This window comes from Sphingobacterium multivorum (assembly GCF_900457465.1).
Lineage (GTDB): Bacteria > Bacteroidota > Bacteroidia > Sphingobacteriales > Sphingobacteriaceae > Sphingobacterium > Sphingobacterium multivorum.
Genome location: NZ_UAUU01000009.1, coordinates 461,370 through 519,040, shown reverse-complemented (window position 1 = coordinate 519,040; position 57,671 = coordinate 461,370). Strand labels below are relative to the sequence as shown.

General features: G+C 41.0%; 48 protein-coding genes and 1 pseudogene (2 of these 49 cut by a window edge). 28 read left to right on the top strand and 21 right to left on the bottom strand.

The genetic code is table 11. The annotated features are described in order from the left end of the window. From dnaG to DTA23_RS13760, 3 genes are all read left to right on the top strand, one after another. Positions 1–1,466: the 3' portion of a DNA primase gene (dnaG, locus tag DTA23_RS13770; protein ID WP_112375067.1), read on the top strand. The gene continues 538 nt to the left of window position 1, outside the view; 1,466 of the gene's 2,004 nt are visible here — the last part of the coding sequence; its start codon lies off the left edge, out of view; the stop codon is at positions 1,464–1,466. Positions 1,467–1,474: 8 nt separating this feature from the next. After that, positions 1,475–1,831, top strand: a complete 357-nt coding sequence (locus DTA23_RS13765) for a YraN family protein (RefSeq protein ID WP_046672699.1) — start codon at positions 1,475–1,477, stop codon at positions 1,829–1,831. Positions 1,832–1,934: 103 nt separating this feature from the next. Continuing rightward, positions 1,935–2,891, top strand: a complete 957-nt coding sequence (locus DTA23_RS13760; protein WP_256603739.1) for a glutaminyl-peptide cyclotransferase — start codon at positions 1,935–1,937, stop codon at positions 2,889–2,891. A gap of 547 nt (positions 2,892–3,438) precedes the next feature. Here DTA23_RS13760 and DTA23_RS13755 read toward each other — a convergent pair. Then, the gene (locus DTA23_RS13755) at positions 3,439–4,461 is read right to left on the bottom strand and encodes a Kelch repeat-containing protein (protein ID WP_046672697.1); all 1,023 of its coding nucleotides are present in this window, start codon (positions 4,459–4,461) and stop codon (positions 3,439–3,441) included. A gap of 3 nt (positions 4,462–4,464) precedes the next feature. Then, positions 4,465–5,841 carry a DUF4270 family protein gene (locus tag DTA23_RS13750; protein ID WP_070561369.1) on the bottom strand — a complete coding sequence of 459 codons (1,377 nt, stop codon included), beginning with the start codon at positions 5,839–5,841 and terminating at the stop codon, positions 4,465–4,467. Positions 5,842–5,960: 119 nt separating this feature from the next. Between DTA23_RS13750 and DTA23_RS13745 the strand changes: the two genes are divergently transcribed. Together DTA23_RS13745 and DTA23_RS13740 are read left to right on the top strand one after the other, a co-directional pair. Next, positions 5,961–7,397, top strand: a complete 1,437-nt coding sequence (locus DTA23_RS13745) for a sensor histidine kinase (protein WP_112375066.1) — start codon at positions 5,961–5,963, stop codon at positions 7,395–7,397. A 121-nt stretch (positions 7,398–7,518) separates the two neighbouring features. Continuing rightward, positions 7,519–8,193, top strand: a complete 675-nt coding sequence (locus DTA23_RS13740; RefSeq protein WP_070561365.1) for a response regulator transcription factor — start codon at positions 7,519–7,521, stop codon at positions 8,191–8,193. A gap of 63 nt (positions 8,194–8,256) precedes the next feature. On the opposite strand, the gene DTA23_RS13735 is transcribed toward DTA23_RS13740, so the two are convergent. Further along, a complete protein-coding gene (locus tag DTA23_RS13735; protein ID WP_112375065.1) occupies positions 8,257–10,998 on the bottom strand; it encodes an outer membrane beta-barrel protein in 2,742 nt (913 codons plus the stop codon). 218 nt (positions 10,999–11,216) lie between these two features. On the opposite strand from DTA23_RS13735, the gene DTA23_RS13730 reads away from it, so the two are divergent. The 3 genes from DTA23_RS13730 (at position 11,217) to DTA23_RS13725 (ending at position 13,686) form a co-directional block, all read left to right on the top strand. Further along, positions 11,217–11,759 carry a TetR/AcrR family transcriptional regulator gene (locus tag DTA23_RS13730; protein ID WP_070561361.1) on the top strand — a complete coding sequence of 181 codons (543 nt, stop codon included), beginning with the start codon at positions 11,217–11,219 and terminating at the stop codon, positions 11,757–11,759. 305 nt (positions 11,760–12,064) lie between these two features. Then, positions 12,065–12,493, top strand: coding sequence for a glycoside hydrolase family 3 N-terminal domain-containing protein (locus DTA23_RS29165; protein WP_256603734.1), 429 nt, complete (start codon positions 12,065–12,067; stop codon positions 12,491–12,493). An 8-nt stretch (positions 12,494–12,501) separates the two neighbouring features. Beyond that, on the top strand, positions 12,502–13,686 hold the full coding sequence (locus DTA23_RS13725) for a glycoside hydrolase family 3 protein (RefSeq protein WP_256603732.1): 1,185 nt from the start codon (positions 12,502–12,504) through the stop codon (positions 13,684–13,686). Between the two features lie 179 nt (positions 13,687–13,865). On the opposite strand, the gene DTA23_RS30435 is transcribed toward DTA23_RS13725, so the two are convergent. The 3 genes from DTA23_RS30435 to DTA23_RS30425 are packed head-to-tail and all read right to left on the bottom strand — an operon-like array spanning position 13,866 to position 15,413. Then, positions 13,866–14,207: a hypothetical protein gene (locus DTA23_RS30435; RefSeq protein WP_370445104.1), complete on the bottom strand. Its 342-nt coding sequence runs from the start codon at positions 14,205–14,207 to the stop codon at positions 13,866–13,868. Then, on the bottom strand, positions 14,195–15,073 hold the full coding sequence (locus tag DTA23_RS30430) for a glycoside hydrolase family 10-like protein (protein ID WP_370445103.1): 879 nt from the start codon (positions 15,071–15,073) through the stop codon (positions 14,195–14,197). The genes DTA23_RS30435 and DTA23_RS30430 overlap by 13 nt, the downstream gene beginning before the upstream one ends. 4 nt (positions 15,074–15,077) lie before the next feature. Then, positions 15,078–15,413 (bottom strand): family 10 glycosylhydrolase, encoded by a 336-nt coding sequence (locus DTA23_RS30425; RefSeq protein ID WP_370445102.1) that lies wholly within the window; start codon positions 15,411–15,413, stop codon positions 15,078–15,080. A gap of 215 nt (positions 15,414–15,628) precedes the next feature. Between DTA23_RS30425 and DTA23_RS13715 the strand changes: the two genes are divergently transcribed. The 7 genes from DTA23_RS13715 (at position 15,629) to DTA23_RS13685 (ending at position 23,893) form a co-directional block, all read left to right on the top strand. Beyond that, entirely contained in the window at positions 15,629–17,056 is a 1,428-nt protein-coding gene (locus tag DTA23_RS13715; protein ID WP_070561512.1) for an L-serine ammonia-lyase, read from the top strand. 76 nt (positions 17,057–17,132) lie between these two features. Continuing rightward, complete coding sequence (locus DTA23_RS13710; protein WP_046672690.1) at positions 17,133–17,945, top strand: MBL fold metallo-hydrolase; 813 nt, start codon at positions 17,133–17,135, stop codon at positions 17,943–17,945. Positions 17,946–18,335: 390 nt separating this feature from the next. Next, a complete protein-coding gene (locus DTA23_RS13705; RefSeq protein ID WP_112375064.1) occupies positions 18,336–19,052 on the top strand; it encodes a DUF4198 domain-containing protein in 717 nt (238 codons plus the stop codon). A gap of 122 nt (positions 19,053–19,174) precedes the next feature. Then, positions 19,175–21,592, top strand: coding sequence for a TonB-dependent siderophore receptor (locus DTA23_RS13700; RefSeq protein ID WP_112375063.1), 2,418 nt, complete (start codon positions 19,175–19,177; stop codon positions 21,590–21,592). Between the two features lie 29 nt (positions 21,593–21,621). Beyond that, the gene (locus tag DTA23_RS13695) at positions 21,622–21,954 is read left to right on the top strand and encodes a hypothetical protein (protein ID WP_112375062.1); all 333 of its coding nucleotides are present in this window, start codon (positions 21,622–21,624) and stop codon (positions 21,952–21,954) included. Positions 21,955–21,964: 10 nt separating this feature from the next. Continuing rightward, positions 21,965–22,243: a hypothetical protein gene (locus tag DTA23_RS13690; protein ID WP_046672687.1), complete on the top strand. Its 279-nt coding sequence runs from the start codon at positions 21,965–21,967 to the stop codon at positions 22,241–22,243. Positions 22,244–22,249: 6 nt separating this feature from the next. Further along, positions 22,250–23,893 carry a PepSY-associated TM helix domain-containing protein gene (locus DTA23_RS13685; RefSeq protein ID WP_112375061.1) on the top strand — a complete coding sequence of 548 codons (1,644 nt, stop codon included), beginning with the start codon at positions 22,250–22,252 and terminating at the stop codon, positions 23,891–23,893. 192 nt (positions 23,894–24,085) lie between these two features. Here DTA23_RS13685 and DTA23_RS13680 read toward each other — a convergent pair whose 3' ends face one another. Together DTA23_RS13680 and DTA23_RS13675 are read right to left on the bottom strand one after the other, a co-directional pair. Continuing rightward, positions 24,086–25,501 (bottom strand): aminotransferase-like domain-containing protein, encoded by a 1,416-nt coding sequence (locus DTA23_RS13680; protein ID WP_112375060.1) that lies wholly within the window; start codon positions 25,499–25,501, stop codon positions 24,086–24,088. A gap of 2 nt (positions 25,502–25,503) precedes the next feature. Continuing rightward, positions 25,504–25,875, bottom strand: a complete 372-nt coding sequence (locus tag DTA23_RS13675; RefSeq protein ID WP_112375059.1) for a hypothetical protein — start codon at positions 25,873–25,875, stop codon at positions 25,504–25,506. 174 nt (positions 25,876–26,049) lie between these two features. Between DTA23_RS13675 and DTA23_RS13670 the strand changes: the two genes are divergently transcribed. Next, entirely contained in the window at positions 26,050–27,552 is a 1,503-nt protein-coding gene (locus DTA23_RS13670) for a Na+/H+ antiporter (RefSeq protein WP_239468774.1), read from the top strand. Between the two features lie 151 nt (positions 27,553–27,703). Beyond that, complete coding sequence (locus tag DTA23_RS13665; RefSeq protein WP_112375058.1) at positions 27,704–28,342, top strand: NAD-dependent epimerase/dehydratase family protein; 639 nt, start codon at positions 27,704–27,706, stop codon at positions 28,340–28,342. Positions 28,343–28,441: 99 nt separating this feature from the next. Here DTA23_RS13665 and DTA23_RS13660 read toward each other — a convergent pair whose 3' ends face one another. Continuing rightward, positions 28,442–30,133: a HEPN domain-containing protein gene (locus tag DTA23_RS13660; protein ID WP_112375057.1), complete on the bottom strand. Its 1,692-nt coding sequence runs from the start codon at positions 30,131–30,133 to the stop codon at positions 28,442–28,444. Between the two features lie 43 nt (positions 30,134–30,176). Further along, positions 30,177–31,412: a hypothetical protein gene (locus DTA23_RS13655; RefSeq protein ID WP_112375056.1), complete on the bottom strand. Its 1,236-nt coding sequence runs from the start codon at positions 31,410–31,412 to the stop codon at positions 30,177–30,179. Positions 31,413–31,598: 186 nt separating this feature from the next. On the opposite strand from DTA23_RS13655, the gene DTA23_RS13650 reads away from it, so the two are divergent. From DTA23_RS13650 to DTA23_RS13635, 4 genes are all read left to right on the top strand, one after another. Further along, a complete protein-coding gene (locus DTA23_RS13650) occupies positions 31,599–32,015 on the top strand; it encodes a hypothetical protein (protein ID WP_070561335.1) in 417 nt (138 codons plus the stop codon). 26 nt (positions 32,016–32,041) lie between these two features. Then, positions 32,042–32,422, top strand: coding sequence for a hypothetical protein (locus DTA23_RS13645; RefSeq protein WP_112375055.1), 381 nt, complete (start codon positions 32,042–32,044; stop codon positions 32,420–32,422). Positions 32,423–32,643: 221 nt separating this feature from the next. After that, on the top strand, positions 32,644–33,591 hold the full coding sequence (locus DTA23_RS13640) for an SH3 domain-containing protein (protein ID WP_112375054.1): 948 nt from the start codon (positions 32,644–32,646) through the stop codon (positions 33,589–33,591). Further along, the gene (locus tag DTA23_RS13635) at positions 33,588–33,863 is read left to right on the top strand and encodes a hypothetical protein (RefSeq protein ID WP_112375053.1); all 276 of its coding nucleotides are present in this window, start codon (positions 33,588–33,590) and stop codon (positions 33,861–33,863) included. The genes DTA23_RS13640 and DTA23_RS13635 overlap by 4 nt, the downstream gene beginning before the upstream one ends. A gap of 183 nt (positions 33,864–34,046) precedes the next feature. Here DTA23_RS13635 and lipB read toward each other — a convergent pair. From lipB to DTA23_RS30420, 10 genes and pseudogenes are all read right to left on the bottom strand, one after another. Then, positions 34,047–34,743: pseudogene (gene lipB, locus DTA23_RS13630) on the bottom strand (lipoyl(octanoyl) transferase LipB). 60 nt (positions 34,744–34,803) lie between these two features. Further along, entirely contained in the window at positions 34,804–35,994 is a 1,191-nt protein-coding gene (gene hflX / locus DTA23_RS13625) for a GTPase HflX (protein ID WP_046672676.1), read from the bottom strand. A 510-nt stretch (positions 35,995–36,504) separates the two neighbouring features. Continuing rightward, on the bottom strand, positions 36,505–38,610 hold the full coding sequence (recG, locus tag DTA23_RS13620; RefSeq protein WP_112375052.1) for an ATP-dependent DNA helicase RecG: 2,106 nt from the start codon (positions 38,608–38,610) through the stop codon (positions 36,505–36,507). Positions 38,611–38,675: 65 nt separating this feature from the next. Then, a complete protein-coding gene (locus DTA23_RS13615; RefSeq protein WP_070561326.1) occupies positions 38,676–39,101 on the bottom strand; it encodes a hypothetical protein in 426 nt (141 codons plus the stop codon). Positions 39,102–39,373: 272 nt separating this feature from the next. Then, entirely contained in the window at positions 39,374–40,075 is a 702-nt protein-coding gene (locus DTA23_RS29160; protein WP_239468773.1) for a SusD/RagB family nutrient-binding outer membrane lipoprotein, read from the bottom strand. Next, positions 40,068–40,616: a SusD/RagB family nutrient-binding outer membrane lipoprotein gene (locus tag DTA23_RS29155; protein ID WP_239468772.1), complete on the bottom strand. Its 549-nt coding sequence runs from the start codon at positions 40,614–40,616 to the stop codon at positions 40,068–40,070. The genes DTA23_RS29160 and DTA23_RS29155 overlap by 8 nt, the downstream gene beginning before the upstream one ends. A 96-nt stretch (positions 40,617–40,712) precedes the next feature. Continuing rightward, positions 40,713–43,772, bottom strand: a complete 3,060-nt coding sequence (locus DTA23_RS13605; RefSeq protein ID WP_112375051.1) for a SusC/RagA family TonB-linked outer membrane protein — start codon at positions 43,770–43,772, stop codon at positions 40,713–40,715. 432 nt (positions 43,773–44,204) lie between these two features. Next, positions 44,205–45,137 (bottom strand): EamA family transporter, encoded by a 933-nt coding sequence (locus DTA23_RS13600; protein WP_070561320.1) that lies wholly within the window; start codon positions 45,135–45,137, stop codon positions 44,205–44,207. Between the two features lie 3 nt (positions 45,138–45,140). Continuing rightward, the gene (locus tag DTA23_RS13595) at positions 45,141–45,527 is read right to left on the bottom strand and encodes a RidA family protein (protein WP_070561318.1); all 387 of its coding nucleotides are present in this window, start codon (positions 45,525–45,527) and stop codon (positions 45,141–45,143) included. Positions 45,528–45,539: 12 nt separating this feature from the next. Next, positions 45,540–45,671, bottom strand: coding sequence for a DUF6728 family protein (locus DTA23_RS30420; protein ID WP_313372293.1), 132 nt, complete (start codon positions 45,669–45,671; stop codon positions 45,540–45,542). A 148-nt stretch (positions 45,672–45,819) separates the two neighbouring features. Here DTA23_RS30420 and nagA point away from each other — a divergent pair, with 148 nt between their 5' ends. From nagA to DTA23_RS13580, 3 genes are all read left to right on the top strand, one after another. Then, on the top strand, positions 45,820–46,926 hold the full coding sequence (nagA, locus tag DTA23_RS13590) for an N-acetylglucosamine-6-phosphate deacetylase (RefSeq protein ID WP_112375050.1): 1,107 nt from the start codon (positions 45,820–45,822) through the stop codon (positions 46,924–46,926). 95 nt (positions 46,927–47,021) lie between these two features. Continuing rightward, positions 47,022–48,647, top strand: coding sequence for a glycoside hydrolase family 10-like protein (locus DTA23_RS13585; protein WP_070561315.1), 1,626 nt, complete (start codon positions 47,022–47,024; stop codon positions 48,645–48,647). Between the two features lie 184 nt (positions 48,648–48,831). Continuing rightward, positions 48,832–49,386, top strand: a complete 555-nt coding sequence (locus DTA23_RS13580; RefSeq protein WP_112375049.1) for an acyl-CoA thioesterase — start codon at positions 48,832–48,834, stop codon at positions 49,384–49,386. 15 nt (positions 49,387–49,401) lie between these two features. Here the strand turns inward: DTA23_RS13580 and DTA23_RS13575 are convergent, their stop codons facing one another. Then, a complete protein-coding gene (locus DTA23_RS13575; RefSeq protein ID WP_112375048.1) occupies positions 49,402–50,049 on the bottom strand; it encodes a DUF6266 family protein in 648 nt (215 codons plus the stop codon). Positions 50,050–50,646: 597 nt separating this feature from the next. Between DTA23_RS13575 and DTA23_RS13570 the strand changes: the two genes are divergently transcribed. The 4 genes from DTA23_RS13570 to DTA23_RS13555 all read left to right on the top strand — a co-directional run. After that, the gene (locus DTA23_RS13570; RefSeq protein WP_070561310.1) at positions 50,647–53,820 is read left to right on the top strand and encodes a SusC/RagA family TonB-linked outer membrane protein; all 3,174 of its coding nucleotides are present in this window, start codon (positions 50,647–50,649) and stop codon (positions 53,818–53,820) included. Positions 53,821–53,830: 10 nt separating this feature from the next. Beyond that, positions 53,831–55,720, top strand: coding sequence for a SusD/RagB family nutrient-binding outer membrane lipoprotein (locus DTA23_RS13565; protein WP_070561308.1), 1,890 nt, complete (start codon positions 53,831–53,833; stop codon positions 55,718–55,720). Positions 55,721–55,838: 118 nt separating this feature from the next. After that, positions 55,839–56,489 carry an N-acetylmuramoyl-L-alanine amidase gene (locus tag DTA23_RS13560; RefSeq protein WP_112375047.1) on the top strand — a complete coding sequence of 217 codons (651 nt, stop codon included), beginning with the start codon at positions 55,839–55,841 and terminating at the stop codon, positions 56,487–56,489. Between the two features lie 444 nt (positions 56,490–56,933). Beyond that, positions 56,934–57,671: the 5' portion of an exo-beta-N-acetylmuramidase NamZ family protein gene (locus tag DTA23_RS13555; RefSeq protein WP_239468771.1), read on the top strand. 507 nt of this gene lie beyond the right edge of the window; the window shows 738 of its 1,245 coding nt (coding positions 1–738); it begins with the start codon at positions 56,934–56,936; its stop codon lies off the right edge, out of view.

Sequence of the window (57,671 nt, the reverse complement as noted above, 5' to 3'; positions counted from 1 at the left end):
ATTTGGCCGCGAGTGGTTTGGCTATTGAACGCGATGATAAATCTTTATATGATCGTTTCCGTGGCCGGGTCATGTTTCCGATTCATAACCTTACAGGCCGTGTCATTGGCTTTGGTGGCCGGACACTAAAGACCGATAAAAAAGTCGCCAAATATGTAAACTCTCCTGAAAGCGAAATCTACCATAAATCCGATGTACTGTATGGATTGAATTTTGCCAAAAAAGCAATTATGGAAGAGGATAATTGCTACTTGGTAGAGGGGTATGCAGATGTTCTTTCGGTACATCAAGCTGGAGTCGAAAATGTTGTTTCCTCCTCGGGAACTTCGTTGACAACAGGTCAGATCAAGCTTATTTCCAGATTCACCAAAAATGTGACCATACTGTATGATGGGGATGAAGCGGGGATCAAAGCCTCCCTACGCGGTACAGATATGCTGCTCGAAGAAGGCTTAAACGTGAAGGTGCTGCTTTTTCCCGACGGTAATGATCCCGACTCTTATGTGCAAAAGTTTGGTGCCACGGCTTTTAAAGATTATGTCAAATCCAATCAGCAGGACTTCATTTTCTACAAAACGAATATTCTGCTTCGCGATGCCAATAACGATCCCATAAAAAGGGCCGAGGTTATTCGCGATGTGGTCGAAAGTATTGCATTGATTCCCGATGAAATTAAGGTTTCTGTTTTTATCCGCGAATGTAGCAGCCTTTTGGATATCGAAGAGCGTATTTTGTTGGCTGAACTCAACAAGATTAGGCTCAATAGAGCAAAGAAGGCGGATAAGGATGCTGCTCGTAAAACTCAGAGTCCGCCGCCAAATACAGGGATGCCCCCTTTCGGAATGGACGGGCCACCGCCGGATTTCTTTATGACAGATGATGAAAGGGCGGGATTACCTCCCATAGAGTCTGTAGAACAGCCTGCACAGCTGACTTCGGAAATTCTCCAGGAACGTGAGATCGTCCGAATTTTAATCAACTATGGTGATTATCTGGCAACCTGGGAAGGTGACGGTGATATTCCAGTTGCAGGATTGCTATTGGGAAATATCAGCGACATTGAATTTAAGGATAAAGCTGCGGCTTATATTTTAAACGTCTATAGAGAAGCTGCGGAAAAATACGAAATTCCAGATACGAAACAATTCTATTCAAACTCTGACCCTGCTATAGCAGATTTGGCGATCAATTGCGTTGCCAGTAAATATTCGCTCAGCGAAAATTGGAATGACGATAAGCGTAAAATTTATGTAACGCAAGAATACGAACATCTAAAACAACTTGTCGTTACAGCGATCTATCGGATCAAGAAACGTAAGATTGAAGCTGAAATGCATCATATTCGTGAAGAAATGAAACATGAACAAGATGTGGCCAACCTGGAAGTCCTTATTTTTAAATATCAGAAATTAAAAGAAGCCGAACGCCTATTGGGCGGCTTTCTGGGCAACACTATTGTAAAGTAATCTTTGATATGGCAAAGCATCTTGAAACGGGCGAATGGGGCGAGCAAATGGCCATGGAATACCTCGTCAAGATAGGCTATAAAATAGTGTTAAGAAATTGGCGATTTAAGAATTTAGAAGTAGATTTGATTGTCGTGGACAAGGATACCTTGGTATTTGTTGAAGTAAAAACGCGGTCGGGAACGGATTTCGGCGAACCTTACGAATTTGTGGATCGCAAAAAACAGCGTCTACTGATTCGTGCAGCTCAGGCTTATATTCTTAAAACAGGTTATGTCGGTGAAGTCAGATTTGATGTTGTCGCAATAACAAAATCTCCCAAAACAGCACTCAATCATATCAAAGATGCGTTTTGGGATAGTTGAGGATACGTACTTATAAATAACTATACATAGATGAGAAAAAAAACTTATTTTATGGCAATTGCAGCACTAGCTTTTGCTTCTTGTAAGTCAAAAAAAATCAAGTTTGGAATTTGCCTCTCCTGGAGCAAATCAAGCTGTTTTAAAAGGTGCTCAGGTCCAATTGAAATTGAAATTTGAATCTGTATCAATGGACTCTGTGGCTTATTTTGTAGATGATAAACATGTAGGGTCATCAACAGATACAACGGCAATTACGGTTGATACCAAAGACATGGCCTATGGTACACGTAATATTTCCGCCCTGGTATACAATGCTGGAAAACCCGATTCTGTTTCAAGTACATTTTATGTTGTACCTGAAAATGCGAAGAACTATGGTTTTGAGGTTGTCAACAAATACCCGCACGATACCACAGCTTTTACACAAGGGCTACAGTTTGCGGATGGTATTCTCTACGAATCCAATGGCCGTTATGGAGAGTCCAACTTGAGAAAGGTCGATCTAAAAACAGGCAAAGTACTACAGGAGATCAAATTTGATGAAAAGACTTTTGCCGAAGGAATGACATTGGTTGGTAATAAGTTATTTATGTTGACTTGGCAACAGGGAGAAGGATATGTCTTTGATAAAAATTCTTTTGTCAAGGAAAGTTCCTTTAAATATGAAAATAGCAAAGAAGGTTGGGGCTTGACCTACGATGGCCAGCATTTGATAAAGTCTGATGGATCCAATAAATTGTTCTTTTTAGATGCAACGACCGGTAAAGAGCTAAATGCTATCGGAGTTTACGATGAAGCTGGACCCGTGGATGAACTTAATGAACTGGAATATATAGACGACAAAGTCTACGCAAATGTCTATCAAAAGGATGTTATTGTTATTATAAATCCTCAAACAGGAGCGGTAGAAGGACGGATTAATCTTGTTGGTATCTATGAGCATACTTCCGCTTATGACAATGAATTGAATGGAATTGCTTACGATCAAGCTGGAAAACGTCTTTTTACCACAGGGAAGTTATGGAATACATTATTTGAGATCAAGACAGTTGAAAAATAAATGAACTTCAAGTCTTGATCCTTCTTCGTAAGGTCGACAGTATTGCAAGTTTGTGTAAAATTAGAAGGGGGTATCCAAAAGATTGGATACCCCCTTTTCATGCAATTTTATACGTATTCCGCTGCCACATCATTTTAGAGATTCAATTCTCAACGGGTCTGATTTGGCTTTTTGAGCATTTTCTTTTTTATTGGCCCCATTCTTTTTTGAAGTATGGATGTTATCGTATGAGGCATGCAATTCAATCTTTTGTATAATGATGCCTCAAGGGCTGAGACAGATCGCTTTTAGAAGTGTATGGAGTGAATGAAACATTATGGCGAGCAGATCTCCGGGAGCGTGCCTCTCTAATAAAGAAGAGCAGAGTTTACCCGACATCAATATAGCTGATGGGTGTATGCTATTATTGTTGGCTGATTTCGCTAGAATAGGCAGTTATAAAAGGAAACTAAAAACCCCTTTGAACCAGTAGGAGCAAAATAGTTAAAGCAAAAAAAGGAATGAAGTTTGAAACTCCATTCCTTTTTTTATATTGATTTAATTTCGATTAATAAATCGGAGTAAACATCCAAGTATCGTCAAAACGAGATGAACCGTTAAGTCCAGTCGTGATGTAACCGTTGTTTCCTACAGCGAAACCAACAGCATCTTGGCGTGCTGAACCAGCGAAAGCGCCGTTATCATTTGTCCAGTAGTCACCAGAAATATTATATTTCCATGTACTATTGATTACTGCATTTTTGTAACCACCAACAACGAATGGTGTACCATTGATCGCGAACGCAGAGGCATTTGAACGAGTCAAATCGTACGTATATGAATTATCAGCTCTATTGATATCGTTCAATTTAGTCCATTTGCTACCATCAAATTTATAGAAATCTTTTGGGTAAGAACCGTTAGAAATACCACCACCTACATAGGCTACATTATTGACAACAAAAGAGAAAGCTGCTTTTCTTTTCGCTGAAAAAGGAGCATCACTAATTGCTTGCCAAGTATTAGCAGCAGGATCATATTTGTAAAACTCATTGGTATTTGTTGTTCCACCACTAACTACAGTTTCACCGGTTCCAACATAAGCCGCACCGTTTAAAGTAAAAGCTACTGCATTAGACAAAGCAATAGGAAGTGGAGCAATGCTTGACCAAGCACCTTTTCCGCCGTTAGCTGTAGGGTCAAATTTGTAGAAATCTGTTAGGTTGTTTGTTCCGTCATTTCCACCACCAACATAACCGACATTACCAATGGAAAAGCCGATGGCACCGTTTCTCTCAACACCTGTGAAAGGTGCTTTTTCAGCCCAAGTATCTGATGCTGCGTCATACGCATACGTGTCTTTCACGCGGAATGGTTTACCACCAGCATTACTTGCTAGACCAGTAGTGACATATGCAACGTTATTTATCAAAAAGCTAGCAGCAGATGAAGTTTGTGGCCCTTTAAAAGCAGCTTTTGCAAACCATTCATCTGATTTGGTTGTGCTGTCGTCACTTTTTTTACAAGAAGAGATAGTTGTAACTGTAAATACAAAAGCTAATAAAACGAGTAGCCAATTTTTCTTGTTCATAAATTATTGAAATTTAGTATAAAGGATGTTTAATTTAATTTTCGGATCATTCTCATTATCTTTTGCCAATATTAACCTGTCTCCAGTTGAAAACAAACTCGATGTCGGTAAAGATAGATATAATGAAGTGTTTTTGTATGCTGTTGTTTTAATTTTTGTCAAATATTCAATCAGATTGAATGTATATTTTCCATTGGAACCAAAATCATCGCCAGGAACTAATGTAGGTGCTTGCACACTTCTAGAATCAGTCGCATAGGGTGTTAATAACATACTAATTGGGTTCCCGTTTGGACTGGCAATCATCAAAATTACATTCTTGGGTTGCGCAAAATTTGTTTTGGCTCCATTTTCTACCTCGATGATCAGTTCCGCTTTATTGATTGCAATGGATGGATTGTTCACCAATTCTAATAACGTTGGAAATTCAATTTTTGCTACAACACCAGTTGAGCCTTCTAAAAATACATTTCCATCAGTTTGTTGACTTGCAAGTTGCGGATTTTTTATGGTCATCGGCGCAAATTTTGTTGCAGAGCGATCTGCTTCAATTTGATTATACTGATAAGCCTTGTTATCAATGGAAAAATATTGTTTGCCAACGGATTTTGTTCCTTCATTATTCAGGAATGAATAATGGACCTGTAAAAATACAGTGTCTTTGAATCCAATAACTGCCGTATTGCTATTGTCAGGGACAAGTGCCAATCCTTTGAAATACTCTTGGAAACTTGTACTATTTTGAATTCGGTTATCATTATTTTTGATCATTGTAAACAACTCATTGCTAATGCTGTTGTTGAATCTAAAAAATAAGGAATCTGCCGATTGTATACGCGGTTTAAAGGAAAGTTGTGCCAGTGGGGTATTTTCATAGGCAAACTTTTGTTTACTGAATATCGCTGCTGAACTTACAAAAACAGGACGTTCATCAACAGGTTTGGTTAAATCAATCTGTGTTTGCGTAATTTCTTCTGTGACACGGTGTACTGCTATCTTTTGTACTTTCGTTGTATCACCGTAAAAATATTTGTTTGGCTTTAATACCAAGGTTACAGAATCCAAGGTAGCATCATCAGGTATAGAAGCATTACTTATCGTTCCTACTCCTAGGCGCATATAAGCTGTAGACTTCATGCTACCCGTAACAGCATTGCTATTCTTTCCTACGAGCATTGTTCCAGTAGCAGAAGTCGGAATATCGTCCAATTGATAAGTCGAAACTTTGGCGGAAACCGTATCAATTGGTACTAAACCGATTGTTTCATCTCTTGAACTATCCAATGAGAGCGAAATGTCTTTATTACAACCAACAAAAGCGGCCAATGTAAAAAGTGGAAGTAAAAGTTGAATACTACGTCTCTTAAAGTCTTTAATCATATTAATTTTTGAATAGTGCAAAAGTAATCAATGCGAACTGTTAATCAGTGTTATATTTTGTTAAATATGGTTAATTACCACAGCGATTGCAAATCTAGTAATTTAAATTTGTTTTAGTTATGGGTAGAAGATTTAAATTACTGATCAGTTTGATCGTTTTAATAGGGGCAGGAATTACTGTAGTGCTAGGCTTTTGGCTTTATGGAAGTTATACCAATCGTCGCGACCTGTTCCTTTCTACCGCAGAGCGTTCACTCTTCAATGCTGTTCAGGAGGCATACCAAGCGCGCAATGGTGATCGGAAGTTAGATGGCCCCGAGGCTGATCGGAATCGCCTCCTCCAAGATGTAAAACGAGAGCTTCTGGGCTTATTGCCAGCTGCTGAACTCGATAAGGCTTTACAACGTGTAAGCGCCGAACGACCTAAAAACGAGCGATTTGATCGCGAGATCCACAGTAGGCGGGAGAAAATGTTTCCCAAAGACCGCGAAGGGCAAGGCGCAATTATCCCGCCCTTTCTGTTCCGGGACTTTGAGATGAACAAAGCTAATCTGGATTTGATCGAAAGGAAGTTTAAAGAATCCCTGAACAATAAGAGCATAGCAGTACCATTTGAAATGGCTATTGTCACGATTCCACACGATCAAATCAAAGATGTACGACGCAAATACCGCGAAGCAAATCTTGCTTGGACGAGACCCATGATGGTTAATCCCATAAAAAATGAATTTCTTGTTATCAAGTTTCAGGAGGATTGGAAGTATTTGCTGTATAGCTTAAGTTGGCAGCTGTTGATCTCACTGCTTTTGATTGGACTGCTGCTTGGGACATTCTTCTATTTGATGAAAACCATTCTCAACCAAAATAAGATGGCCGAGCTGCGTAAGAACTTTGTCGATAACATGACGCATGAACTAAAAACACCGGTTTCCACTGTGATGGCAGCTATAGAAGCGATACAGTTGTATGGTGTGCAGGATGACCGGGAAAAGATGAATCGTTATCTGAATATCTCCAAAAAAGAACTGGAGCATCTGTCCAATATGATTGAAAAAGTGCTTCAGATGGATATTGATGCAACGAGAGGGATTGTGCTGCAGCGTTCTGATTTTGATCTTGTCGCGATGGTGAAAGGAGCCATTGAAGTTGCGCAGCTGAATAAGTCCAAGCAAGTGGACTTTAAGCTCATTGCCGTTCCAAGTGAGATAAGGATCAATGGCGATGAAGCCCACTTAAAAAATGTGATCAATAATTTACTGGAAAACGCGATAAAATATGCTGGACAGCACGTTTATATCGAGGTAGAAGTGAAGGAAATGAAAGAAAATGTCCATATTCGTATTACAGATAATGGTAACGGAATATCCGCAGAATACCATAATCAAATCTTTGATATGTTCTTTCGGGTTCCTTCCGGTAATCTGCACGATGTGAAGGGTTTTGGCTTGGGGCTTGCTTATGTCAAGCAGGTTGTAAAAAGGCACGAGGGCAAGATCACAGTGGACAGTGAGCTGGAAAAAGGGAGTACCTTTAATATCCGATTACCTTACAAATAAAAAGCAATATTTATATTTCAGAAAGAAAATAGGGCCGTTTATCGGACAGTAATTAGGCTGATTTATGCTAAAGATTTCTTAGAAACAAAGCCGAAATATATTTTGATTGAATGACAACGCTATGATTGAAATTTTATATGTAGAAGATGAGCCAAGTCTTGGGATGATCGTTGCCGATAGCCTGGAGGCGAATGGATTTAATGTCACCCATTGTAGCAATGGTCATGAAGCCTTGGAAGCATTTACAGCGGCTCGGCCGGATATTTTGGTCGTAGATGTCATGATGCCCGTGATGGATGGCTTTACATTGGCAACAAAAATACGCGAATCAGACACGCAGATACCCATTATCTTCTTGACGGCCAAAGTGCAGACAGAGGATGTTGTAAAGGGATTTCGTTTGGGCGGAGACGATTACGTCAAAAAACCGTTTAAGATTGAAGAATTGGTTGTGCGGATAGAGTCCCTGTTAAAAAATAGCCCCAAAATGCTGTTCGGCCAAAAGCTGATGATAGGAGACTATAGCCTCGATAGCCTAAAACATCAGTTGACCTATCAAGGTGAGGTGCTTAAGCTGTCTTTCCGTGAAAGTGAGCTGCTGCGGAAGTTATACGAACAAAAAGATAAGGTCATCCCACGCGAGGATATCATGCGAGCCTATTGGAGTCATGATAAATATTTTACGGGACGAAGCTTGGATGTGTTTATCAGCCGGATACGAAAATACCTCAGTCAGGATGACCGCATCAAGATTACCAATGTCAGAGGAGTTGGCTATATGCTTACTGTTGATTGATTGATTGATTGATTGATTGATTGATTGATCGGAGTGTTCCACGTGGATTGGCAATGGTGCATATTAACGACGGGTTTTCATTTCTCCTTTTCTGCCGAGTCCCCGAATATGGTAGGTAAAACTTAATATGGCGTAGCGTGTTATTGCATTTGATTGGGATACACGTACCCAAAGATCATTGACCTGCTGATTGATGTTTTTATTGTCATTAAATAGATCAAATACCGTGAGATTGATCTCGGCATTCCTACGTTTGAACAATTTCTTGCCGATAGAGACATTCCACAACAAACTTGTCGTACTTGGTGAATTCAGGATGCTGCCATTGTAAAGGTAGTTGAACGTTGAATTGAGCGTCCAAGTTTTTAATAAAGTCAATGCAATGGAATTACCAATGGTATGTTTATAGACCGAATAATTCGATTTTTCGCTGGCTGAGTTCTTGGAGAAGGCGATGTTTCCATTGTAATCCAGTCCGATAATGACATCCTTACTGAATGCCGTGTTTACACCGACCCGTTGACTCAGGCCGTACGTTTGCGCATTGACCTTTTCGAGATTCAATAAGGTGTAATTCTGGTTGAAATAGAGGTTATTGTTTAGGTTGAAGTTAAGTTTCCATGGTTCAAGGCGGTATCCAAGGCTATTTTGCCATTTGAGATTATAGACCCCATTGAAATTTTCGGGCCTGATGTATTGCCCACCAGGCCCGAGTATAACATCCGCTGCGATCGTAAATGCTGAATCTGTGGTGAAAATGGTATTGGAGATTTTATGTTCAATAAAATCTGCTGTAATGTCAGAGGTGAAACTTCTGCCCGAGCCTTTATTGATCGATCTAAATTGTACCACAAGGTTATGGTCATATTCTTGCTTAAGATCCGGATTTCCCGAGCTAATGCGTAGTGGATTTTGATTGTCTATAAAATCTTGCAATTGCTCGATGGAAGGGGTATTTGTCTTTGCATTATACCGAAACTCGACCCGAGTATCCTTATTGAAATTATATTGGAAGTTGAGGTTAGGTAGTAGGCTATTGAAGCGGCTTTTTGTGGTCAGTATATTCGGAAACAATTTATCATTGACCTGTGAAGCCGTCTGATAATCTAAACCAATCTGAAATCTTATGCTATCCTTTTTGTTAAATAAGTAGGAAACCCCACCACTATGGTAAACAAAATCATTCCGGAATTCATTGGAAAGACGATTTTTTAATTCCCCTAGCTGGCCTGTTTCGGCTAGAAATTCATAGGTCCTGCGGTCCGAATAGCGTGCCGTATTCCGAAAAGTATAATTCCCTTGCAACCGGGAATACTTACCGAGCATCTCGGTATAGGCTATCTTTGAGCGAAAGCCGTTATTGTCACCCATGGTATAGTTCCTATTGTTGACGGTGTCGACCCGGCTGAATAAGCCCTCTTTATAATAAGAGTTTAGTGCAAAATTTTCCGCATGACTCTTGTTGCTGTTAAATGAGCCATTGAAATTAAAACTGATCGTGCGCCCAGGTTTGTTGAGTCTCCGCATGTAAGTGAGGTCTCCGCTCCAGTTGAAGTTTTCTCCAAAGCTCTTATTCCTGCGGTCGGAACTATTCAGCATTTCTGCTAGATTTAACAAGGTATTGCCTGTGGAACTTGTATTCCTATCGTTACTTTGATAGGAGAAATTAGGCTGAAAGTCCAGTTTCTGAATCGAATCTATCTTCCAGTTTGCGCGGATAGAGAAAGCATGATTGTTGTCGTAAGTACTGTTTAATTGATCTTGATTGTTGATTTGGTTGGCCCGGTTACCTGCCGTATATTCTGTTTTATTTTGGCTGACGATGTTATTGTCCGTATAGTTGTAGGTATAATTCGCATTGAAGTCCATGCGGTCATCGAAAAAGCGATCCAAGTAGTTGAAACCGGCGTTAAAGCGCGTCGTCACCCCTTGTCCGGTACGTCCTCTGGTGTTTCCGCGGGTCGCAAAACCATTGGGCTGATTAACATTGTTGGTATTGATGTCAATTGAATATTGCCGTTTGGGGTTCATTTTGGTTACCTGTGTATTGACGGCATATTTTCGGTCGGGACCCGCACCTCCGGAGAGCTTGCCAAAATAGGATTTTCTTTTATCAGGCTTGGTGACAATATTGATCACTTTCATGCGTTTTCCATCGTCAAAACCACTAAACTTGGCCTGCTCGGTTTTGTCATCGATAATTTGGATCTTGGCGATAACATCGGCCGGAAGGTTTTTTAGGGCAATCTTAGGATCGGTGCTAAAAAACTCCCGACCATCAATAATAATCTTATTGACAGGCTCGCCCTGCGCTTTTACATTGCCATCTTCATCAATTTCAACACCAGGAATCTGTTTGACCAATTCGTCAGCATCTGCAAAATCCTGCGTGATATATTTCTTGGTGTCAAACTCCAGCGTATCTCCTTTAACCTGTATACTGCTCGAAGAAATGTTAATTTCATCCAGTACAATCTCGGCATTAGTGAGTTTAAACATTAAATCGATTGTTTGCCCGATTAGTTTTACACGCCGAAGATCCATGCTGTATCCCATCGGCTGTGTACTGACCAAATAATCTCCGTTGGGAAGTGTACTGCTGCTGAATCTGCCCAAAATGTCTGTCGGAACCTGGACTTTACTGGAATCTTTTACCGCTATAATGGTGATGCTTGCACCTCTGATAGGCTGCGAAGTCGTATTGTCAAGCAGCTTGCCCGTAATATACTGTTGGGCTTGCCCGTTTTTCCCCAATAGCGATAAGCAGATAGAAAAGAACAAGATGGTCCAAAGTTTGATCTTCATCGGTCGAGGTGCAAATGTGTTTTAATGTGTTGTTGACGGTTATATAATTTTATTTCCCAAAAATATGGCACTATTTGTTACGAATTATTATCATTTTAGTTACAATAACCCCAAGTGAATGGAAAGATTAGATATATTTGCAGTAGAATTATAAAATCAACTGAACAAGTCCGTATAACGATCGAGTGATATGCGGATATAGATTAAAAAAATAAAAGATGAAAGAAAGTGTTTTGAGTAGAAAAGAGCGTATTATGAAAGAAGCCTTGTTGCTTTTTTCAGATCAAGGCTATACGAATACCTCTACCAAAACGATTGCCCAAAATGCAGGAGTTTCCGAAGCATTAATCTTTAAACATTTTGGGAATAAAGACGCACTGTTGGTTTATTTGATTAAATCAGGTTATCGTAAGGTTCTTACGCACCACCGCGGAATGATGACCTATCGTGAACCAAAGGAATTTCTGCGCACCATGATCAATCTACCCAATAAATTGGTTACCGCGGAACCCTTATTTTGGAAATTGCAGGAGCGTTTGTCTCATCACCCCTTTTCCAAACAACAGCACGAGCAGTTTATGAAGCCTGTGCAGCCCATTATCCATCGTGCTTTTGAAGATCTGAACTATGAAAATCCAGATCTCGAAACACAATTTCTCTTGTTGATTATCGACAAGCTGTGGAAAAAGGAAGCGATAGGTGAATTGGAAAATGTGATGGAGTTGACGCTGTTTCTAGAGAAAAAATATAACCTGATTTAGCTTAAAAAGCTGAATTATAGTCTTTTCTAAACATCTATTCCTTGATAAAGTTCTTTCGTGCTTATCAAACCGATAATTGAATTGTAATCGTTGGATGGCAGTTGTATTCCGGCGCTGTTATTTTTCTATATATTAAGTGTTAGTATTGCTCCCACCAATTGACATGCGGTATATTTCAGCTCTGCACCTTACGAATTGCTGTTTTATGCGTGTTTATATGAAATTGTTGCAAAAACAATTTCATATTGTCCAAAATAATAACGTCCTTAGTATTTCTATTTTAAATACATTATACAAACTAATTTATGTTCAAAAAACTCGGTCTGGGAATATTGGCATTAGTCGGCACAATTTCTTTTTTGAAAGCTCAGGACAAAAAAGATTTTGTGAAATACATCAACTCCCAGCATGCATGGGTCGATGCGGTATTCAATACGTTGACGCCAAAAGAAAAAGTTGCACAGTTATTTTTGGTTAGGGCACACACCAATTTAGGACAGAAATATATTGACTCCGTAGCTCAGGTTATACAGGACCAACATTTGGGCGGTCTCGTTGTTTTTCAGGGCGGTCCTGTCCGCCATGTTGATATGTTCAATCGGTATCAATCCCTGTCCAAGGTCCCATTGATGGTGACATTTGATGGCGAGTGGGGATTAGGCATGCGTATGCCAGATTCTACTTTGTCGTTCCCTTATCAGATGACTTTAGGGCCGTTCAGGATAATCAGCTGATTTATCGCATGGGACGTGAGGTTGCTTTAGACTTCCAACGTATAGGTATGCATTTCAATTTTGCCCCTGATGTGGATATCAACAATAACCCTAAAAATCCCGTTATCGGTATCCGCTCCTTCGGTGATAATAAATATAATGTAACCCAGAAAGCTAAAGCGTATATGGACGGTATGGTGGATGGTGGTATCCTGGCTTCCATTAAACACTTCCCGGGGCATGGCGATACAGATGTGGATTCTCATTATGATCTGCCGCAACTACCTTTCGACAAAAAACGTTTGGATACCCTGGAGTTGTATCCGTTCAAAGAGCTTATTAAAGCCGGTGCACCTGCTGTTATGGTGGCCCACATGAATATTCCGAGTTTAGATGACACGCCTAATATGCCATCTTCCATCTCTAAAAAGGTTGTAACCGATCTTTTGCGTAATGAACTTGGCTTTAAAGGACTAACAGTTACTGATGCAATGGACATGAAAGGTGTAAAGAAGTTTTTTCCAAATGGAGAAGCCGACGTACAGGCGATTATCGCAGGGCATGATTTACTTGAAGTGTCGGAGAATAGCAAGCGTGCGATCGATTTGATTGTAAAAGCTATTGAAGAAGGACGTATCACGCAGGCCGATATTGATGCGCGGGTAAAACGAGTGCTTGCCGCTAAGCTCTGGCTTGGTTTAGATAAATATCAGGCAACTGTACAACAGAATCTATACCATGATTTACATCGTGCTTCAGCTGTTCAACTCATTGACGAACTGTCCGATGCAGCGATCACCGCTTTGAACTCGACAGAAAAATTAAAATCCTTCAAAAAGGATTTACCTACGGCTATTATCAACATTGGTATTACAGCCAATCAGACCTTCCAAAATGAATTGGCTAGTGCACTCACAAATGAAACACAATATTTCATCACGGATAGCACAAGTAAGGAAGATATCAAACGTCTTACCAAAGAAATCAAGAAGAACAAACAATTTATTATTGCCGTACACGATACGAGACTTCGTCCACGTCCGACCATGGTATTAAATAAAGATGTTCAGGGCCTGATGAAGAAATTTGCAAAAAAATCAATCCTGACTTTATTTACCAATGCCTATGCTGTGGATGGATTTGAAGCATCCAAAAAAGCAAAAACAATTTGCTGGCCTATCAAAATGATGCTTTCATGCAGAAAGCGGCAGTGAAAACTATTTTAGGGCAAAATACGCCGAAAGGAAAACTCCCTGTTACGATAAACAAAAAATTTAAATACGGACAGGGGAAATAAAGCATTATAAAATCACACCAACACGGTACCTCTTCCAAAAATGGCCCTCCTGCAATTGCAAAGCCATTTCGGAAGGGGTATTTTTTTTAGCAACACTTAAATCTCTTCATGGGCGGACCTGCTATCGGATGGCTTACTTTCATTTTTCATACGGTCAATCGCCGTCACGACATATTTATACTTTTGATGCTGTTTGATATCGTCATCGGTATATTGAAGCTTATCCCCATCAAAGGTGATAAAAATGATTTTTCCAGGGTCTTTAATGTTTACTTTTTCATCGAGGTTGAAGCGATAGATCACATAGCCATAAGCCGACTCCCCATCATTGGCCACATCGGGTTTTTGCCAAAATAAGGTATTCATTTTACCATTGGCCGAATTTTTCACCAGAAGACCGAAGGGGGCATTGGGTGGGATACTATCTAACCAAGGCATTGTAGGGGTAAAGCCGGTGTACGGTACAGGTCATTTCGCATGGAATCCTGCAGTCCAACAAGATTGTCCGTGAGTGACTTGGAACTGAAATAAATACTTCCCTCCACATCGTGCTCCTCCCTTAAGTGGCGTACCTGTCTGGGGATCTGACTACGGTCTGTCCAGCCGATTTTATTTTCGGTAACACGATAAGCTCCATGCCCGACATAAAAGTGACGGCCATAGGTGTGTTTCTGCCACCAGTCAACCAAGATCTCATAGGCTGCTGCGCGATTTTTGAATGGAAAGTAGATCTGTGGATTGATATAATCGATCCAACCTTCCTGCATCCATTTGACACCGTCAGCATACAGTTCCCGGTAAGCGCTAAGACCACGGGTATCTGATCCGGCACTGTTATTTTCTTTGTTGTCCCATACCCCACAAGGACTAATGCCATATTTGACATATGGTTTTATCTTTTTGATGGCAACACCAAGATCGTGCACCAGTACGTTGACATTGTTGCGTCGCCAGTCGTCAATTTTCTCGATCCCATTATTATATTGACCAAAGGTAATCTGATCCGGTACCGGTGTATTTCTGCTATCGGGATAGGGGTAAAAATAATCATCGAAATGAATGCCATCTACATCGTAGTTTTTGACCACATCCATGATGACATCAATAATATATTTGCGAACTTCCGGAATACCGGGGTTGAAAAGCTTCTTGCCAGCATAGGTGAAGAACCATTCCGGGTGACGCTTGGTAATATGCTCATCCGAAAAATGAGCCGGATTTAATGTTGTGGAAGCACGATACGGATTGAACCAGGCATGGAGTTCCATTCCTCTCTTGTGGGCCTCGGTGATGGCAAACTCCAAGGGGTCATAAAATGGCGAAGGTGGTAATCCCTGTTTCCCCGGTTAGATATCTACTCCATGGTTCTCTGCCCTTCGCGTAAAATGCGTCGGCAGCTGGACGTACCTGCAAAATAATGGCATTCAGTCCCGCGCTGCGGTGCTGGTCCAATAAATCAATAAACTCCTGTTTTTGCTGTGCGACATTATTGCCCGCTTTGACAGATGGCCAGTCAATATTACCTATGGTTGCAACCCACACGCCACGAAACTCCCGCTTAGGTAGTTGCTGGGAATACGTTCTAATCGAAAATAAACAGATAACAATGGTAAAAAAAGAATATAAATATGTTTTTCCCGTCATTCTATAAATTATAGCCAACAAAGATAGGGAAGCATTTCTTACTTTTTCCCTAAAAAATGTAAGATGTTTGTTGGATACTTGTTAAAAGAACCTGAGCTTGGTTTTCAAATTGATAATAATGCAAATACAAGTAACATTGTACTTTATTTGTGCTAATTTAGATGCGGTTTTCACAAAAGCAATGGCTTGATCGGCTAATCACAATAAAAAAGATTATGAGCAAAGAACAAATATCCGTTTTTGACATGTTTAAGATTGGTATAGGGCCCTCGAGTTCGCATACCTTGGGACCTTGGCGTGCAGCCCAGCAATTTACAGCTGTTCTTAGGTCAAAAGGTGTCTTGCATGAAGTCGAACAAGTCAAAATCCTGCTGTATGGTTCTTTGGCCAAAACCGGTGCTGGACATGGTACCGATATTGCTGTGCTCCTGGGACTAAGTGGAGATGATCCGGTTACCTTTGATGTCAATAGCGTGATGCCCAAAGTCGAGCATATTAAGACAGTTGGCGAACTGGAAGTCGCTGGCGAACGGACGATTCCTTTTTCCTATCCGGAAGACCTCTTGTTTCTATACGCGGAAAGTTTACCTTTTCACCCCAACGCAGTGACCTTTCAGGCATTCCTATCCAATGGTAAGGCAATTACTGAAACCTATTATTCGATAGGTGGCGGTTTTGTGGTGCAGGAAAATGATACTGAAGGTGTTTTGTCTGAAGTGGACCTTCCGTTTCCTGTCGATACTGCACAGGAACTCTTGCATTGGACGATGAAAACGGGTCTGAAAATCTCGGAGCTGGTCCTTGAAAATGAATGTGCATGGCGTGAAGAAAGTGAAACCGTGGCAGGCGTTTTGAATATTTATAAAACAATACATGAATGTATCTACCGCGGCTGTCATACTGGCGGGACATTACCTGGGGGCTTAAATGTCGAACGTAGAGCAGCCAAGCTAAACAAGAAGTTAATGCAGGGACGAAGTTATCAAGATTATGAGTCCTGGGTAGCGGCCATTCGCGAGGGCGGCCAAAACTTTCAATATATTCTGGATTGGGTAAGTTGTTTTGCACTTGCCGTAAATGAGGAGAACGCCTCTTTCGGACGTGTGGTTACAGCTCCTACCAATGGGGCCTCAGGCGTTATCCCAGCGGTGTTGCAATATTACATTACTTTCCACGACGGAATGCTTGAAAATAAAATTATCCAATTTATTCTTACCGCATCCGAGATCGGATCGATATTTAAGAAAAATGCAACCATTTCAGCCGCAATGGGCGGTTGTCAGGCCGAGATTGGCGTTTCATCAGCGATGGCAGCCGGCGCGCTGACAGAAGTACTCGGCGGATCACAGCGCCAGGTGCTGATGGCTGCCGAGATTGCCATGGAACATCACCTCGGATTGACATGCGATCCAATCGGTGGACTGGTACAAATTCCTTGCATCGAACGCAACACAATGGGAGCCATTAAAGCCATTACTGCGGCACAATTGGCACTGCAATCGAATCCGGATAAAGCAAAAGTAAGTTTGGATACAGTGGTTAAAACTATGTGGGAGACTGCTTTGGATATGAATGCCAAATATAAGGAAACAGCAGATGGTGGATTGGCCGTCAATATTCCATTGAGTTTGCCGGAATGTTAATGACTGCCGAAGTTTTCTCGTTTTTCGTATCTTTGACGCGGTAAAATAGATCTATTCTTATAAAGAGCATAAACGAATGAAATATTGTGCAATCGCCTCCGGAAGTAATGGGAACTGTTATTATGTCGCTAAAGATGATTCTGCTATCTTGATAGATGCTGGAATCAACAGCAAGCATATACACCTGCGGATGTACAATCTGGGTATTTTACCGACTCAGATCAAAGCAATTTTCATTACCCATGAACATTCTGATCATATTAGAGGCCTATCTGTATTTGCCAAAAAATATAATTTACCGGTTTATATTACCAAGGGAAGTTACGATGGCACCCGTTTGCATCTTCCATCCCATTTGGTCCATATCATTTCTCCTGATGAGGTTGTTGAAATTGGAGGACTTAAGGTGTACGGTATTCCCAAATATCACGATGCCAAAGAACCCTGCAGCTTTCTTGTCTCAGATGGAACATACAATATCGGTGTCCTGACAGATATTGGACGACCTTGCGAAAATGTGCAGCATGTTATTCAACATTCGGATGTTTTGCTCCTGGAATCAAATTATGACGAGGAGATGTTGCGTACAGGACGCTATTCCTATTTTCTGAAAAATCGGATCAGCAGTGGTTGGGGACACTTGTCAAATCGTGTTGCCGTCGAACTGTTTAACGCCTACAAAACCGACCGTCTTAAACATCTTATCCTCACTCACCTCTCCGGCGAAAATAATACCGTCGATCTGGTACAGCAAACTTTCGAACCACATTGCGAACGTATCCAGCTACATGTCGCGACACGTTACCAGGAAACAGAATTATTCGACCTGAAACTTGTGCTGGAAAACCATGTGGCATCTTTTTCAATCCTTTCCGCACTCTCTTCCTAACTAACAACGCTCTTTTTGTTCGCTGTATTTCTTCAGTTAAAGCGTAAGAATACTGTAAAATGAAAAAAATTAGTTGTTTTAAAAAGATTTCCTGTTATATTTGCTTTGTTTTTAATCAGTCTAAATAATATCTTTTATACTTATTTGGACAACAAGAAACAAAAAACACCATGTAATAGACGGCAATCTATCACATGGCGTTAATCTACATACAGCGGCAACTGCATGTAGATGACTGAAACAGCACGCTGTGTCAGTTACTCCCGATATACGATATGGAAGAACTTGCAAGATAACGAATTTTATTATTTTATTCGTTGTTAAGCATATGCAAAACCTGCAAATTCTCCCATAATAAGTTGAAGAAAACTAAACATCAATCAACATATTATGAAAATTTTAATTTCATTTTTTACATTCCTTACGGTATTACTGTGTAGTCATACTAGTCATGCCCATGCCCTTTGGATTGAATCATCTTCTTATGGAACGTTAAACCAATCCCATGAAGTCAAGGTATATTACGGCGAGTTTGCAACGAATGAAAGAGATCAGGTCGACAAATGGTACTCCGACATGAAGGACTTCTCATTAATGTTGCATGTCCCGGGACAGGAACCCGTCAAGCTTCAATTGACGAATCAAGGCGATCACTTTAGCGGTTCATTCCAACCTACAGCAGCCGGAACCTATTTCCTATCCATTGTTAAAGCACCTAAAGATCTAGGCGGTAAAACGAAATATGAATTTTCTTCCTTAGTGCCTGTTATCGTAGGAAAGTCTGCAACACTCGATTATAAAAATGTAAAAAGCCCATTGCAAATAGAGTTGCTTGGTGCGGCTAACGCAAAAAAGGGGCAACGTATACAAGCAAAGATCACCAGCTTCGGCAAAGCTGTTCCACAGGCCAAAGTTTCTGTTTTTTCGACTACCGGTTGGGGAAAAGAGTTTGTTGCGGACGAGCATGGCATCCTGACATTTGACGCAATATGGGCTGGTCCATACGTCTTGGAAGCAAGTACGTTTGCTGAAACTGCAGGTGAACATGAAGGGAAAGCCTATGCTTCGACATGGCAGGGAAGTACGACTTTCATTACTGTCAAATAACCGCAGCTACAGCGCAGACAGCATAAGGGTCTAATCTGAAACGATGGCAACACCAATGGGTCCTTACAAAAAAAATATCTAAGAAAAATCTACTATAATAAAACATCTACCATACTACATTCATGAATAAAACTTTATCCTTTTTGGCTATTCCTATGATTAGTTCGGTCTTTTCTGTTGCACAAGCACAGACGAACAAAGTCATTGAAGGAATTCTTATCAATGAAAAATCCGAACCTATCACAGGAGCGACAGTAAAATTAACTAATACAGGTGTGACCACCAGCACAGATAGTGAGGGGCATTTCGCTTTTCATAAGCTTTCATCCAAAACCTACCATATCGAGATTAAAGCGATCGGTTACGGTAAGCATACGATGGAAGTGAACGTAACAGATGAGACGGCAAACCTTGGTCCCATTATCTTAAAGGACCAATCGCAAGCTATTGACGAAGTTGCGGTTTATGGTAAATACTATGAGCATTATAAGTTTGACAGTATCTCCGGATCGTTACGCCTTAAAACACCAATCCTAGAGCTGCCTCAAAATATACAGGTTATTTCTTCCGATTTAATGGCAGATCAACAGGTTTTCGACATTGTTGATGGTATTACGCGTAATGTTAGTGGCGCAACACGTCAGGGCCATTGGGACAACCAATATGCCAATATCCGTATGCGTGGCTCTAAGATCCCTGCATTCCGTAATGGGATGAACATTGAAGCTTCTTGGGGGCCTACAGCCGAAGATGCAAGTATGATCGAACGGATCGAATTTGTAAAAGGACCAGCCGGTTTTATGCTTGCCAATGGCGAACCTGGCGGCTTTTATAATGTGGTAACAAAAAAACCTACCGGTAATACCAAGGGGTCTGTTACCCTGAATACAGGGAGCTTCAGTACCTATCGCGCTGCCGTTGACTTGGATGGTAAATTGCGCAAAGATGGCAAACTGCTTTACCGTCTGAATGTGGCCGGACAACAAAAAGATTTTTTTACAAAATATAATTACAGTAACCGTCTTGTTATAGCGCCAGTGGTTACCTATAAAGTAGATTCTTTGACGAACTTAACATTTGAATACACCTACCAAGGGTCTACCTACCTATCAAATGGTAATTATACGTTCTCACCCAAAGGATTTGCCGATCCGGGTATTGCCAATGACTTCTTCTATGGTGATCCCTCCATGGAGCCCGGAAAGCTAAAAGACCATAGTGCCTATATTTACCTGGATCGCAAACTAAACGAAAACTGGAAATTGCATGCACAGATGGCCTATTTCAATTTTGATATGAAAGCCACCAGTACATGGCTGAATTACATGAAAGCCAATGGCGATATGCCACGTTATTACAGTATTGCCGACGAACATGGTGAAAATAGTTTTGGTCAGGTTTCTTTAAACGGAGAAGAATATACCGGAAGCGTTCGTCATCGGATTTTGGTGGGAGCCGACTATGGTAATAAGAAGTTCTGGGGCGATTTTAGAACGATTTTAGATTCGATTCCTTCAGCTCCGCTCAACGTCTATGATCCTAAATACGGTATTCCAGGCAGTGTATTCCCTACGCTGGATCGTTCGCAGAGTGTAAAGGTCCGTGCGGGCGGTAGCAACTACGTGACTTCAACAAACTATATGTCATTCTACGCGCACGATGAATTGGCGTTCCTGGAAGAGAAATTGCGTTTATCGCTTGGCTTACGCTATACAATTAATGAGACCATAGGAAAAACGTCTGTAGCTGACAGAACCGATAAAGCATTTACGCCGAGGGTAGGGTTGAGCTATTCGATCGATAAATCCATGAGTGTATATGGCTTGTTTGATCAATCTTTTGTTCCTGTCGCTGGTACCGACTGGGAAGGTAATGCTTTCAAACCAATACGCGGAAATGATTTAGAAGCAGGTGTTAAGAAAGAGTGGATGGGTGGAAAATGGATCTCCACGTTAAGTGCCTACACTATTGCCCGTAAAAATGCGCTGGTAGCTGACCCCGATCCGAGTCACGTCGTTAATGGTGTGTCATTCCAGACCCAATTGGGAGAAACCAGAAGCAAGGGTATCGAATTTGATGTCACCGGTGAAATTATTAAGGGGCTGAATGTGAATGCAAATTATGCCTTGACAGATTCGAAGATCTCCAAAGATACCAAAGAAGAAAATATAGGTAATATCACTCCGAATACGGCCAAACATACAGCCAATGCATTTGTATCCTATCGTATTCAGGATGGGAAAGTGCGTGGACTTGGCTTTATGGGAAGTGTTCAGGGAATGTTTGACCGTGCAGTTGGGACAACAAAAGAAAGTAATTTCAAGAATTATCTGCGTACCGATGCAGGCATCAGCTATCAAAAAGGGAAGTATGCCATTTCGGTCGTAATCAATAATGTGTTGGACAACCGCAAATTGCTGACTGCTGGATCGATCTCCAAAGCAAGTGCGGCCGTTCAGAAGCTCGGTGGTGTGGATTATTATTCCTATATCGTCGAAGCCAGACGTAACTTCCGCATGGGAGTGACCTATAAATTTTAACGGACCGATCCAGATAAATTATAGAATCGATGTATAGTACACTGTTAATCGTTATACTCATGGGAGCCTATCTTTTTTACAACACGAGCAAAAAGGTGAAGTTTGGCCCTAGACCACAATGGCTCGAAAAATTGTGCGCACAAACGAAGTTTGTGCGCACATTGAGCATGCTGCTATTGATCTTTCCATTTATAGCTGTTCTTTATCTGCAAGGCTTTGGAGCAGGTTTTTTTGCTTTTTTTGCCTATTTCATGTGCATGATGTGTCTTGTGGTCCTATTAAATCCTTATCGCTATTTCAAATTATACCCAATTATGGGATTGTATGTATTTAGCCTTTGTGTTGAATTATTGATTTCTTAACCGATTAAATATGCCTGCTAATAAAAAATACCTCAGTACGCCATTTCAGCGATTCCTGAAAATTACAGCCGGATTTATCGGTGGTTATGTCGTCATGATCTCTTTCCACGTGTTGGTCACTCATATTTTTGAGAAAAAGGATGTTGTTGCCACGGCTTGCTTCACGGGCTATCTCCTATGGGCAGTACTGCTCTTATTGGCCTTTCTTGCTAAGAGTGGATGGAAAATATGGGGGATATATTTAGTGTTGGCTGTCCTTTTCTCCCTGCCCTATTTCTTCAAACTGTAAGTCATCATGAATAACCGAAATTATAATATTTACTTCAATACACATACCATTAGCGGCATTATCATCTGCGCCATCCTCTATGTGATATTTTTTGCGGGATCATTTGCATTTTTTAGAAACGAAATCGCTGCCTGGCAGAATAACACGTCGTATAAGGCCTATCGCGAAGATCATAAAAACGTTGATCATTTGCTCGACTCACTCAGAGGACAAACAAATTTGCATGGACGCGATATTACCTTTTATATGCACCGGGAAGGGACTTCAGCCTACTTGGGCTTGAGTGCATCCAACGATAGTATACTCAATAAAGAAAACCTGGCGAAGATCACGCCTGAACAAAAAGCTGCAAAAAAGAATAGCCGCAGAAGGGGTGGAGATGATGATTCAAAGAACTTTACCTATAATTTTGCCAATAAAAAGGCTGGAGACTATGTGCAGAATTACGATATGGGCGAGTTTTTATTTCGTTTGCATTTCTTGGCCCAGCTCAATCAGGTGCCGATTCGGGTAGGCATAGCGCCATTTGGTTATCTTATTGCAGGTATTACCGCTTTTATTTTTCTGTTTGCCCTTATTACCGGGTTATTGCTGCATTGGGATAAGATCGTCTCAAATTTCTTTGTGTTCAGACCCTTCAGTAAATGGAAAACGGTATGGACCGATATGCACACCGCATTGGGCGTCATTGGTTTTCCGTTTCAATTTATCTTCGCGGTAACAGGTACGTTCTTGATCATCAATTCAGTACTCGCTTTGCCGCTGAGCAAGTTGTTGTATGATGGTGATCAGCAAAAAATGTATCAGGAGATGGGGGTTAGTGCCGAAACCAATTTTCCTTATACCTACAAACCTTTAAATGCAGACATTAATATCGCTCCATTTTTAGATCTGGCAAAACACAAATGGCCGGAAGCCGATTTTCAGCGTATTACGATCAAAAACTACGCAGACTCCAATATGCATGTTATCATGGAGCTGGAACCGCATTTTAACAAAAGCTTTGCTGGATCGGGGCTGTTGTCTGTGCGAGCGGCCGACAATAAAGTTGTTGCCGAGAAATCACCAGTTAGCGATGCTAGCTATGCAGATGGGGTGCGCAGCATTATATACCGGTTGCATTATGGCGATTATGGAGGCTATCCGCTCAAGATGGTGTACTTTATTTTGGGAGTTATGGGGTGTCTTGTTATTATCTCGGGTATATTGATCTGGTTGGTAGCGCGTGACAAAAACAACGTAATTCCACGAAAACGAAAATTCAATTTCTGGGCGGCCAATATTTTCACGGCAATATGTTTGACGATGTTACCTGTCACTGCATTGACTTTCATTGCTATTAAATTGAGCCCTGAGGTCAATCAGGATTTTATATACCGCGTTTATTTCTATAGCTGGCTCCTATTTTCACTGTATTACATTATCCGGAGAAGCATACGCAGAACCAATCGCGAAACATTGCTGGTTGGAAGCATATTGGCATTTTTTATTCCACTTGCCAATGGTTTTATGACTGGTAACTGGATCTGGGATACCTTCCGCAATGGACAGCGGGATATTTTCGTCGTCGACTTTTTATGGCTGATGATCGGTATAATTGGTGTAATCGCCTATAACAAGACTAAAAAATTCTTTGAGACGATTCGTTAACAAAGATTCTTTTCTCTCTGCGAAGTGTATACACTTTGTTTTTTGATTCCAAGGGTGCTCACAAGGTGCCCTTGGAACGTTTATAGGGTACGGCTTAAATACCTTTAAGGTCAGATCCTGGTAGACAACGCCTCATGGCGCAGAGCAATTCTTATCCAAGGATACCATACTGATGATCGCGGAAATTTCCTCTTACAATACAGCCTTAAAAAATCGGCCGAGGCGCATCAGATCCTGTGCTGTCTTTTCGTTCCAGTCCACAGCATAGTTTAGCCGAATACAGTTCTTAAACTGATCGTGCTGTGTAAACATCCTTCCCGGAGCAAAACTCAACTTTTGCCTAAGCGCATAATCGTAGAGCACCGTTGAGTCTATCTTTTTGTCCAGCTCTAACCAAAGTACAAAGCCACCTTCGGGCTGCGACATTTTGGTATTTTCCGGAAAATGGGCCTCAATGCTGTTTCTAAAATTGACATAATTGCTGTACAGTTTTTTTCTGAAGCTATTGAGGTGATGGTCGTACCGGCCGATCTGCAAGAATTTGGAAACAGCTTCCTGGTAAATTGCAGGCTGCGAAATCGTTTGTATGAGCTTTTGTTTTAGGATCTTATCTTTGTATTGCCCGGGCTCAACCCAACCGAGCCGAAAACTTGGGGCTAATACTTTGGTAAATGATCCACACCACATCACCAGTCCCTCTTCGTCAAAATATTTGCATGGTTTGGGCCGTGACGAACCGAAATAGATGTTTCCATATAGGTCCTCTTCAATCAATGGAATATGGTGGTGTGCGAGCAGTTTGACAAGCTCTTTCTTGTGCTCCTCAGGCATGAGTGCGCCCAATGGATTGCTAAAGTTGGTGACAAAACAACAGACATCAATTTTATGAATAACTTTTTTCAGGGCATCCAATTCAATTCCCGTAATAGGGTGGGTCGGAATCTCGATGGTTTTGAGGCCCAGTAGTTGAAAAGCCTGAATAAAGCCAAAGTAAAGGGGGCTTTCTACCGCTATGGTGTCGCCGGGTTTAGTGACGGCACGAAGGCAGCTGTAGATGGCATTCATGGCGCCCGACGTGATAATAAGATCCTCGTCACTTATTTTTCCCTCAAGTACCAATGACCATTTGGCAATTTCTTTCCGTAAGCTCGGACTTCCCTGTACCTGTCCATATTGATCACCGTAATCATGCAGCTCATGAACCGACTCTATAATGCATCGATTAAGTTTCTGAATCGGAAGTAATGATGCACTGGGTAAACCCAGTGAAAAGCGTGTAATTTCCTTGTCTTCCAGGGAGTGGAAAACTTTATCGATCAATGCCGCGGGATCTTGTTTCTTTTCGTCGATTTTGAAGGTAGAAATGGACGGGATAGCCATCCGACGAAGCCCGGATCGGCTAACGAAATAGCCTGATTTGGGGCGTGATTCAATGAGCGATCGACTCTCTAGTTCCATATAGGCACTTTTTGCCGTATTTAAACTTACATTGTATAATTTCTGAGCGCTGCGGACAGAAGGTAAACGATCGCCATAGACCAAGGAACCATTTTTGATCTGGTTTTCAACAATATTGGCTATTTTTTTATATAACAGTTGCTGTTCCATCCTTATGCTAATTTACTGTTTCTGTTTTGATTTAACCAGTTATTATATCGGCGGATTCCTTTTCTGAGCGATTCTTCCGAACCAAATAGGTTCATCAACTGTTGCTCAAAGAAGGATTGCGCTTTGTTCATAAATACGTTGGAAAGCGTATCCGAAATAGGACCGTCGTAGGTCATTTCGACCGACAGTAAATTCTTTCTGCAGAGTATTACAGACGAAAAGGCTTTTAATTGATTGCCTTGGTCGAGCACCAGGAAAGGCATGCTTATGCGTGCTGTATCTACCTGCTTTTTGTTTTGTATTTCTTTGATAAGCGCTAAATCAGAAAGATCCACTTGTCTGATCAGATACGGTTGATGTGCAGTTGTCGCCATAAGAATAAATCTTTTTGCTAATTTAAGAAGGGTACAGGATGCTGTTTAGGTACAGAGTGCCGTTAAAATAGGGGTACAGAAAAAAATTAGGTTGCCCGGTGATTTTTGTAATTTCCATTTGAGATCTTTACACTACGAAAAGGATATCTCCGGATCTATAGATTATGAAGTAGTATGCACAGCTTATTTCCTTTATTTATCGCAATGATTGCGATCATCGTATTGATCGAAATGTGGGCGACCAAACTACGGGTAGCCTATCCCATTCTCTTGGTTCTGGCGGGGCTATTCATTAGTTTTATTCCCACTTTGCCCGTAGTGACGATTGATCCGGACGTCATCTTTCTCATTTTTCTACCGCCCTTGCTTTGCGAGGCTTCTTGGTCAATTTCGTTTAAGGAGATGAAGAAATGGTGGCGTATTATCGGGAGTTTTGCCTTCTTGGTTGTATTCTTTACGGCACTTTCTGTCGCGGTTGTTGCCAATTATTATATACCGGGGTTTACACTAGCGTTGGGCTTTCTGCTGGGAGGCATTGTGTCACCGCCAGATGCTGTCAGCACAGGAGCGATTATGAAATTTGTGAAAGTTCCCAAAGCTACTTCTGCGATCCTGGAAGGCGAAAGCCTATTAAATGATGCTTCTTCCTTGATCATTGTACGTTTTGCTCTTATTGCTGTTGGGACAGGTCAATTTGTATGGGGACAAGCTGCGGTATCCTTTATCTGGATGCTGGTCGGTGGTGTGGGTATTGGCCTGTTATTGGGTTGGTTTTTTATACAGGCACACAAGCGTCTACCGACAGATGCGCCCTCGGATATTGCACTTACCTTGATTGAACCTTACTTTATGTATTGGATCGCAGAGCAATTTCATAGCTCAGGGGTGTTGGCTGTCGTTGCCGGTGGCCTTTTGATGTCCGGTCAGCGGCTGACATTTCTCAATAGTACGAGCCGGGTGCGGGGGCTGAGTGTCTGGGAGAGTTTTGTATTTATCCTGAACGGTATCATATTTTTTATTATTGGATTAGATCTTCCGGAGATTGTTGCGGGTTTGCGGTCCAATGGAACGTCGCTGTTAGAAGCCATCGGGTACGGTCTTTTGGTAACGGGAGTATTGATCCTTGCTCGTATTATCAGCTCGTATGCAGCCATGATTGCTACCCTTATTTTTCGCCCGGGTGTGGCGCCAAGATCGAGATCTACCAAACAGCGTTTTCTAATGCCTCTTTTGTTGGGCTGGACCGGCATGCGTGGTGTGGTGTCATTGGCAGCAGCATTATCCATTCCTGTCTTTATGAATGGTGTGGATATTCCGCAGCGAAACCTGATCTTATTCATCACCTTTGTCGTGATCTTATCCACGCTCTTGATACAAGGGCTTACTTTACCCTACTTAATCAAAAGGACTAGACTATTTGAAACTTTTGGAGAAGAGCCCGAAGAGCAGGTCCGTAGTCGCATGAAGCAAGGGTTGAAACATCATGTTTACCAATTTCTAAAAGATAAACATGAGAAAGAGCTGCACAATCGTGATGTTATGGACCGCATTTTGAAACATTGGGAGGAAAAGGTGAATGCGGCCGATGATTCGTGGATGAATGAAAAAACGAAAGTGATATTTATGGAGCTTTTGGATGTACAAAGGGAGTATCTTCAGAAGCTAAACTGCGAGTAGACCATTGACGAGGGGATTGTTCGTTCGCAGTTATATCAACTGGACTTGGAAGAAGAGCGGTTGCGGCGGATTTAGTCATAGAATTTTATAAATGCCTCAGGGCAATAATGTATTTTTAACTAAAGGTTCCAATGAGGAGCCATGCTGAAATATGAAGGTAATTATAACAGGAGCCACCGGAATGGTTGGCGAAGGCGTTTTGCTGGAATGTCTACAAAATGAAAAGGTAACAGCCTTGCTGAGCATTTCCCGCCGGACTGCTGCCATTCAGCATCCAAAATTAAAGGAACTTTTGGTCGAAGACTTTACTAAACTTTCGCTATTTAGAGATGCGATTGCGGGCTATGATGCCTGCTTTTACTGTGCTGGCGTGAGTTCTGTGGGAATGAAAGAAGACAAGTACCGTTATATTACTTATGATACAACACTAGCTTTTGCAAAGTCCCTGCTGGAAATCAATTCGGAGATCAGTTTTATTTATGTTTCCGGAGGAAGCACCGATAGTACGGAGCAAGGCAAAGTGATGTGGGCTAGGGTTAAGGGTAAAACAGAGAATGATCTTGCCAAATTACCGTTCAAAAAGGAGTATAACTTTAGACCAGGAGCAATGACGACTGTTGCAGGGCAAAAGCATGCCAATCCCTTTGCTTTTGTGGCCAAAATAATCAAATTTTTTGCCCCTTCAGCAGTACTTTCCCTACATGAAGTCGGACGTGCCATGATACATGCCGTGGAAAGAGATAACGTTAAGAATATATTGGAGATTAAAGATATTCGGGCCCTTGCTTGACCGCTTTGTTAAATATTTATGTAGTAATCTGAATAATCCTGATTATTTGCAAATTATTTGACATAATTATAATTGGTTTATTCCTTCATAATCGGCCTTCTATTCAACTTGTTCGACCAGCTGTTGGCTAGAAATTTTCTCGAAATAGCTTTCCATCTCTTGGTTACACCTTTCTATAAACGTTTTTGTGCGTTTTTGCAATTCTATAATTGTTAGTGGATTTCCTTTATAATTTGCATTATATCTAAATTCCTGCTGTGCTTCCGTAATGTTTTTGAAGGCGTTAAGCTGATCTTGATGATCCAAGCAAAAAATGAAGTAGGCATCAGGAACTATCAATTTGCAGAGTTGCATGAGGAAAGTAAGGTTGACCCGTTGCGGTTTGTATTGAAGTACGGTATTGATTACGCCAAGACAAACTTGTTCCAGCGCTTGAGATAGCATAAAATATACTGCCTCTATACTTATTGCCGAGCAGTATTCCTCATAAGGCAAGTATAATGTGCGCGCATTATTATAGCGCGTCTTCCATTGTTGACGTACATAATCTAGATTTAGCTGTGGGGCAACGATGCTTTCCAGATCGATATTGGCCATGGATGTATTTTGCAACCAGATGTCACCTGCTTTCAGGAGTGAAAGAAAAAAGGGATGACCCTTTGAAAACTGTTTGCTGAAAACGGCTGAGTTTTCCAGGGCCAGCGTGAGCGACACATTGTTGGGAAGCATATCCGCAATGAATTGTGTTAAATTATTGAGTTCGCCATTTAAAGTCTCATAAGCAACAAAAATATAGTAGGAATGGGTGATGTGGTCCTTTTTGGCTCTTTGGAGCGCATTATGGTGTCTGTGATAATCAGAGTCATAACCAAAACAAGCAACCAAAGCAGGTGTACAATAACATTCAATTGCATTAAGAATAAGATCCCGAAAATTGGAGTTACAATAATTTTTTTTGTATATATCATTGTTATTTTTGTAATTTTCAACTTCGTTATTACTATTTTGAAGAATGGTTAGTTTTACCCTTATTTCTTCGTAGAGAAGATTGGAATAATCGTATATCCAGTTTAATGTATTGATCGCAATCTGATAGGCTGTTTCTAATACATCTTCATCGATAAAATAATCAAAGTGATATCGATAGTCGATGTAAGCCTTGTTAATTTTCTCCAAAGCTTGTTTTTTTTCGTTATTATCGGCTAGTGTACCGAGGCGATCGTCGAAAGCTCTGAGATAGTTTATATGGTTTTTTAAGGAATGGGACTTCTTATCCTCAACAACGAGGATATTTTCGGATGTTCGAAATGCAAGCTCCAAAGCTTGATGTAGCATGAATGCTGCGTGTGCATAATTTTTATGCTCAAAATAGAAATTGTAGCCATCAATAAAAGATCGAATCTTGCTCTTTTCCTTTTCGATATATGTCCGTGTTTTTTCGATGACTTCATCACTTTTATTATTGGGTAAGACAAGGGGAATCTCTTGCACAGGATTCTGATAAATGCGGTTTTCAGGTTGGCAAATAAGATAGGCCCGGCCTAAACCTTGATCCACTTTTTGTTGTATTTCGTGCGTGAAGTTCACATTGATATACACATTGGGATAGGAGCCAACAGTTTTGTTTATCAGACTGTTGGCGTCGGAAAATCGAATTCCGGCATTTGAGGTAAGATTGACCTGTAGCATCTGATACTTTTTACCATCGTGGTCAAAAGTCCATTGGTAGATTTCATCGACAGCAACAGCACGAAGGATTGCCTCGATAATAGGGTTAATATCGGTATTCATAATATGGGTTGAATAAATGGTTGTATTTAGTTTTACAAATTTCCTAAGCGATCGCCTTGGTAAATTTTATTTCATCTTTATTGGTAAGGAGATAGCAGAGCTCAATCAATTTTTGAAAGTTGAGGAGGAATTCAGGGATATCCAGATCCCCATAGTATACTGTGCCTTTGTTCAATACGAATCCTCTGTGCATGAGATCTGTAAGGTTGTCGCGCCAATCGAAAATTGGATAGGTAAATAGCATTTTAATGAGATAGTACTCTGGATAACTCGCTTCCAGTAGTGATAGAGCTGTGAAATTTCCAATTGTATTTTTGTCCCGGAATATATAATATAAGGAGACCTCTCGGCGTGGAGTTAATGCTATTTCTGCATCTCTATCAACAAACCAAAAGACTTCCTCGTATAAAATATCTAAGAGTGTTATTGACTGGGTAAATAGCCAAAATCTACTTTCAGGAATATATACTTTGAACGCATTATCCCAGCTTTTAAAGTCCCTCTCTGCTGATATATATAGGCTGTTAATGAATGCTTGCCAGTCCTGTAGATCTTCTCCTCCCAAAATGTTTTTGATTTTTTGGAGGGTCTCGGTCTTTTGTGGACTTTTCTTTATTTCACCTGTCAACGTGTTGATTTTTTCAGATGTTGGAGTTTCTTCCGCTAAATTTTCAGAAATTTCGCTCTTTACATTTTTTTCCTGATAAGATTCAGGGGTATTCGGCAGAATTGCATCTTCATAGATCTTTCCGAGAGCAGCAGCTAGACGTAGTAAGAATTCTTTTACAGCAAGAATTTCATGGCCGTTGTTGCCTAAAAAGCCGTTATCTCGGTCTCCTAAACTTATCCATAAATCATCAAGAATGCTGTACCATTGTTGTAAAGACTCGTAAGAAAAAAAACGGCTAATGCTGTCTGCTGCAGTATCAATATTGCTTGCCGATGAGTCTATTGCTAATAGCTGATTCCAGTAGTCTGAAACGCCTTTGTTGAACTTCAGCGGTTGTTCTATTGTTTTTAGTTTACATTTCCTAAAAATAACATAGGCCAATTCCACCTGTTCAATTAATTTTCTAGTGAGATATCCGGTAGAGGAACGTGGTGGGTTCATCTTTGCGTTTGAAGCCGCGTTAATTAGCGTATTTAGGTCCGCTAACCAGTCACGTATGGATGTTTCGCTTTCAAAGAACCCAATGAGATATTTCATCGGATCGTCGATGTGTTCTTGGGTTAAATAGCGAAAATGTTTCGCTTTTAGTTTCTTTTGCGTATTTTTCATCAGATTATATGTTTTAAAGTTGATGAAACTGCTGCTTGGGTTCATAATGATCTGTGCACTGATCTATAGCCCTGTTGGTTTCATTTGTTAGTTTTTGGTGAATGATGTGTTTATAATTATCAATAGTTAAGCTAATTTAAACACTAATTTTCAATTAATCAAATTTTATATTGATAATTATTGATTATGAGTTCTTTTTTAACGAGAATTAAAGTTATTGCAGATCGAGAAGGACTGAGCGTGACAGCCTTTGAAACTGCCGTTGGAGCTAGTAGAGGAGTATTTACACGTGCCTTAACCAACAATACAGATGTACAGGCGAAATGGTTAGTTAGTATTGTTGAAAAATATCCTGCATATTCTTCCGAATGGTTGTTAAAAGGCGAAGGTGAGATGCTAAAGCCCGTTCTTGCTCAGGAAGAAGAAAAGGAGGGTTATGTGACAAATGAAATTGAGGGCGTTACTAATGCCGTTGTCAACTCCTTAAGACAGGTTATATCGTCACAAAATATCACAATTAAATCTCAGGAGAAGACAATTATTTCGTTGGAGCGATTATTGTCAATTCAAGAGCAAGAAATAAAATCGTTAAGAAATAAATAAACAGCCAACATTTAAAAAAGCTATAAGTGAATGTAAAGGAACGTGTGCTGCTGATCGCTGAAACCAAAGGCATCAGTAAGACCGAATTTTTCAAAGATGTGCAACTTTCCTATGCAAACTTTAAGGGAGGGCAGAAAAATACTGCACTCAGTTCAGATGCTATGGTGGCTATATTGTCCAAACATCCTGACATTAGCCCAGCTTGGTTGCTCATGGGTGAAGGGACTATGATGCGAAAGGATGAGAAGGGGGCTCTCAGTGCTCTACCTGCCGAAAAAGCTCATGTCACTGCCGAAGGTCTTGGTATTTATAAACAGCTGGTCAATGCCTTAGAGCAAACGGTCAAGGCACAGGAAAAAACAATCCTCTCATTGGAAGGTCAGGTAAGTTTATTACAGCGCAAATAGCCACATTGCGTAGTTTAGAAACCAAACAATCTCCTGCCCAAAAAAAAGATACCTGATTCCGGTGATTTCATTGGCCTCCTTTTTGTTTTAATTTCGTTATTGCAACGGTGCGTGTTTGACCGGTAGCCAGGAAAAGTTTCTGTTGCATTTATTGATGTCTCGTTCCCTGCTGTTGATCGCAATGGAGCGACCACTGGTCATGTATTCAAAGAATTAATTTTATGCCAAAAAAAGGATTACTCATACTCTGCTTTTTTGTTAGTTGGTTTGTGCATCACGCAGTAGGACAGCCAGCGGGTCAACGGCCACTTTATACCTCAACATGGGGGCACCTTTTCCGTGAAGCAGGAAATAATAAAGACCTCTTGGGAGTTTTTCCAACAGAGGCACCTGTGTATCTGTTGGATTCCACCAACACGCATTACAAAGTGCAGGTGAATAATGGGGATATCGGTTTTATAGACCGTCAGCCTCTGAAAAGTGCCATGGATGGAAAAAGGTCTGCCGGAGAACCACAACAATATTTCTATCGCGGAACCGAAGGCGCTCAATGCCCACATTTCTATGTACAGGTCTCGCAATTGCGCGTGCGTAAGGCACCCAATACCACAAGTACCGCTGTGCGTAGGGCGGGGCTCAATGAAATGGTATGTATCGATTATGTGCCGCTCTACACAGATGGATGGGTCTACATCGGAGACCACTTCCATGAAAATCCGGAGTACATTCAGATGAAATTTTTGGGTGCTGAGTTAAGCTATGACAAGGTCCTTAAAGAATATTTGGCTGTCAAAGGGAAGGACCAGGAGGAAGAACTGATACAGGCAGGCCGTCTACGTGAAATCGGCTGGACGAAGTATTCCAAGTTAAAACAGGCGCTTACCTATTGGAAGGAATCTTACGACAAAGCGGGAAAAGTGGACCCCAAGGTTGATATCGATTTTGAACTGTTAATGGCCGATAAATTTCAACATGAGTTCCAGTCCGAAGTGTACGCAAAGAAACTGAAGGCCTTAAACTTCCATTTCGAATGGAAAGGAGTGTCTTTATTTGATGGTAAAATCACAGATGGACAAATGAAGCAACTGGCGCTGCAGGGGTTACCGAAATCCCCGATATGCCCGAATGTGGCTGGGAGCCGCGGTATTATTATAAAACACCGAATATGATCGTTGCCTTTGAAGAAAATTATAAAGGCAAAGTGGTCGGAACCTTGTATAAGCTATTTTTTAGTGCGGGTGAAGCTATTGTGTTGGGGGACCAGCGGATGGATGCCAATTATGCGGAAAGAGACTTTGTAAACCACTTTGGTGAACTGCTTTCGGCAGACTGGATTTCAACGCCACATACTTTCTATATTCAAAATGGCGATGCAGGATTATTTATTTTCAGATTTGTTGATGGGAAACTCGCCAGCTATGAGTGTATGTATTATTGTTGATATTCGGAAATAGCGTCGTGGTCACGTAAAGACCTCCAAGTGTCTGAAAATGTCCCTCGTTTGTGTCTTTAGTAGGGGTTTTATTAACCATGAGGAACAGGGATGCTCAAAAAAGTAAGGCCCTTTGAAAGGAGATTAAAATTCCGCTTTCAAAGGGCCTTTGTATGTTATTGAAAACTTAAATTACACTATTTGCATTTCAAAGAGTTGGGCAATATGGCCTTTAAGTTTCCCTTTCACGTCTTCCATATCAACTTCTTTGCCAAGCTCCCGTTTTAAAGACGTTACATCCTTATCGTCGATGCCGCAAGGAATGATGTTGCCGAAATAATCAAGATCTGTATTGACATTGAATGCGAAGCCATGCATGGTCACCCAGCGTGAAGCACGCACGCCCATTGCACAGATCTTGCGTGCAGTTGGTTTATCCGGTTCTATCCATACTCCCGTAAACCCGGGATATCTCCCTGCTTCGATACCATAATCCGCACAGGTCAATATGATAGCTTCTTCCAGTGTACGCAGATTACAGATGGATATCCGTAAAGAAGTTGTCGAGATCCAGTATCGGATAACCGACAATCTGTCCCGGACCATGATAGGTAATGTCGCCACCACGGTTGATCTTGTAGAATTTGGCCTCTTTCTCTTCCAGTCCTTTCTCATCTAGGAGCAGGTATTCCTCGTGCCCGCTTTTCCCTAAGGTGTAAACATGGGGATGTGCTGTAAAGATCAAGTAATTTGGGGTATTTGCTGCTGTTGCATTGACTCTATTGTCATGTTTGATGTCCAATACGCCCTTAAAGATGGATTCTTGTCTGTCCCAGGCTTCCTGATAATCGACAAGGCCCCAATCTTGAAACTGCACCTCTTTGTTCATTTCGTATTTTATTAAGCTGTGAACAGGTGTAAGGCCCGTTCACAGCATTGTTTGTCAAAATTAATACAATAAGTTATTGTAAGGGTAGCGTTCATTGTGCATTTTCACAATAATATCGTAAAGTTTTTGTTTGAACTCTTCGATATTCGTTTTATTCGTTGCTGATAGAAAGATTGCTGGATCAGAATTTTTTGCCATCCAGGAATTACGAAAATCATCCAACGTGACCTCGATTTCCTCACCATCGTGTCCTTCTTCGACGGCCGGTTTATAAAGGTCAATTTTGTTGAACACTGTAATCACCGGTTTGTCAAGTGCTTTAAGATCCTTCAATGTTTCGTTTACCGCCTGGATATGATCTTCAAAATTCGGATGCGAGATGTCGACCACATGGATCAGGACATCGGCTTCCCGAACTTCATCCAATGTGGATTTGAAACATTCCACCAAATGGTGCGGTAGTTTGCGGATAAAACCAACGGTATCTGAAAGCAAAAAAGGAAGGTTGTCGATCACAACTTTACGTACCGTCGTATCCAATGTTGCGAAAAGTTTATTCTCGATCAGTACATCAGACTTGGAGATCATATTCATGATCGTTGATTTTCCGACATTGGTGTAACCTACCAAAGCTACACGGATCATCTCGCCACGGTTTTTTCGTTGTGTCTCGTTTTGCTTGTCGATTGCTTTTAGGCGTTCTTTGAACAGGGAAATCTTGTCCAGGATGATCCGTCTATCGGTCTCGATCTGTGACTCACCCGGACCACGCATACCAATACCCCCGCGCTGACGTTCCAAGTGGGTCCACATACGGGTCAGACGCGGTAATAGATATTGCAGCTGTGCCAATTCGACCTGTGTCTTTGCCTGTGCAGTTTTGGCATGTCGGGCAAAGATGTCCAGGATAAGGTTGGAGCGGTCCAATATCTTGCGTTTCAATTCTTTCTCAATATTACGCAGCTGCGAAGGTGAAAGCTCATCGTCGAAAACAACGATGTCAATTTCCTCCGCTTCAACGTATGCTTTTATTTCTTCCAGCTTTCCACTGCCGACAAATGTAGCGCGATCTGGGAAGCCCAGTTTCTGTGTAAACATGCCTTTGGTCTCGCCACCGGCAGTCTGTACCAAAAATTCAAGTTCCTCCAAATATTCCTTTGCTTTTGTCTCCGTCACACTTGGCGTGATCACACTCACCAAGACGGCTGTTTCGGGTTTTATTGCTGTATCGTGTATTTTAATTCTGGCCATTTTGTACTATTAAGTCTTTCAAGTGAAGTAGGGAGGTCATTAAGCTTTGCAATGTATGCTATTGCCTACCTCTTGTTATACGTTCACTTTTTAAATTATTTTCAATGAGCTTGTAAGCCCGGTTTTTGTTTGAAAAGGTAAATTTAAGAATTTATGCGTTTGTACACCACACAAGACTGATGCCGATTATGACATAATTCTCCATTAACCAATAAATTTCCTGTGATTTGCTTACCAGGGCAACTCAAAATATGTAAGCGTTCGGTCGCCATCTTTTGCCTAGTAAAAGAAGGGATATTTTTCTATATCATGTTCATAATGATGCAAAAGTAAATAAATTTGGTTTTATATACAAAAAAGATAAATTGTCTTCAAGAACTAATAAAAACAATTCGTATCCTATTTATGTTGACGAGTGGCCTTTAGATCCCAATGCGCTCTATTTATTCACTTAAACACGTTATCGATTTATTTGCTGGCCCCGCTTTTTATTTCGAAAATGACATGCGATTAAGAAATCTTGTCCCAGGCAATGCCATCTGATTTTCTGGCGAGGAAGCTTCGCAGCAACTGATTCTTTTCGCTTTGTAGCGTTGGGTCTTCTTTGAAGATAGCAATGACCGTGTTGCGGCATTCTGTAAGCAATGCCTGATCTGTCGCCAGATTCGCCATCTTGAGGTCAAGTACACCCGATTGTTGCGTGCCGGAGATGTCGCCCGGGCCACGTAACTGTAGATCGACTTCTGCAATTTCAAATCCGTCATTGGTACGCACCATGGTATCCAGCCTTAATCGTCCTTCTTTGCTCAGCTTATTGCCCGACATCAGAATACAGAAAGACTGTTCAGCACCACGGCCTACACGGCCACGTAATTGATGCAGCTGGGATAGTCCAAATCGTTCGGAATTTTCAATGACCATCACCGATGCATTGGGAACATTAACGCCCACCTCGATAACGGTAGTGGCAACCATAATCTGTGTTTCGTGTTTGACAAAGCGCTGCATCTCAAAGTCCTTGTCCTTTACAGGCATCTTGCCATGAACAATACTGATCTTGTATTGTGGTAATGGAAATTCAAGTTGTAAGTTCTCCAAACCTGCTTCAAGGTAGATCAGGTCCAGTTTTTCGCTTTCCTTGATGAGGGGATATACCACATAGACCTGTCTTCCCTTGGCGATCTCCTCACGCATAAAACCAAACATCCGTAAACGGGAGCTTTCAAAAAAGTGAACAGTCTTAATCGGTTTACGCCCAGCAGGTAATTCGTCAATTACAGAGATGTCCAAGTCGCCATACATGGTCATGGCCAATGTGCGTGGAATTGGTGTCGCTGTCATGACCAACATATGCGGTGGAATGACATTCTTGCGCCAGAGTTTGGCCCGTTGTTCCACGCCAAAGCGGTGTTGTTCGTCAATAACAACGAAGCCCAGGTTCTTGAACTGTACCTTATCCTCGATCAGGGCGTGGGTGCCAATTAAAATATCTAAGCTGCCATCTTCCAGTGCCTGGTGGATCAAACGGCGTTCCTTTGTGCTTGTGGATCCTGTAAGTAGCTTGATATTGACGATGTCATCGCCCACGAGCTGCTTTAGTCCATGATAATGCTGTGTCGCCAGGATTTCTGTAGGAGCCATCATACAGGCCTGAAATCCATTGTCGACAGCAAGCAGCATGCTCATGAGGGCAACAACTGTTTTCCCGGAACCTACATCGCCCTGTACCAGGCGGTTCATCTGCGCACCTGTATTGGTATCTATGCGGATTTCCTTTACAACGCGTTTCTGCGCTCCTGTTAAAGGAAATGGAAGGCGCTCGTTAAAGAACGTGTTGAATTTTTCACCGACTTTATTGAACCGCTGGCCTCTAAATTTCTGTGTGTTGAGCTGCTTGTTGTTGAGCAGCTTCAGCTGAATAAAAAATAGCTCTTCAAATTTGATGCGTTTGATGGCCTGGTTCAGCTCCTTTTGATCGCTTGGAAAATGGATGGAAGCAAAAGCCTGTTGCCTGGAAATGAGACCATGTTTAGCAAGCACATCCTGGGGAAGCGATTCGTCAATACTACGGAATACGGTTTCCAATGCAGTCTGTTGTAAGCGTTGGATTCCCTTGGTATCCAGATTAAACTTTTTGAGTTTTTCTGTCGATGAATAAACCGGCTGTAAACTCATATTGCCGATCTGTTTTACCTGCGGGTTATACAGATCCATTTCGGGATGGGTAATGGATAGCTGGCCATTGAATTCGCTCGGCTTGCCATATATAATATAGGCGGATCCGACTTTCAATGATTTTTGAAGCCAGGGGATGGACTGAAACCAGACCAGTTCCATGGAGCCGGTCTCATCTTTGAATGAGCCAACAAGACGTTTCGTTCTCTTTTCGCCCACGAGCTGTAAAGAAACCAGACGGCCCAGCACCTGTGCAGCCATCATATCGGGATGAAGTTTCCGGATTTTATGAAACTCCGTACGGTCGATATAACGGAAAGGGTATTGTGTCAATAGATCGCCAATGGTAAATACCTGTAGCTCTTTTTTGAGTACATCTGCTTTTTGTGGACCTACACCTTTGAGGTATTCTATCGGGGTAATTAAACGTAATTCAGCCATTCTTCTTGATGGCTAAATTACGAAAAATTTATGCGTTTATGGAGCTGTTTCTTAGGCTCGAGTAACTATTTTGAAGCGGATTCTTCATATTTAATGTCCGCTTTTCCTTCTTTACAGATCACGCCCAATGGTTTGCGATAAGATATACAATTTATTTTGGGCGCCATCATTGGTTGGTATATTTCCATTAGTCGGTTGTTGTCATTGATCATGTTTTGCAAGGTTGTTTTGTCAACGGATTTATGATAGGGGAGGTAACTTGTTCCACATACTGTCCGTATTTCTATCATTTCCCATTCTGTGGCATCACTACATGCTTTAGGGCTCGCAAAGGCAATGATTTTACTGTATTTTTCATCGGATAGGGATTCGAGTTCCTTTTCTGTTTTGTCCTTGTAGGGATTTTCTAAATGTGATTCTGATTTACAAACAACAAATAGCATGCAACATGCCAGGAGGGTGATAAAACCCAGGATTGAGAGATTTTTCATAATATTCTTCTTGGTTTTTTTAATTGAACGGGTAATTCTTTATCTCTGCTACAGGAACTTTCTATTAAGTTTTTGTTAAGAGAAATTTGATTTTGAAATCTTTTGTGGTTGATTTCTGTTGTATTGTAGGTTTAAAACAACATTATTTAGTTGACTTTGTAATATAGTTACAACAATCTGGAAACTTTGATTAACTTTCAAGACATCATAAAAAAGGGGCAATCCAGTTATGGATTGCCCCTTTTTGAGATTTATCTCGGCTAATCTCTCGATTAGAAATTACCCTTATTTACATCCCACCAAAGTCTGGTACCGCCGTTGTCAGGTCCGCCCAACAAGGAGATTGCAGATTGTACTTCAGGTGCATTTGTATTGTATTCATTTTGTGGGAACGGTAAACGACGGATCAGTATTTTAGTATCGATCAGTCCACCGCTATTGTTGACCACAACAGGGAATAGACGCGGATATCCTGTACGGCGGAATTCACTCCAGGCCTCTTGTCCTTCAGGGAAGATCGCCAACCATTTTTGCGTAATGATACGTTCCAATTTTTCTTCGTTGGTAGCGCCCTCATTCCATTTGATGGTCAGTGCGCTAGGTGAAGCTGCGTTATTCTTCGCGTTGAAAGGATCCTCGTAAGCCGCTGCCTTACTTGTATTATCATTGAGATAAGTGCTTAACCCAGCTGATACACCCCATTGTGTAAAGGACGTTTCCACTCCTTTTTCATAAAGTGATTGCGCTGTTCCCCCAGCATTGTTCCAACCTCTCAATGCTGCTTCAGCACGGAGGAAGTAAACCTCAGCAGCAGTCATTAATATCGGTGCTGTAGTCGCTACGAAAGTTGGCGTTGTACCTTCAGTATTCAATGCGGATAGCTTTTGGTATTTATCCTTTTCGATGCCGTCTGCTCCTGCACGGATTCCGATATATTTTCCCGCGAAAGCTGTTGTTGTTGCGTCTTTATACATCGGATTGTTTGTCGTATGGAACAGTATTGGAGGTGCCTACTTTACTATAGGGGATAGGACCATAGATATCTGTCACTCGGCTGGCAGCTTCTACTTTGATCACCAAAGCCGAACCCCATAATGCAGGGTAAGTCTCTGCAAGTCCATTGCTTTTTAGCTTTTCAATAGATTTGATAACATTCAAATAGAGTACTTTAAATGGTTCTCCATTCCATCCATTTACCATGGCGTAATTCAGGTTGTTCTGCCCGCTATTAAACGGAGTAGGAGACATGAAGAAACCTGAAAATACATCCGCATTTAGATTCTGTTGTACCTGATAGGAATTGGGATCGCCCGCGCCCGAGAAATTGTAAATAGACATCTGTGCATTTCGCAAGAAAATGACAAGATCTTGGCCATCACCTTTTAAATCCTCATCCGTAACGCCAATGTTATTTTTGTTATAGTCCTCAAAATTCTTGGTACAACTACTTAAGGTGCCGCCAAGCATTAAAAAAGCGAGTGAGAACTTGGATATGTTTTTTATGTTAAATTTCATCTTTTAATCGTTTGTATTTTAAGACTATATAAAATATCCTCCTCATTTTTACCGATATATGTGTTTTTTAACGAGGGATATTTCATTGTTGGTCGTTTAGAAAGTCGCATTTAGTGTAAGACCATAATTACGTGTTGCCGGCATCATAAAGATATCCACCCCACTTAAGGAATTACCTGTAGACATCGTTACTTCAGGATCGAATGGAGCCTTTTTCGAAATATAGAATAGGTTTCTTCCTACAGCATTTACGCGAAGTTTTTTGAAGAAACTGTCTTTAATATTGAAGTCATAACCGAAAGTCAATTCACGCAACCGCACAACCGTTCCGTCGTAAATATATTGGCTGCTAACCGGACCCATACCAGCCGTGGAAGTGTACCATTTTTCGGCGTCCACTGTTGTTACGGCTTTACCGCTTGGTGTAACCCCATTGATGCTAACACCGCCATTGGCACGGGCGTCGCCACTCGCTTTCGAGACACCGTAACCGTCAAGCAACGCTTGCGTCACGGACATCACTTCGTAGTCAAATTTACCATCGATCAGGAAGCTTAAGTTGAAATTTTTATAATTGAAACTGTTGTTCCAGCCCATTTGCCAAATTGGGTTTGAATTCCCGAGTTTGGTATAGGTGTTGTTTTTCTGCGGAATACCGTCCTCGGAAATAAGAATCCTTCCTTGGTCGTCACGTATAAAATCTTGCCCATAGATGTCTCCGAAAGAACCACCAACTTGCAATTTAGATGCAAAATTATTACGTCCCTCACCTGTTAGGGTAAATTCAGAAATACCGTCTGCAAGTTTTACAATTTTGTTTTTATTATACGTAAAGTTGAGGCTGGTTGTCCATTTAAAATTGTCATTTCTGATCGCATCCAATGATACCAATGCTTCTACCCCTTGATTTTGAATGTCGCCGGCATTAACTGCATACATGTTGTTGAGGGATGCATTTCCAGCTGCAATTTTGAAAAACTGATTGGTGGTGTTTGTTTTGTAATAAGTAACATCCACATTCAAACGGTTATTCCACATGCGCCATTCCGTACCGATCTCCAAGGAAGCCGTTTTTTCTGGTTTTAATTCCTTCAAAAAGGCAATATCATTCACGGTTAGTACCGCATATGGGTCTACCCGGTTGGTAAGCAAGGTAGTGTAAGGAGGAAGATCATTTCCGACTTTTGCGTATGAACCCCGAATTTTGGCCATATTCACAAATTCAGGTAGATTAAGCTTGTCGTTCAAGACGATGCCCAAACCGACCGATGGATAAGCGTATGGGTTTTGTGGTGTATAGGCCAATGTGCTCGACCAATCCCAACGTGAAGTCAGATCCAAATAAATCCAGTTGTCATAGGCTAAGTTAGCCGATGCAAATACCGATTGCAATTGTCTTCGGTTTGCAGACAATGTCGAAGTGACCGGAGTTGTCGTATTTTGGATAAAGAACTGATTGGGAACTTTGAGTCCATCTTTGCCGCTGGTAAAATCTGTACCTTCTGTTTTCCAGTCGGTGATACTCGTTCCAACCAATCCTGTAATTTGTAATTTATCGCCAATATTAAAGTTCATGTTGGCCGTTAAATCACCGTATTGTTGGGTGATCGTGGTATTGGTATAGCTATAAGCTCCATTTTCACGCGCTAAAATGTGCTGTGTGCCGGCATAAGCTTTCCGGTCCCATACTTCGCTGGTACGGTCTACACTACCGCGGGCCTGCACGCTGATCCAAGGTGCAATTTTGTATTTCGCACTACCATTCAAGAGCAAACGATTACGTGTTGAACGTGTTGAATTACGGTTCATAATCCACCAAGGATTTTGTTGGGTGGTTTCGTCGTCCGAAAGTGTAAACCAGTTTTGATCATAAAGATTACGGCCTGTGTTGAACGTTTCGAAATTTTTATAATCCGCAATATTTAAGCTGCGAGGTAATAGGTAGGTTCCCACTAATGGATTATAATAGAAACCTGAAGTAGGTGCATTATCTAATTTTTGCGTAATGTAATTGGCACTTCCTTCAACGGTCAGCTTATTATCAAAGAATGAAGCACTTTCCTTGAGATTGAAGTTGTGACGCATCAGGTCATTTTCTGGAAGAATACCTTTTGCAAGGGTATTGGCATAAGAAAAATACGTTTGGTTTTTCTCGTTACCACCTGACAAAGTCAATGAATTGGTGAAGTTGCTACCCGTACGGAAAAATTCACCTAAGTTATCATAGTCGGCACCATTGGTTTTGTCGCCCCAGCTAAATACACTGGTGTTACTGTTTTTGCCACCTGAACCTTGACCATATTGGCTTTGGAATTTAGGTGTCGATACAGCCTGTTCGATCTGTGCACTTGAGGAGAAGTTGATCGTTGTGCGGCCTTTTTTACCTGATTTCGTTGTTACTAAGATAACGCCGTTGGCCGCTTGGCTACCATATAATGCCGCCGCGGATGCTCCTTTTAATACGGAGATATTTTCGATGTCTTCTGGGTTGATCAATGAAATAGGGTCGCCACCATCACGTTGTCCGCCGAAAACGTTGTCTGGCTGGCTTGCTAATGTCTGATTGTTGATCGGAACACCATCGACAACATAAAGTACTTGATTGTTCCCAGAAGCCGATTTGTTACCACGCAAAATAACTTTTGCTGAACCACCTGGTCCAGAAGAGCTGGAAGCAATGTTAACACCTGCAACTTTACCGTTTAAATTATTCGCCAAGTTGGTGCTTTTAACTTTGTTTAATTCGTCACCACTGACCTGTTGTGTAGAGTATGTTAATGATTTTTGTGCACGGCTAATACCCAAAGCAGTAACGACCACGCTTTCCAGTTGCTGTGTCTGTTCGTCCAGACTTACCGTCACTGTCGTTTCGCCAGGACCAAGAGTTACCGTTTTGTTTTCATAGCCGACCGTACTGATGTTTAATATGCGGTTTTTGTCATCGACATTGATCTGGAATGCAACTTTAACGTCCGTAGAACTTGCGTTGGAAGTGCCCAATACTTTGATCGTGGCACCTGGAATAGGAGCTTTGGTTTTAGCGTCTACAACCGTTCCCTTAATCTGGTTGGTTTGCGCGTGCAATAAAGATGCTGAAAAAAGCATTGTTGGAACAATACCTAACACCCTTAATGTAGAGTATAATTTGTTATTCATATAGTATATGTGTTATATTCAGTTTTTATATACATATTTTCATAACGGTGAAATTTCTAATGAAATGGGCTAATTCCATTTAGCATTTTTGGTTAGAAGAGGGGGATATTGAATAATCGGGGGGCGAAATAAGTGATTATTTATAATAGTATAAGCTATTCAATACCTAGTTATAGGAAGAAAGAGCGGTGTGATTTCCCTTAATAAAAATCTAATTTACTATAGTTGAGCAAAAATCAAAAATTTTATGAAACAAAAATGATACATGTCGGAAGGTTTTTTGGTGTAATTTGCTTGTAGTCACTGAAATGTGCGGTTTGTCATTTTTTTGAACAGCGATAGTGATTTTGTCTTTCACGATAAGAAAGATGTGCCCTATGTGATTTCAGACCATTTACTTGACTAAAAAGCTATTGCCGGATATGCGTTGATCTATCGTTTAGCATGTACCCTTGATATGGAAAAAGCCTCTTTGATGTTTTTGATATTAAATAAGATAATTGCGAGGAGTATAATTCCATATGCAACATACTTAATTGGTGAAACAGGTTCTTGAAAATAAGTTACTGCTAAAGTAAATGCGATCAGTGGGTTAATATAGAGGAGAACACCGGTTGTTGTCGATGAAATACCAATGAGTGCATACATGCTCAGGAAAAGGGGGATGATCGTGAATAAAGACGCGATAAGAAATATTGTGCCCCAAAACAGAGGTTCAGCAGGGATTGCATGATGATTATAGATCAGTTTAGGGATTACAAACAAGGCACATATACTGAGCTGGACGACCAATTGGTGGAGTTTGTCAAACCCGGTGGAAACCCATTGCACAATTAGATAGAAAGCGTAACAGGTGGCAATGGTAGCCGCCCAGAGGACATCGTTTAACGAGCCATTAGCCAGCAGGCAGACGCTGCCGAAAGCAATAAAAAGCGCTATTTTTTGCCAAAGGGTCAATTGTTCCCTGAGTATGATATAGGCTCCAGCTGCGGTGATGAGTGGGCAGGTCAGGTAAGCCAATGCGGCAGACTGGATGCTGATATGGTTGACGGCATAGATATAGGTAAACCAATTTCCAAAGATTAATCCCGAGGCCAGCAGGGTAAGGCAGATCTGACGAAGCTTGCCCGTCCGAGGTAGGAGCCGGAACTTATGGATATCAGCAGTCATGGTTTTTCTGCGGAAAAGCAAAAGATAAATCCAGAGTACCAGGAGCGCAGTGATTATTCTAAAATACAGAATATCTTCGGCAGGATAATCCCTTATCCACCGTACGGGGATAGACATAAATCCCCAGATGAAAGGGGCCAAAAAAGCCGCGAAAAGATATTTTCCGCGGCTTGCTGTTTCGTTGCTGTTTTCCACGGACTAATCTTTCCAGGCAATGACCGAAATCTCGACATTTACATTCTTGGGAAGGGTTTTTACCGCAACACACTCACGTGCTGGTTGCGCTTCTTTAAAATATTCTGCATAGACTTCATTGACTAAGACAAAATTACCCATATCGCTCAGAAAAATGGAGGCCTTGACAACATCCTCAAAAGTATAGCCAGCATTTGTCAGAATAGCTTCTATATTTTTCAGTACCTGATGTGTTTCGTCTTTTACACCTGATGAAATTAACTCCATTGATTCTGGGATCAGAGGAATTTGTCCAGAGACGTATAATGTATTACCGGCTTTGATTGCCTGGTTATAGGGGCCAATTGCTGCAGGAGCGTTGTCGGTATTTAAGATTTCTTTTTTTGACATGGATTACAGTGTTTAGGAGGTAAAACATATTTTGTAGATCAGGCCCAATAAAAAGACAATAATGGCCGTTGCATTAATGATATGCATCGCTTTTATGCTTCCATTTGTCGGGCGATCTGCGTTACGCTTTCTAAAAAAGTACATGGAACTAAGTTACAACAGTAAATTAGAAAGTTAAAATGAAAAGATTAAAAACTTTGAAAGGTTTTCTGTTGAGCTGTGAAACAAAATCTTGTACAAATGGCTGAGATTTTTTGAATATTAGTAAATTGGTGAACGAAATTGAAATTTTATGAATAAGGTAGCATTAATTGGGGGTAAAATATATTCAGGTGACGCGATTTTTGAGCAAAAGGCATTACTGATCAGCGAAGGTAAGATTGATGGGATCGTCCATGATCATGAAATACCTTCAGATTATGAGAGTTATCCAGTGAATGGAGCCAATATCTGCGCTGGGCTGATCGATCTTCAATTGTATGGTGACGGCTCGGACCTTTATTCGGCAGAGCGAAGTGTAGCCTCTCTGGAGCGTATCACCGAAGGTTTGGTCCGTAAAGGGACAACCTCCTTTATGATGACTTTAGCGACCAATACTATCTCTGTATTTAAGGATGCCATTCGGGTAGCAGAAGGTTTCCAGCACGATGCATTTTTAGGTCTGCACCTGGAAGGTCCTTTCCTGAATCCGAAAAAAAGAGGGGCTCATCCGGCGGATTTAATTGTTAGGCCCACGAAGGAAAAAATTGACGATCTTTTGGCAGGGAATCAGGTTGTCAAGATGATGACGATAGCACCCGAATGTATAGCGGACGATGTGCTACAGCACTTACAGGGCTACAATTTGCTGCTCAGTGCTGGGCATAGTGATGCAACTTTCGAAGAGGGTACCCGTGGTTACGATCTGGGAATCCCCACGAGTACGCACCTGTTTAATGCAATGTCGCCTTTACACCATCGCGAGGTAGGACTTGTTGGCGCAATTTTTAATCATCCGACAGCGCAGGCGAGTATTATTGTCGATGGGCATCATGTAAGCTTTGAAGCCGTGAAAATTGCAAAACGTCAGATGGGAGACCGCCTGTTTATGATTACAGATGCTGTGGCCGCTTGTGATAAAGATATTTATCATCATGTTTTGAACGACGGTTATTATGCGCTGCCTGACGGTACCATTTCAGGGGCCGCAATCTCGTTGCTTGAGGGGGTAAAAAATGCTGTTCAAAAGGTTGGCATACCACTCGATGAAGCGATCCGAATGGCTACGCTGTATCCGGCAAACCTTTTAAAGAGAGTGGATATTGGAAACCTTAATAAGGGAAGCATGGCGAATGTCATAGTCTTTAACGACGACTTTAAGTTGGAGCAGGTAATCTTCAAAGGTGAGTTAAAGTTCTGATCCTATTTCCGACAAGATCGGTCGTTTGACCCAGATTGACTAATATTATATGTATCTTCGTTAGTTATTTTGAAAAAACACTATTCTATAGATTGATGAAACGTTCCCTATTATTTTTAGCGACGGCTCTTTTTGTTTTGTCTTCTTGTTCATCCAAGAAAAATAAAAAGCAGGAGCCTGTCAATACCACAACTACAAATGTCGAAATTGTAAAAAAAGATCCGCCCTCGATACCCAAGCGAGAACGGGTAAAGAATACAGTTGAAACGAAAGCGCAGCCTGTTGCTGAAAAAAAGAAGGAAATTGTCGTCGATCTTCCCAAGTTACCACGTGAATTTCGGGCGGCCTGGGTTGCTTCTGTTGCCAATATCAATTGGCCTAGCAAGAACAATCTGAGTACAGCTGAACAGCAACAGGAAGCAATTGGTATTTTGGATTTTTTGAAAAACAATAATTTTAATGCGGTGATTTTCCAGGTGCGTCCCTCGGCGGATGCATTTTATAAAAGTGATCTTGAGCCTTGGTCGTACTTTTTGACCGGTACAGAAGGGCAAGCTCCTTCTCCTTACTACGATCCACTCGATTTTTGGGTCGAACAGGCGCATAAAAGAGGAATCGAGCTGCATGTTTGGTTGAACCCTTATCGTGCGCATCATACCGCTGGCGGTGCTGTTACATCAGCTTCCATGGCGCGCAAAATGCCCGAATCGGTTGTCAAATTGAAACAAGGGTATTATTGGTTTGATCCATCCAAACAATCGACACAGGATCATGCCGCACGTGTGGTTATGGATATTGTCAAACGTTACGATATCGATGGCGTACATTTTGATGATTATTTCTACCCTTATGCTGAATATAATGGCGGACAGGATTTTCCAGACTCGGATAGTTACAATGAATACAAACGCAATGGAGGGGATCTATCACGCGGAGACTTCCGTAGAAATAGCGTAAATACCTTTATCGAACGTATTTATAAGGATATTAAGAAAGAGAAGAATTTTGTAAAATTCGGTATTAGTCCATTTGGTATCTGGAAACCGGGTTATCCGTCAGGTATCCAAGGCTCCAGCCAGTATGATATGCTTTATGCGGATGCTAAATTATGGTTGAATAAAGGCTGGATTGATTATTTTGCCCCACAGCTATATTGGCCTATACAGCCAGCTAAACAGAGTTATACGGCGCTGTTAAAATGGTGGGAAAGTGAAAACACCTTGGGACGCCACCTTTGGCCGGGCATCAATACGGTAGGCAGACGTGGTCCGGAGTATGTTCAGGAAATTGTCAATCAAGTTGAGGCAGCAAGGACACTATTGCCGGATAACCGGGAAGGTGTTATCCACTGGAGCCTGGCTGGGTTGACTAAAAATCCGGCTATGACACAAGCTTTGGTTAATGGCCCTTATCAGGTTAAAGCATTGGTGCCTACTAGCCCATGGTTGAGTGCTAATCCCTTATTGAAACCGACTTTGCTGGTCACTCCACAAGGCGGTCATGTCTTTGTGAAATGGCAACATCAGCAAATTGATCAGGTCGCAAAATGGGTATTGTATCTCAATTACGGTGGTGTATGGCAATATGAGATTTTGGAGCCTGGAGTCACAAGTAAGGATATTCCAACGACATTGAACAACAAAAAATTGGAGTATGTTGCCGTTAAAGCTGTTGACCGTTTGAGTAACGAGGGGCCTTATGCTTCTGAAAAGATAAAATAGTTGGCGATTGCCTAGGCACCGCAAGAGAAAGGGATATCTGTATGTTGGATATCCCTTTTTTTAAGAATGTATTTGTCTTTATTGGTTGGAAAGAATTTTTAAGCAGCCTTTATAACTATTGTTGTTTGCTATTTCATGAAGGATTTGTTTTGAATTGTAATCTATCCAAGGTAAATTTATAGGTATGGAAGAAATCTATAAAACGGTAAGCGAATCGGTGATTCGGATGTCACAGCTGATGTTGCCATCCAATGCAAATTTTGGAGGCAAAATACACGGAGGTTATATTTTATCTTTGATGGATCAGATTGCATTTGCTGTAGCATCCAAATTCTCTGCACATTATTGTGTGACTGCTTCAGTAGGTAAGGTGGATTTTTTGAAACCTGTTGAGGTGGGGGAGTTAGTTACATTAATTGCTTCTGTGAATTATGTAGGCAACTCTTCCATGGAAGTCGGTATTCGGGTAGAGGCCATGAATATTCAGACGGGCGAAACCAAGCATTGCAATTCCTCCTATTTTACGATGGTGGCCAAAGATGAAACTGGCAGGCCTACCCGTGTGCCCCGCCTGATTTTGGAGACCGAAAAAGATGTATTTCGTTTCTACCGCTGTGTGGTGAAGATGGAAGTCGACAAAGAAAGAGACCGTGCTATTCATGATCTGGAGACAGATTCTGCGGAGCAGCAGGCCTATATCAAGCAGCATTTTGATGTGAAGATCAGTCTGAGCTCCTAGGTCTTCTTTCCTTTCTTACCATTCAAATGTCCCTAGATATTTACTGTCTGTGCATTCATCGCTTCCGTCTGTTTTGTAGAAAAATACATAGACATGATAGTTGCCGACGGTTTGCTGTCGGGATAGGATAGCTGTCTGTGTTTTATGCGTAAGAGGATTCATGCTTTCATTTGTGAAAGCGCACTCATCGGGATTGTATAGCAGCAAACGGCAATTACTCGAGCTGATGTTATGTTGTGATGCAGTATCTGCATCATATTCCCAGGAGAGCGTGAATGTTTCTGTCTCTTTATCTACCTCAAATGTACAGGACGTAATCGGGTTAGGGGCTCCTTTACTAACGCGGAAGTTTTCATAATTGATGGCATAGCCAGTTGCAGTTTTTTCTATAGCATTGTTGAGGTTGTAGGACATGGCGTTGCTATAAGCCTTTTTATTAGGGTTATAGTTTTTAAATCCAACCCGTAATAAGACTTTCATTGGGGAGATGAATTTTTGGATGAGGGAAAAACGCGAACGTGACTGGATTTGATCCGCAGAAGGTTTTTTTCTGCTTTTCCTAGGTAAGCCCCTTGCATAGGTTGTATTTCCATCGGTAACGAAAACCACAGATCCTGCTTTACCCGAGAGTGCACCATTTGCACCGTTTTTAATGACTGCCATACTATAAGTTAACTGGGATAAATTATGTATTTAAATTACAAAATAAATAATAATTTGTCAACACCAAATCCAATATTCTGTCGGACTTTTCACATTACTAAGTCGGTACTTATTCGGTATTTCTTCGCTTTCAACCGAAGAAGCACCGAACAAGTACCGAAGAAGCACCGAATAAGAACCGAGGGATCTTAGGAAATAATCTCTATCAAATAATGTAAACACCGGGCGTTTTTTTGCATAAAAGTGCTGTTGTCTGTTTGCTGTTGCCTGCTATTGGTAGTTTTATTGCGATTGTATTAGAATTTGATGTAAAATGTGGTGAAATTGTCTAGCTAAATGCTTTTATAGGGTGTTTTTATGTGCGTTTTGTGCCGTTCTGTTGATGTTTAATGATTTTTTTTGATGTCGAATTATGCGTTTTTGCTTTAAAAGTGCATGAGTTTTAGTTTTTTTAGGAGGTTTGTGCATTTTTTTGTAAGATTTTGCTTGCGGTATGTTGCATCTGTTGAAAAATAGTTATACATTTAACGTGAATTAACTTAAGCTTAAAGTGGAGGATTCACTTTAAGTCAATTATACAAACCAAACATACCTAACATGAAAAGAAAGTTACTATTAATTCTTTCAGGTGTGATGCTTTCATCGAGTCTTTGGGCACAAACGAAAACTATTTCGGGAAAAGTGACCAATGCATCCGATGGAACTTCAATGTCTAACGTTACCGTTGCAATCAAAGGAAAATCTATTTCTACGCAAACTAATTCAGATGGTACGTTCACTATTAGCGCGGAGCCAGGAGATATCCTTGTCTTCCGTGCATTGGGTTCTTCAGAGAGCCAGAAGTTGGTGGGGAATGGAAATGTAATCAATGTGGCGCTTGTGAGACGCGAAGAAACTCTGGATGAAGTTGTGGTCACTGCGATGGGGATCAAAAAGGAGAAAAAAGCGCTGGGTTATTCTGTTCAGGAAATTGGCAGTAACGAATTGATGAAGAATAAGTCTACCAATATGATTAATTCTTTGGCGGGAAAGATTGCTGGGGTAAATGTGACGCAGACAAGTGGAGGTGCAGGTGCGGGGGCAAGTATAATTTTACGCGGCGGGACCTCTTTGCAGCGAGACAACCAGCCGCTTTTCGTTGTAGATGGGGTTATTTATGACAATTCAACTAATGTCAATGGCGATAGTGGCTTTGATGGTGCTCAGTCAACAAATTCCGTTTATAGTAATCGTGTAATGGATATAAATCCTGAGGATATCGAAAATGTTTCTGTATTAAAAGGGCCCGCAGCAGCAGCACTTTATGGGTCTAGAGCAGCAGCGGGGGTAATTTTGATTACGACCAAAAAAGGTAAAGAAGGAACTGCTTCTGTTAGTATCAGTTCGCGGTTCATTTCTAATTGGGCAAATCGTTTGCCTGAGCAACAGAACAGATACAAACGTGGTGAATATCAAATCGATGGTAAGTTGTTGGATGGAGATGCAACCACTACAATGGGGTCCTGGGGAGCACGAGCTGGCCAAGATGAACCCATGTATAATAACATAAAGGATTTTTTTAAATCTTCTAGTACTTGGGATAATTCGGCAAGTATTTCGGGGGGATCAAAAAATGGGAGCTTTTACTTTTCTGCTTCTGATTTCAGGCAAAACGGGATTATTCCAAATTCTAAATTTGATAAGTCTACTTTTCGCTTTAATGGAGAGCAGCGTTATGGAATTTTAAAAGTAGCGGGTAACGTGTCCTATTCCATTGCGGATCAATTGAGTTCTTTGACTTCTGGAGGCTTATATGGTGCCAGTGGTGAAGGTGCTGTCCAGGGGGCTTATATATGGCCGCGTAATTTAGATATGAAACATTGGCTAAATGATGATGGCTCTAAATATCGACTTTTCGATTTTCAGCTTGTTCAAAATGATTTCGATAATCCTTATTGGATCTTAAATAAAATGCCAAGAACAGATAAAACGAAACGTTTTACAGGAAGTTTTAATGCCAATCTAGATATTACCAAATGGTGGAGTATCAATTATACAGTAGGTATTGATCGGTATACCACCAATACAAATAGGTTGACGACTGCAGGTTCGGGTGTTGATATTCTTTATAAAAATGGTATGTTGTCAGAAAACGACCGTACTTATGAGTACGTTAGTTCAAACTTCATGACCAATTTTAAAAAGAAAATAAACGATTTTGATTTTAACTTAATGCTCGGTACGATGCTGGAAAATACCGGAGTTGAGTATAATGGTAGAAAAGCATGGAACTTTATTATTCCGGGCTTCTACGTGCCGACCAATGCTAAAAATACAGATATAGCCATTGCTCAGTCCAAAGTTAAGAAAAGATTGATCGGTGGATTTGGTGAATTTAGAGCTGGGTATAAAGACATTGCTTATGTAACGGTCACAGGAAGAAATGACTGGACTTCCACATTGCCGGTAGAAAATCGCTCTTATTTTTACCCGTCCGTTTCAGGTAGCTTGATTTTCACTGAGCTGTTGCCTAAAAATGATAATCTTACTTTTGGTAAGTTGCGGGCATCTTGGGCCAGAGTCGGAAAGGATGCCGATCCTTATGTGACCAACACCTATGTGGCGGGTGCAGAGTATACATTATATAATCAAGGTCAAGGGGTTGGAGTACGTAACGATTGGTTGAGAGGTAACACACAATTGGTTCCGGAAATTACTGAGGCGCAGGAGTATGGTGCTGATTTGAAGTTCTTTAAAAATAGATTAGGGCTTGAGTTTACATACTATAAAAATAGTAGCATTAACCAATTGCTTCAACCAAGGACCAGTCAGACTACTGGCTATATTTTAATGTGGACGAATGCTGGTAAGATTACAAATCGGGGATTGGAGCTTTCTATAACAGGCTCTCCAATTAAACGTGAGAATTTTAAATGGGATATCACGTTGAATACTTCACGTAATAAAGGTAAAGTTGAAGATTTGTTACCTGGTATGGATATTTTATATGTGACTGATGTCCAGGTTGGAAATGCAAAAGCTGCTTCTTTTAACCAAGGTAATTTTATGGCAATTTCAGGCTCTCAGTGGTTGAGAAATTCAGAGGGGCATTTGGTACTAAATGCGGAATCGGGCATGCCGACATCTGATGGTTTGGTTACACATGAAATCGGAAATAGAGAACCTAAATTATTTGGTGGATTAAATAATAATTTTCAATATAAAAACTGGAATCTTTCCTTTCTTTTAGATTATAGAATAGGTGGTGATATTTATAATGGTACTGATTATTATATGACCAATATGGGTATGAGTGCCCGATCTCAAGACCGTGAGAAATTGACAATCACAGGGGTCGTGAAAACAGGGGAAAATCCAGATAAAACACCTATTTATTCGGATCTGAAAACGTTTGAATACGAGGCTGGTAAGATGTATAAAATTGGGAATAAGGATGTGAGTGGTGAAAATATTATCAATAATTATTATTGGCAGGGAGCATATAACCTTGAGTCTGCCAATTATATGACGAAAACGAACTGGTTGAGATTGCGCTCCGTTACATTGTCATATTCGTTGCCAAATGAAACTTTAAAACGTCTGAAAGGGATAAAAGGAGTGACAGCAACACTTACAGGTACGAACTTGTGGTTATGGACCAATTATAAAGGAATGGATCCGGAAACTTCTGCAGCCGGTTCTGGTGCAATAGGTTCTAGTTCTGTTGGTATTGATTATAATGGAATACCAGCATTGTCCGGAGTATCGTTTGGTTTAAATGTTACTTTCTAAATTTTGTAGTATGAAAAGAGTAGTATTCGCACTTAGTGCATTGGCAATATTGAATTTAACTTCATGTAAAAAATGGTTGGACGTAAATGAAAATCCAACCCAGGCAAATGAGAAGGTTCCTACACCTGATTTACGCTTACGTTCTATCCAGATGCAATTTGTAGATGCTTATGAATCATCTGGGACAAGAGCGTCGTGGATAACGCAAAATGTTACTAAAACTTCTGGAACGGCGTCGAATGATGGTATTATTCGTTGGGATGTCCCATTGGCTTCGACAACTTGGCCGTATCAGGCTTGGTTTGTGTATACAGCATCCAATTTGGAACCGCTGATAGAAAAAGCGACTGCGGAGCAGGCATGGAACTACGTTGGCGCAGCGCAATTAATCCACGCCTGGGGGTTTATGCTGATGGAGGATATGTATGGGGAGATGCCATATACAGAAGCGTTGACACCTAATGTTTCTCCAAAATACGACGATGGAAAGACAATTTTTTACGGCTGTCTGGATATGCTAGATAAAGCAATAGAAAACTTGTCGAAAACACAAGCGGTTACAGCAACGCCATTATCAAATGGCGATATCTGGAATGGGGGAGATACAAAGAAATGGTTGAAATTAGCTTATGGTTTAAAGGCTAGATGGTTAAACAATTTGTCTAAAAAATCTTTCTATAATCCTGACGAGGTTTTGAAAGCTTTGGAAAAAGCCCAGCAGTCAAATGCTGATAATACAGTGATGGAAGCCATAAATACGAGTGAAACTGATAAGGCTGGAGTTGTGTGTTCGATGCAGTTCTCCAATTTGGGAGCCACGGGTAATAGGATGACCAAATGGTATACAGATTTATTGTTTAATACATTTACAGGTGGATCTGCTGTCCAAGATCCGAGAGCAATCCGAATGATTCCAAGCGGTGAATTTTATGATGCACAGGGTAAGAAGGTGTGGCGGATTTCGAAAGGAGTTGATATAATAGGTACAGATATTCGAACAAAAGGAGGTCCTGTAGCTTATGAGATTATGGCAACAAAAAAAGGGACGACAACGCACCCTTCTGGCTATGTTCGTGCTACGACTGCTGATCTGAAAGCTGATCCAAGTTATACAAACCGTTGGTTTACGACAAATACATCAACGGTTAGGCAAGGAGATTCTGTTTTTGTGTCTGTATATTCAGACCGTTTGGACTGGATAAAAGACTTTACCGATAATACAAATGATTATTATATCGCAAGCAGATATAATGGTATGTCCGAAAAAAATCCTAATTTCAATAGCGGTGTACCCAATATCAATTCGACAGGAAGTTTCTATATTCGAGCCGATGCGCCGGCTCATCTAGTGTGCTATCATGAAATGTGTTTTATTAAAGCGGAAGTTTTGTTTAGAAAAGGGGATCGCGCAGGCGCTCTTCAGGCTTATAGAGACGGGATTAGAGCGCATATGGAAGCGATGAATGTTAAGCTGAAAACTTATCCTCAGGTAAGGGGTAAGGAGGTCATTTCTGAAACTGAAATAGCTGCATTTTTAAGCAGTAAAGCGGTTGCTCAAAGTGCAGGAGAGCTGACAATGGCGAAAATTATGCAGCAGAAACAAATAGCGATGTCTTATACTGTTCAAAATTGGAATGATATGCGGAGATTTAATTATTCTGCTCCAGATCCTCAATTTGGAGTAGTTTATCCAGATTTTGGACGTCCATTTGAATTTGATGCCGCAGCACAAGAGTGTTATCCGTCTAGCGACCCTAATAATGTGCGTTACTGGCCAAGAAGAATTCAGCAATGTAGTCACGAAAGAAATTACAATGCAAATAATTGGATGGCCTCCAATCCAGAAGCTGCAAGCAGAACGATTCTTTCCTATCCTGTTTGGTGGGATACGAAAGAGTAGACTGTATAAAATCTAAGAATGAATTGCCTGGCTCCGCTAGATAGAGTCAGGCTTTTTTATGTCATGATTTTCGGTGAGCGGCATTTGGTTGGTTTTTATAAAGTTCATACCTTCGAATATGAAAAAGTTTCTTTTATTGCTCTTGTATTCTATTGGAATAGTGGTTTTATATGCACAATCGCCCAAGATTATTCAAAAACCCATTATCTGGGATAAAGACCGTATTCAGCTTTCGCTGGATTATCTTAAAAATCGGCACGGTCTATCGCAGTCGACTCCGGTTATCCATCCCAAAATGGTGGTAGTGCATTGGACCGCGAATAACAGCGTGAAAGCTACCTTTAATACATTTAATCCTGCGCGGCTTCCGGGGCGTCCGGAACTGACCAAGGCCAGTGCCTTGAATGTATCTTCGCAATTTGTCATCGATCGTGACGGTACGATTTATCAGTTTTTACCAGATTCTATTTTTGCACGGCATACCATAGGTCTCAATTATTGTGCAATAGGGATAGAAAATATAGGTAGTCGCCAGAACCCACTGACTGATGCACAATTGAAAGCGAACGAAGAGCTTATCCGTTACCTCAGTAAAAAATATCCCATCGAATTTGTTTTAGGTCACCATGAGTACCAACGTTTTAAGAAAACAAGCTGGTGGAAAGAAACTGATCCCAATTACATCACGGGTAAAGATGATCCGGGAGATAAATTTATGCATGAGCTAAGAAAGCATCTTGTCGATCTGAAATTGAACCCCCTGCCTTAAATCATGCCTAATCGAAGAATTTCGTTCTGCAGGTAAATTGCGTTTTCCTACAGGAATAAGTAATAAGTGTGCAATTGGTGATCGTTTTGTAATATATTTTGCTGGTTTGCTGTATTTTGCTGCATTGTTAATAAAATGTTAATTGTATTTGATTTGTTACGTGAGCGTGTGCTCTGCACACTTACTTATTTTTCTTTTTAATCGTCTGATTTATTGTAATCGACTGTATTTCAGTTTATTGTAATGTATTTTTGCTTTTAGTCTCGACTAATATATTGCGGTTTAATTCCTGTTACAGAAGTAATTTGTAAGTGAATACTTACTTTCTTTTGCGTTTTTATGTTGCTTTAAGTTTTAAAAACGAAAAGTTCTACTTACTTTTATTCTGATTTTCAATTATTCGTGCATAAAACTGCAATTTGTGTATGATCTAAGAGTCTATTTATGATGAAAAATGCCTTATTAAAGCTATCCTTTTTAATTTCTGTTGTTGCTTGGGTTTCCTGTGGGAATTCGTTGAAGTCTACGCAAGCGAGCAAAACCGCAGTAAACAGCATGACCGGCCGGGTAACGAGCCAAGTTGTTATTCCGGGTGCAGATCAACTTACGCTGTATTTACCACAACTAAAAGGTAAGAAAGTGGGAATAATGGGAAATCAAACTTCCATTGTAGGGGCTGATAAAAAACATCTTGTCGATGTCTTGATCGATAATAAGGTTGATTTGAAGTTTGCCTTTGCGCCTGAACATGGTTTCCGCGGGAACGTTGAACGTGGTGAGAAGTTTGGGAATGATGTTGATCAAAAGACTGGTTTGCCGCTGTTTACATTATATGGAGGTAATAAGAAACAAGATTCTATCGTCAATTCAATTGATGTGATGATCTTCGACCTGCAGGACGTTGGGGCGCGCTTTTATACATACATCACTTCTTTGCACCGTGTAATGGAATTATGTGCAAAGCATAATAAAAAATTAATTGTACTGGATCGTCCAAATCCGAATGGCGATCAGGTGGATGGACCTGTAAGGCATGATGATAAGTTTAAATCAGATGTTTCCTGGCATAAAATAGCCATGATCCATGGTTTAACAATCGGCGAGCTGGCGCAGATGATCAATGGAGAGCGGTGGCTTGAGAATGGCCGCCAGGCTGATGTAACGATTGTACAGGTCAAAAAT

What these genes read in the sequence shown, in the direction of transcription:
- DTA23_RS13765 (WP_046672699.1), top strand. Translation starts at nt 1,475, where the DNA reads ATGGCAAAGCATCTTGAAACGGGCGAATGGGGCGAGCAAATGGCCATG.
- DTA23_RS13755 (WP_046672697.1), bottom strand. Translation starts at nt 4,461, where the DNA reads ATGAACAAGAAAAATTGGCTACTCGTTTTATTAGCTTTTGTATTTACA.
- DTA23_RS13750 (WP_070561369.1), bottom strand. Translation starts at nt 5,841, where the DNA reads ATGATTAAAGACTTTAAGAGACGTAGTATTCAACTTTTACTTCCACTT.
- DTA23_RS13745 (WP_112375066.1), top strand. Translation starts at nt 5,961, where the DNA reads ATGGGTAGAAGATTTAAATTACTGATCAGTTTGATCGTTTTAATAGGG.
- DTA23_RS13740 (WP_070561365.1), top strand. Translation starts at nt 7,519, where the DNA reads ATGATTGAAATTTTATATGTAGAAGATGAGCCAAGTCTTGGGATGATC.
- DTA23_RS13735 (WP_112375065.1), bottom strand. Translation starts at nt 10,998, where the DNA reads ATGAAGATCAAACTTTGGACCATCTTGTTCTTTTCTATCTGCTTATCG.
- DTA23_RS13730 (WP_070561361.1), top strand. Translation starts at nt 11,217, where the DNA reads ATGAAAGAAAGTGTTTTGAGTAGAAAAGAGCGTATTATGAAAGAAGCC.
- DTA23_RS29165 (WP_256603734.1), top strand. Translation starts at nt 12,065, where the DNA reads ATGTTCAAAAAACTCGGTCTGGGAATATTGGCATTAGTCGGCACAATT.
- DTA23_RS13725 (WP_256603732.1), top strand. Translation starts at nt 12,502, where the DNA reads ATGGGACGTGAGGTTGCTTTAGACTTCCAACGTATAGGTATGCATTTC.
- DTA23_RS30435 (WP_370445104.1), bottom strand. Translation starts at nt 14,207, where the DNA reads ATGCCTTGGTTAGATAGTATCCCACCCAATGCCCCCTTCGGTCTTCTG.
- DTA23_RS30425 (WP_370445102.1), bottom strand. Translation starts at nt 15,413, where the DNA reads ATGACGGGAAAAACATATTTATATTCTTTTTTTACCATTGTTATCTGT.
- DTA23_RS13715 (WP_070561512.1), top strand. Translation starts at nt 15,629, where the DNA reads ATGAGCAAAGAACAAATATCCGTTTTTGACATGTTTAAGATTGGTATA.
- DTA23_RS13710 (WP_046672690.1), top strand. Translation starts at nt 17,133, where the DNA reads ATGAAATATTGTGCAATCGCCTCCGGAAGTAATGGGAACTGTTATTAT.
- DTA23_RS13705 (WP_112375064.1), top strand. Translation starts at nt 18,336, where the DNA reads ATGAAAATTTTAATTTCATTTTTTACATTCCTTACGGTATTACTGTGT.
- DTA23_RS13700 (WP_112375063.1), top strand. Translation starts at nt 19,175, where the DNA reads ATGAATAAAACTTTATCCTTTTTGGCTATTCCTATGATTAGTTCGGTC.
- DTA23_RS13695 (WP_112375062.1), top strand. Translation starts at nt 21,622, where the DNA reads ATGTATAGTACACTGTTAATCGTTATACTCATGGGAGCCTATCTTTTT.
- DTA23_RS13690 (WP_046672687.1), top strand. Translation starts at nt 21,965, where the DNA reads ATGCCTGCTAATAAAAAATACCTCAGTACGCCATTTCAGCGATTCCTG.
- DTA23_RS13685 (WP_112375061.1), top strand. Translation starts at nt 22,250, where the DNA reads ATGAATAACCGAAATTATAATATTTACTTCAATACACATACCATTAGC.
- DTA23_RS13680 (WP_112375060.1), bottom strand. Translation starts at nt 25,501, where the DNA reads ATGGAACAGCAACTGTTATATAAAAAAATAGCCAATATTGTTGAAAAC.
- DTA23_RS13675 (WP_112375059.1), bottom strand. Translation starts at nt 25,875, where the DNA reads ATGGCGACAACTGCACATCAACCGTATCTGATCAGACAAGTGGATCTT.
- DTA23_RS13670 (WP_239468774.1), top strand. Translation starts at nt 26,050, where the DNA reads ATGCACAGCTTATTTCCTTTATTTATCGCAATGATTGCGATCATCGTA.
- DTA23_RS13665 (WP_112375058.1), top strand. Translation starts at nt 27,704, where the DNA reads ATGAAGGTAATTATAACAGGAGCCACCGGAATGGTTGGCGAAGGCGTT.
- DTA23_RS13660 (WP_112375057.1), bottom strand. Translation starts at nt 30,133, where the DNA reads ATGAATACCGATATTAACCCTATTATCGAGGCAATCCTTCGTGCTGTT.
- DTA23_RS13655 (WP_112375056.1), bottom strand. Translation starts at nt 31,412, where the DNA reads ATGAAAAATACGCAAAAGAAACTAAAAGCGAAACATTTTCGCTATTTA.
- DTA23_RS13650 (WP_070561335.1), top strand. Translation starts at nt 31,599, where the DNA reads ATGAGTTCTTTTTTAACGAGAATTAAAGTTATTGCAGATCGAGAAGGA.
- DTA23_RS13640 (WP_112375054.1), top strand. Translation starts at nt 32,644, where the DNA reads ATGCCAAAAAAAGGATTACTCATACTCTGCTTTTTTGTTAGTTGGTTT.
- DTA23_RS13635 (WP_112375053.1), top strand. Translation starts at nt 33,588, where the DNA reads ATGATCGTTGCCTTTGAAGAAAATTATAAAGGCAAAGTGGTCGGAACC.
- hflX (WP_046672676.1), bottom strand. Translation starts at nt 35,994, where the DNA reads ATGGCCAGAATTAAAATACACGATACAGCAATAAAACCCGAAACAGCC.
- recG (WP_112375052.1), bottom strand. Translation starts at nt 38,610, where the DNA reads ATGGCTGAATTACGTTTAATTACCCCGATAGAATACCTCAAAGGTGTA.
- DTA23_RS13615 (WP_070561326.1), bottom strand. Translation starts at nt 39,101, where the DNA reads ATGAAAAATCTCTCAATCCTGGGTTTTATCACCCTCCTGGCATGTTGC.
- DTA23_RS29160 (WP_239468773.1), bottom strand. Translation starts at nt 40,075, where the DNA reads ATGTATAAAGACGCAACAACAACAGCTTTCGCGGGAAAATATATCGGA.
- DTA23_RS29155 (WP_239468772.1), bottom strand. Translation starts at nt 40,616, where the DNA reads ATGAAATTTAACATAAAAAACATATCCAAGTTCTCACTCGCTTTTTTA.
- DTA23_RS13605 (WP_112375051.1), bottom strand. Translation starts at nt 43,772, where the DNA reads ATGAATAACAAATTATACTCTACATTAAGGGTGTTAGGTATTGTTCCA.
- DTA23_RS13595 (WP_070561318.1), bottom strand. Translation starts at nt 45,527, where the DNA reads ATGTCAAAAAAAGAAATCTTAAATACCGACAACGCTCCTGCAGCAATT.
- DTA23_RS30420 (WP_313372293.1), bottom strand. Translation starts at nt 45,671, where the DNA reads ATGTACTTTTTTAGAAAGCGTAACGCAGATCGCCCGACAAATGGAAGC.
- nagA (WP_112375050.1), top strand. Translation starts at nt 45,820, where the DNA reads ATGAATAAGGTAGCATTAATTGGGGGTAAAATATATTCAGGTGACGCG.
- DTA23_RS13585 (WP_070561315.1), top strand. Translation starts at nt 47,022, where the DNA reads ATGAAACGTTCCCTATTATTTTTAGCGACGGCTCTTTTTGTTTTGTCT.
- DTA23_RS13580 (WP_112375049.1), top strand. Translation starts at nt 48,832, where the DNA reads ATGGAAGAAATCTATAAAACGGTAAGCGAATCGGTGATTCGGATGTCA.
- DTA23_RS13575 (WP_112375048.1), bottom strand. Translation starts at nt 50,049, where the DNA reads ATGGCAGTCATTAAAAACGGTGCAAATGGTGCACTCTCGGGTAAAGCA.
- DTA23_RS13570 (WP_070561310.1), top strand. Translation starts at nt 50,647, where the DNA reads ATGAAAAGAAAGTTACTATTAATTCTTTCAGGTGTGATGCTTTCATCG.
- DTA23_RS13565 (WP_070561308.1), top strand. Translation starts at nt 53,831, where the DNA reads ATGAAAAGAGTAGTATTCGCACTTAGTGCATTGGCAATATTGAATTTA.
- DTA23_RS13560 (WP_112375047.1), top strand. Translation starts at nt 55,839, where the DNA reads ATGAAAAAGTTTCTTTTATTGCTCTTGTATTCTATTGGAATAGTGGTT.